Genomic DNA, 45,986 nt, shown 5'->3' on the forward strand with positions numbered 1-45,986 from the left:
CCACGAATGCTCTGCGTTTACCGATCGGGCTCGCACCCTTTGAGCACCAGCCGCACGATGGTCTGCGTCGCTGCTTCATAGTCGGCGTCATCGAGCCTGGCCTTGCCGGTGATCGAGGAGATCTGCCAGTCGAAGTCGGCATAGGTCTGGGTCGCGGCCCAGAGGGTGAACATCAGGTGGTTGGGATCGACCGGGGCGATCTGGCCGCGGTCGATCCAGCTCTGGATGCACTCGATGTTGTGCCGGGCCTGGGCGTTGAGCTGTTCGACCAGGTCGGGGCTCAGGTGCGGGGCGCCGTGCATGATCTCGCTGGCGAACACCTTGGACGCCGCCGGCAGGTCGCGGGAGATGCGGATTTTCGAGCGGATGTAGCCGGCCAGCACCTCGCCGGGCACGCCGTCGGGATTGAACGGCGTCGAGGCCTGCAGGATCGGTTCGATGATGCTTTCCAGCACCTCGCGGTAGAGGTTGTCCTTGGACTTGAAGTAGTAGTAGACGTTGGGCTTGGGCAGGCCGGCCCGGGCGGCGATGTCGCTGGTCTTGGTGGCGGCGAACCCCTTGTCGGCGAACTCTTCACTGGCTGCGCGCAGAATCAGTTCTTTGTTGCGTTCGCGGATGGTGCTCATAAACCAGGTTATTCCTTGCCTGTCCGGGCGGTTGGGCATGGTAGCACCGGGTCTGCGACAGGCCAAGATTGCCCCCCGCCGGCCCGGTGTTCAGGCCGGCTTGCGATAGGCCAGCAGCACGATCCCGCCGACCACGATCAGGCCGCCGAGGACCTGCATGCCGCTCAGCAACTGGTCGAGGATCAGCCAGCCGAGCAGCAGGCTGGCAATCGGTTCGACATTCATCACTGGCGCGTTGCGCACGATGTCCAGGCGGCTCACGCAGATGAACAGCAACGAAAATGCCAGGCCGTAGAGCAGCACCAGGCAACCCAGCGCCAGCCAGCCGGTCGGTGCGCTGGGCGGGCTGACGCCACCGGGCAGCAGGTCGCTCAGGCCGAGCAGGGCGGTGACGCAGAACACCACCAGCAGGGTCAGCAGGCTGCGCACGCTGCCGCGGACCTGGGCCAGCCGGTGCTCGGTGATCCACAGGGCGCAGGCGAAGACTGCGGCGCCGGCCAAGGCGAACAGAACGCCTTCCAGCCAGTGGCTTTCGTCGCCGCCGCCACCCAGGCGTTGCGGTACATCAAGGGCGAACAGCAGGCCGAGCAGGATCATGCCCATCAGCAGCAGGGCCTGCCGGCTCGGCGCCCGCCCGCCGAGGGCCCAGTTGAGCAGCGCCAGCAGAATCGGCGCGGTGTTGCCCACCAGCAAGGCCAGGGCCACGGGAATCCGCGCCACGGCTGAATAGATACAGAAACTCTGGGTGGCGATCAGCACCCCCATCAGCAGTTGCCAGCGCCAGGTACCAGCCTTCAGCCGCAGGCTTTCGCGTTGCCAGAAGACCACGGCGGCCAGCGCCAGCAGGGTGATGCCGGAGCGACAGAGGATCGCCAGCAGCAGGCCGGTGTCGTGATCGAAGGCGATCCGCGCGGCGATATGGTTGCCGGCGAAGGCGCAGGCGAGGGTGGCGAGAATCAGCACCGCGAGCGGGCGCGGCAGGGTGGGGGAAGCGGACATGGCAGGTGGTTTTCCTTCACCGAAAATGCAGAGCCGCCGGTCCCGGCGGCTCTCGGGAGCGTCGGGTCTACAGCACCAGGCGTGGCAGCCAGAGCGACAGCGCCGGGATGTAGGTTACCGCCATCAGCACGGCAAACAGCACGCAGTAGAAGGGCAGCAGCGCGATCACGGTCTTCTCGATGCTGACCTTGCCCACCGCCGAACCGACGAACAGCACCGCGCCCACCGGTGGGGTGATCAGGCCGATCCCCAGGTTCACCAGCATGATCATGCCGAAGTGCACCGGGTCGACGCCGATGCCGAGAATCACCGGCATCAGGATCGGCGTGAGGATCAGGATCAGTGGCGCCATGTCCATCACCGTGCCGAGCAACAGCAGCATGGCGTTGATGCACATCAGAATCACGTAGCGGTTGTCCGACAGGGTCAGGAACAGCGTGGTGATCTTCGCCGGGATCTGCATCAGGGTCATGATGTAGCCGAAGCTGGCGGCGAAGCCGATGAGGATCATCACGATGGAGATGGTCCGCACGGTGCGGTGCATCAGCTTGGGCAGTTCGCGCCACTTGTAGTCGCGGTAGATGAACATGGTCACGAAGAACGACCAGAGCACCGCGATCGCCGCCGACTCGGTGGCGGTGAAGATCCCCGAGAGAATCCCGCCGAGGATGATCACCATGGCCATCAGGCCCCACAGCGCATCGGCGCAGATCTTCAGGGCCTGGCGCAGGGGAATGACTTCGCCCTTGGGGTAGTCGCGCTTCTTCGCGAAGATCAGGCACAGCACCATCAGGCAGGCGCTCATCAGCAGGCCCGGCACCACCCCGGCCATGAACAGCGAGGCGATGGAGACCGTGCCGCCGGCCGCCAGCGAGTAGAGCACCGAGTTGTGGCTGGGCGGGGTCAGCAGCGCCTGCACCGAGCCGCTGACCGTGACCGCGGTGGAGAATTCGCGGGGGTAGCCGCGTCGTTCCATTTCCGGAATCAGCACCGAGCCGACCGAGGCGGTGTCGGCCACCGACGAACCGGAAATCGCCCCGAAGAAGGTCGACGCCATGATGTTCACCAGCGACAGGCCGCCACGGACGAACCCCACCAGAACGCCGGCAAATGCCACCAACCGGCGCGACATGCCGCCCTCGGCCATGATCGCGCCGGCCAGGACGAAGAACGGAATCGCCATCAGCGAGAACTTGTTCACGCCACCGGCGACCTGGATCATCAGGGCCTGGAACGGAATGTCGATCCACCAGGCGCCGATCAGCGCGGAAAGTCCCAGCGCATAAGCCACCGGCATGCCGATCAGGATCAGTGCGATGAAGCTGCCCAACAGGATAAAGGCGTCCATTCATGCGGCTCCTTCGTTTTCTTCGACCAGGTCGAAACGCACTACGCGGCGCTGGCTCTGGTCGCCCAGCAGGAGTCTTTCCAGAACGAACACCAGGGTGAGGAAACCGCCCACCGGAATCGGCATGTAGGTGATGCCGACGCGCAAGGTTGGCAGCGCGCTCATGAACTGGTTCCAGGTCGAGGCGCAGAGCTTGGCGCCCCAGACGGTCATGAACAGGCAGATGGTCGCCATCAGCACCTGCGCGATCAGCGCGGCGGCCGAGCGCAGGGCCGGGTTCAGGCGGTCGGTGAGCATGGCGACGGCCATGTGCGCGCCGGCCCGGTAGCTGGAGGCTGCGCCGATGAAGGTGAATACCATCATCAGCAGGATGGCGGTGGGCTCCGGCCAGCTGGAGCCGGTGCCGAGGACGTAACGGGCGAAGATGCCCCAGGGGATGATCAGGCTGATGGCGAGGATCGCCAGGCCCGCGACCCAGACACAGGTCATGTAGAGCCGATCGTTGATCAGCAGCACGAGATGCTTCATCGGATTTCACCGTGACCCGCCGACGTGCGCCCAGGGCACGCCGGTCGGACCTTCCATGTGGGTAGAGGGCTTTACTCGACCGCTTCGATGCGGGTCATCAACTCGGCGTAGGGGGCACCGTATTTCTGGCGGATCGGGGCGGTGGCTTCGTAGAAGGGTTTCCTGTCGACCTCGACGAACTCGACGCCGGCGGCCTTGAGTTTCTCTTCGCTGCTGGCGGACTTGGCATCCCACAGGGTGCGCTGTTCCAGCTGGGCCTGGCGGGCTGCCTGGCGGACCAGGGTCTGCTGCTCGGGTGTGAGTTTGTTCCAGGTGGTCTTCGACATCACCAGCGGTTCCGGCAGGATCAGGTGGCCGGTGAGGGCATAGTACTTGGCGTTCTGGTAGTGGTTGTGTTCGAGCAGGGTCGGCGGGTTGTTTTCCGCACCGTCGATCACGCCGGTCTGCAGGGCGCTGAAGATCTCGCCGGTGTCCATGGCGATGCCGTTGCCGCCCATGGCATTGATGGTCTCGATGAACAGCGGGTTGCCCTGTACACGGATCTTCATGCCCTTGAGGTCGGCCAGGCTACGCACCGGCTTCTTGGTGTAGAGGTTGCGGGTGCCGCCGTCCATCCAGGCCAGGGCGACGAGGTTGAATTCGGACTGGGTGATCTTGTCGAGGATCTCCTGGCCGATCTCGCCGTCGATGATCTTGCGCATGTGCGCCTGGTCGCGGAACACGAAGGGCATGTTGAACACGTTCACGTCCGGCACCACCGGACCGACGATGCCGAGACTGACCCGGGCCATCTGGATCGCGCCGATCTGGGTTTGTTCGACCACTTCCTTTTCCGAGCCGAGCACGCCGCCGGAGAACATCTTGAAGGTCAGTTGGCCGTTGCTCTGCTGGGTCAGGGCCTTGCCCATGTTCTCTTCGGCGACCACGGTGGGGTAGCCAGCCGGGTGAACGTCGGCGAACTTGATTTCCAGGGCCTGGGCCAGGTGGCTGAAGCCGAGGGCGAGGGGGAGTGCGGCGACAAGAAGCTTGCGTTTGAAGTCCATGGGGTGATTCTCCGTCTTGTTGTTATTGTCTGGCTGCTTCGTTCAAAACTCGCTGCAGGCGCCGGTGGGCGCCGGGAATCAGGCGTTGAAAAAAGGCTCCTCCAGGCCTTGGGCGCCGGGTCGCAGGGCGAACACGCCACCGGCCAGGGGCTGGTCGCGCAGGTCGCCGCCGGGGCGGATCGAAGTGACGAACAGGGTGCCCAGGTCACTGCCGCCGAAGGCGCACATGGCCGGCTTTTTCACGGGCACCGCGAGAGAGCGGTCGAGGCGACCGTCGGGGGTGAAACGATGGATCAGACCGTCGTCGTTGCCGCAGATCCAGTAGCAACCGTCGACATCCATGGCGGCGCCGTCGGGGCGTCCCGGATGTTGCCGCATGTCGACGAACAGCCGGCGGTCATGGGGCGTGCCGCTGTCCGGGTCGTAGTCGAAGGCCCAGATCGACTGCACGCTCGGGTGCGAATCGGACAGGTACATCGTCCTGCCGTCCGGGCTGAAGGCCAGGCCGTTGGGTACGATCAGCCCGTCCAGTCGGGCCGCGGGCGGCGTGCTCTGCCCGGCCTCGTAGCGATACAGCGCCCCGACCGGGCGGCCGAGGCCCATGTCCAGCAGCATGGTGCCGGCCCAGAATCGACCCTGGCGATCGCAGCGGCCATCGTTGAAGCGCATGCCGGGCAGGGCGTGGGCAACCTTCGTGAGCCGTTGGCTGTGCAGAGGTCCGTCGGCGTCGGTCTGCAGGCGAAACAGGCCGCTTTCCAGCCCGGCGATCCAGCTGCCGTCGCGGCTTCGGGCGATGCAGGCGAGCATTTCCGGGGCTTCCCAACTGCGGGTCTGCCGACCTTCGGCACTCCAGCGGTGCAGGCGGCGGGCCGGGATATCGACCCAGTAGAGGGCCTGTTCTTGCACGCTCCACACCGGGCTTTCCCCGGTGGCGTTGCGGGCATCGAGAATCAGTTCAGCGTTCATGGCGGTTCCATTGCCGAAGGTGGGGGCGCCCGTTCAGTCGCCGAAGGGGCCCGCGGTGACGAAGGCGCCGCCCTGATAGACCAGCGTCGGGTCGTCCGCCGGTGGTGCCGGCTGGGCCTCGATCGCGGCGCGGAACGGTTCGGAGCTGTCCCTGGGCTGGTAGCCGAGATGGGCGGCGAGGCGGTTGTCCCACCAGATGGTGCGGTTGTCGGAGACGCCATAGACCACGGTGTGGCCGACGTTCGGGGTATAAAGGGCGCGTTCGAGCAGACGGGTCAGGTCGCCGAAGCTCAGCCAACTGCTGAGCATCCGGCGGTTCTGCGGCTGGGCGAACGACGAGCCGATGCGGATGCTGACGGTCTCGATGCCGTAGCGGTCGAAGTAGAAGCTGGCCATGTCCTCGCCATAGGACTTGGACAGTCCGTAGTAGCTGTCCGGGCGATGCGGGGCGCGGGCGTCGAGGGTTTCGCTCTGCTTGTAGAAGCCGATCACATGGTTGGAGCTGGCGAAGATCACGCGCTTGACGCCGTGGCGGCGGGCGGCTTCGTAGATGTGGAAGACACCGCAGATGTTGGCGCCGAGAATCTCTTCGAAGGAGCGCTCCACCGAGACGCCGCCGAAGTGCAGGATCGCGTCCACGCCTTCGACCAGGTGATGGACCGCCTGTTTGTCGGAGAGGTCGCAGGGCTGGATTTCCTCGCGGTCGTCGATGGCCGGAGCCATTTCGGCGATATCGGAAAGACGCAGGATGCGGGCATAGGGGCGCAGGCTTTCGCGCAATACCTTGCCCAGGCCACCGGCCGCGCCGGTGAGCAGAAGACGGTTGAAAGGCGGCGGGGTCGGTGTGGCTGAGGTCATGGCGAGGCCCTGATCGGAGGTTTTTGTTGTTTTTGTCGTCCGTTGTCGTACGACATTTGTCTGGATTATCGTCAGCGTGAAACGGCTTTGTCAATGTGAGGGGACGGATGATTCCTGACGATTGCGGACTGCAGATTTTGCAAGATGTTTCGGTATTGTTCGATGGGGTTTCCCGTTCTTAGTGATTCACCCCATCCAGGATAGGAGCCGGATTTATCCGCGAAGCTGTTTGGCGATCTCAAAGACCTACTCGCGGATGAATCCTGCTCCCACAGGGGTTGGCTGTTAGCCCCGGCAAGCGTTACAGCAGCGAAATCGGATAACTGATGAACAGACGGTTCTCGTCGAACTCGTTGGTGCTGAAGTTCTTGCGGATGCTCGAATTGCGCCACCGCACGTTCAGGTTCTTGAAGGTCCCGCTTTGCACCGTATAGGCCAGTTCCGATTCGCGGCCCCACTCCTTGCCGTCGGTGATCGCGCCGACATGCACATTGTCACCGCTGATGTAGCGGTTCATCAGGGTCAACCCCGGAATCCCCAGCGCGGCGAAGTTGTAGTCGTGGCGCAGTTGCCAGGACTTCTCCTGCGCATTGTCATAGCTGCTGTTGTAGCTGTCGTTGGCCAGGGTGCCGCCGCTGGTGCCGTTGACCCGCATCCAGGCACTGTCGCCGGTGAGTTTCTGCAGGCCGACGTAGAAGGTGTTGCCGCCGTATTTGGCCGAGAACAGCCCCGACCAGGTGCGGTTGTCCAGGTCGCCGGCGCGGGCGCTGCCGTCTTCCTTGCCGTAGAAGTAGCCGAGGTTGGCCCCCAGGGTCCAGTCGCCCAGCGGCTGGCTGTGCACCAGGTTGACGTATTGCTGGCTGTAGATGTCCTTGAGCTGGGCGTTCCACAGGCCAATCATCGTGCGCTTGTCGTTGAAGCTGTATTCGCCGCCCTGGAAGTTGAAGCGGTCGGAGGTGATGCCGGCGCGGCCGTTCATGAACATATCGGTCATGCTCGAATCGTTGCGCGGGCTGTTCTTCTGGAACTGGCCGCCATAGAGCGTCAGGCCGTCGATTTCCTTCGAGGTGATCTGGCCGCCGCGGAAGGTCTGCGGCAGCGAGCGGCCGTCGTCGGAACGGAGGATCGGCAGCACCGGCATCCATTCGCCGACCTTCAGTTCGGTCTTGGAGATTTTGGCCTTGAAGGCCACGCCCAGGCGGCCGAAGTTGTCCGCCGGGCGCCCGTCACGGTCCAGTGGCAGCAGTTGCGTGCCGCCGGTGCCCTTGCCGCCATCGAGTTTCTGGGAAAAGGTGCCGAGCACGTCGACGCCGAAACCGACGGTGCCCTGGGTGAAGCCGGAGCGGGCATCGAGGATGAAGTTCTGGGTCCATTCCTCGGCCTTGCCCTGGGGGTAGGCCGGGTTGGTGAAGTTGCGGTTGAAGTAGGCGTTGCGCAGATTCAGGTTGGCGCTGGCATCGTCGACGAAACCCTCGGCACCGGCCAGGGAGGGCAGGGTCAGGGCGAGGCTTGCAGTGCCGGACAGCAACAACGATCGGGAGGGACGGATCATCATGAGGGTGAAGCTCCTGCGGTTTTTATTGTTATAAGCGTTATACGTCGTCGTACAACATGGAGCGAATTATCGACAGCGAAAAAATGCTTTGTCAATCTGCAGTCAGGCCGGGAAATACCTGGGAAAGGGCGCAGCGCAACGGCGATCTGGCTTTGAGGCTTGAGCTAGAGCTGTCGGGGAGGTGGGTGCGGGGGCGAGTTTTTTTTGCGGTGGTGTGATGATGCTCTGGCCGCTGGAGCAAACGGGGAGCCCGGCGGGCTCCCGTTCTTCATCAGAAGTGGTACTTGACCAGCAGGCTCGCGGTGTCCTGGTTGGTCTTGAAGGCACCGGAATCCTCGACGCCGTACTTGTTCTTCCAGTAGTCGTACTCGATACCCACGTACAACTGTTTTGCGCTCCAGTGCAAGGCCTTGCCCAAGTCGTACTTGATCTGCGGGTTGAAGTGCAGGTTGGCGTGGTAGGTGCCGCGTGAGGTCTGGTCGTTGTCGACCACCCAGTCCATGAAACCGTCGATCAGCACATTGGAATCGCCCACCGGAATGGTGTAGGACCAGACCGGTGTGATTTGCCAGACGTTGTCGCCAGGACGGTTGCCTTCGGTCTGGCGCTGGTAGAAGTTCAACTGGAAGTAGTCGAAGCCGGGGATCGCCAGGTCAAAGCCCGGGCCGACCAGATAGGATTCGTTGTCGCCTTCGCCGAACTCATAGGTGAAGGCCAGGAGGACGTCCTTGATCGGGCCGAATTCGAGCTTCTGGTCGAGGATCTTGCCGAACGACAGGCGCGGGCTGAACTCGCCATAATAGGTGTTGGGACCGACGTTGCCATCGGCCTTGCCGTTGTAGAAGATCCGGTCGAGGAAGAAGAAGTTGTCACCGTATTTCCAGGCGTCGGCGTGCTCGAAGGTGACGGTCTGCTGGATCTGCGGGTTGATCGCGAAATTCTTGCCCCACAGGTAGGTCAGGCTGTTGTTCTGCCACTGCAGCAGGTCGTCGGCCACGGCGGTTCCGGTCGACAGCAGTGTCCCCGCGAGCATCAGGCTCGTGCAAATACGTTTCATAGGGTTGCTCCCAAAGTTAAGAGGTTCGACGTCGAAGTCGTCCGGCGCTCTGGCGTGGCGCCTTTTTTCGGCTGTAAACGAGAGGGCGCGCAGGATACAGAGGCGCGCCCGGGCTCTCAAGTCCGCGCGACAAGGCGTCGCCGGGCCGGTCACTCAGTGCGGGTGCACGTGCCCGCTGAGGGTGGCCCGCTCGGCGCCGCCGAGGACGTTGAACAACAGGTTCAGGGCCACTGCGCTGAGGGTGGCCATGGCGATCCCGCTGTGGGTGATCGGTCCCATCCACTGCGGAAGGTGGGCGAAGAACTCCGGACGGACCACCGGAATCAGGCCCATGCCGATACTGACGGCCACCAGCAGTTGGTTGCGCCGATCGGAGATGTCGGCTTCCTGGAGGATCTTGATTCCGGTGGCGGCAACCATGCCGAACATCGCGATGGCTGCGCCGCCAAGCACCGCCGGTGGAATCGAGGCGACCAGGAAGGCCGCCTTGGGCAGCAGGCTGAGGAGGATCAGGAAACCGCCGGCGACCAGGGTCACCGAGCGGCAACGCACGCCGGTCATCTGTACCAGGCCGATGTTCTGGGCGAACGAGGAATGGGTGAAGGTGTTGAAAAAGCCGGCGAAGAACGAGGCACCGGCATCGCACAGCAGGCCGCGCCGCAGCATCCGTGGAGTGACGTCCTGGCCGGTGATCTTGCCCAGGGCGAGGAACATGCCGGTGGACTCGACGAAGATGATCACCACCACCAGGCACATGGACAGGATCGGCGCGAGATGGAATTGCGGCAGGCCGAAATGCAGCGGCGTGACCACCTTGACCCAGGGCGCCTGGGCCAGGCCGCCGAGGTCGACCAGGCCGATGACGCCGGACAGCACATAGCCCAGGGCCATGCCGATCAGCACCGAGACATTGACCCAGAAGCCGCGCATGAAGCGGTTGATCAACAGGATCGTGGCCAGCACCAGGCCGGCGACGGTCAGGTAGATCGGTGAGCCGAACTGCGCCGCGGCGCTGCCGCCGCCGGCCCAGTTCACCGCCACGGGGAACAGCGAGAGACCGATGGCGGTGATGACCGTGCCGGTGACCAGCGGTGGGAAGAAGCGCACCACCCTGGACATGAACGGCGCGATCAGCATGCCGAAGAAGCCGGCGGCGATGGTTGCGCCGAAGATCCCGGTCATGCCGATGCCGGGCATGCCGGCCATGGCCACCATGCTGCCGACGGCGGCGAAGCTGGCGCCCATCATCACCGGCATGCGAATGCCCAGGGGGCCGATGCCGAAGGATTGCACCAGGGTGGCGATGCCGGCCACCAGCAGGTCGGCGTTGATCAGGAAGGCGATTTCCTCACGACTCAGGCCGGCGGCCTGTCCGATGATCAGCGGTACGGCAACGGCCCCGCCATACATCAGCAGTACGTGTTGCAGGCCCACCAGGAGCAGCTGCAACAGGGGCAGGCGCTGGATGGCGGGTGCTTCGGGTATGCGCGGTTCGGATAGCTCGGACATGCAACACCTCGGAAGTTTTTTATTCTTGTGGTTTGGCGCTGTGTGGTTGCTTGTGGCTAGCGGGCTTGTCGGAACGCCGCACCGCCGCTCTCGGCTGCAAGGCAGCCGCAAACCTGGGTCCGCGTTCCATCAGCAGTATCGCGTTCATCGGTTTCAGGGGCGCTTCGCGCCCCACGCAGGCAAGCCTGCTCGCCACAAGGTCTCATTTCATGAAACTTTCAGTCTCTACGACTAGTTGGTACGTGCCCCCTGGTTGATCCAGGCGCCGATCAGGTCACGTTCCTGCTGGGTCATCTGGGTGATGTTGCCCAGAGGCATGATCTGGGTCGTGACGGCCTGTGCCTGGATGCGCGGGGCCAGTTGCCGGATCTGTTGTGGCGTGTCGAACATGATCCCTGCCGGCGCGCTGCTGAACAACGGGCTGGTGGGCTTGGCCGAGTGGCAGACCGCGCACCGTTCCTGAATCACGCTATGTACCTTGTCGAAGGCCACCGCGTCTGCCGCTGGCGTTGTCGCCGTAGCCGCTGCCGCCGGAGTGTTCGGCTCAGCCGACGGAGCCGGCTTGAGGCCGCCACCGAGGGCGGTTTCCGGCAGGGGCTGGTACTCGATCTTCGCTGGCGTCTTGGCCACTTCGGGAGGAGCCGGGTTCGACGCCGGGCCGGTGACGTAGGCCAGGCAGATCATGCCCAGTGCCGCGACCGGCAGGGTCCAGGCGAATTTCTGGCTGTCGTGGCGGGTGTTGAAGTAGTGCCGCACCAATACCGCCAGTACCGCGATTCCGGCCAGGATCAGCCAGTTGTACGAGCTGCCGTAGGTGCTCGGGAAGTGGTTGCTGATCATGATGAACAGCACTGGCAGGGTGAAGTAGTTGTTGTGCCGCGAACGCAGCAGGCCCTTGGCCGGCAGGGCCGGGTCCGGCGTGCGGTTCTCGGCGATGGCCGCCACCAGGGCCCGTTGGGCCGGCATGATGATGCGGAACACGTTGCCGACCATGATGGTGCCGATGATCGCGCCGACGTGCAGATAGGCCCCACGCCCGCTGAATACCTTGCTCAGGCCGTAGGCCGCGGCGATCAGCAGGAGGAACAGGATCAGGCCAAGCAGTGCCGGGCGCTTGCCCAGCGGCGAGTCGCAAAGGAAGTCATAGACGAACCAGCCGGCGACGAGCGCGCCGATGCCGATGGCGATCCCTTCGCCGCCACTCAGGCCGCTGCCGGGGGCGACCAGGTAGAGCAGCGGGTTGGAGTAGAACACCACGCACAGCAGGGCGATGCCTGACATCCAGGTGAAGTAGGCTTCCCATTTGAACCAGTGCAGGTTCTCCGGCATGCTCGGTGGCGCCAGCTTGTACTTTTCCAGGTGGTAGATACCGCCGCCGTGGATGGCCCAGAGGTCGCCGGCCAGGCCGTCCCTGGGGTTGACCCGGTTGAGGTTGTTTTCCAGCCAGACGAAATAGAACGAAGCGCCGATCCAGGCGACGCCGGTGATCATGTGAACCCAGCGCACGCTCAGGTTCAGCCATTCCAACAGATGTGCTTCCACAGTCTTTACCTCTCTCCCGTCGCACTTTTTGCAGAGCGATCGGGCCTTTTCTTATTTGGAGACGGTGTGAAAACGTAGCGAGCGATGGCAGGTTGGGATGAAAGCCGTCGCGAAGTCCCGGGCGACAGCGGTCACCGGGTATTCCGGGGCGGTGTTCAGCGCAGCCTTGCCTGGCACAAAAGTCTTCACTCCGTCCGCTGGTGGGGGGCGAGGATCAACCGCTCATCCTCTGTGAAAAAATGCTCGTCGCAGTTGTTACCGCTGCCACTGCGATCAACCACCAGGAAGTCATCCCGCTTTTCGATCGTCAGGACCGGATGGTGCCAGACGCCGCGATGGTAATTTATGCCCTGCCTGCCATTGGTGATGAAGGCACGGACGAGACCCGATACAGGTGCATCGCCAAGTGGCGCGACCACGATCAGAAAGGGGTTGCCGAGCAGCGGGACGAAAGCCTGGCTGCCCAGCGGATGGCGTTCGAGCATGCGGATGGTCAGCGGCATGTCCAGCGCGTCGGCGCGGAAGATGCTGATGATCGCCTTGTCGTCGGGCGTCGCGGTTTCTACCGTGGCCAGGCGATGGAAGCGCTGGGTCGAACCGTTGTTGATCATGAAGTGATCGCTGCCGTCGGTTTCGATCACGTCACCGAAAGGGGCGAAGGCTTCTTTGGTCAGCGGTTCAATCGTCAGTGTGCGCATGCTGTTCTTCTGTTCTCGAATTCGTAGGTTCGTGCGTGTGCTTGCTCTATCGCTTTTCTGTGGAAGCCGGCTTGCTGGCGGTGGCGGTGTGTGAGTCGACGAAGATATCGACTGTCCGATCGCTATCGTCAGCAAGCCGGCTCCAACAAGGAGCGCGTGTTACTTGGCGACCTTGCCCAACAGGCGCAGGCGGCTCACGCCACCATCCGGGAACACGTTCAGGCGGATGTGGGTGATCGGGCCAAGGGCCTTGATCTGTTCGACGAAGGTGTGCTCGGCGTGCATCTCCAGCTTCTGGCTCGGCAGCAGTTCGCGCCAGAACAGGCTCTGGGTCTCGATCTGGCTGTCGGTACCCCCCTTGACGTAGGCAGCCTGGATCGAGCAGCTGTCCGGGTAGTTGCCCTTGAAGTGCAGGGTGTCGACGATGATCTTCTCGATCTCGCCTGGATGGCCGAGGGCGACGATCACCCAGTCATTGCCCGGTGTGCGACGGCGTGCGGTTTCCCAGCCGTCGCCCATGTTGACGCCACGGCCGGGGTTGAGAATGTTGCTCATGCGGCCGAAGTGTTCGTCGGAGCAGGCCAGGGCGCGGCCGCCGTTCAGCGCGGCGGCGAGGTCGACCTGCTCGTTGTCGCCCACCGCCGACCAGTCGCGGTACGGAATGCCGTGAACGCGCAGGCGTGCCACGCCGCCGTCCGGGTAGATATTGAAGCGTAGGTGGCTGAAATGCTGCTCGTGGCTGATTTCATGGTAGTGGTGGCTGTTGCCCTGCAATTCGACGGCCGGCAGCACTTCGACCCACTGGGTGTTTTCGTCCGGCTCGCCTTCGCTCAGGAAGCAGGCTTCCAGAGAGGCCGAGGGTGGGTAGTTGCCGGTGAAGAACGAGGTGTCGATGTCCACGCCCTTGATCGAGCCGGGCACGCCCAGACGGATCACCGCGCTGTCGTAGCCTTCGAAGCGCTTGCGGCGCGATTCCCAGCCATCCATCCACTTGCCGTTGTCATCGAACACGCCTTCCTTCCACACGGCCGGGGTGGGTTGGAACAGGCGGTTGGCATCGGCGAACCAGTCGTCGGTGACGGAAATGATCCGGGTGCCCAGGCGGGCGTCGGCCAGGTTGACGAACTTTTCGAAAGGTGCGGCGTAAGCTTTCATTTTTCTTGTCTGCCTCTGAGCGAGTGGCTGGGAATGTCTGCCTGGCCCTGGACACCTGCGGCACCCGGGCCCGGCGCGTTACAGGTTCTGCAGGCGGAACAGGGCGATCCTGTTGATTTCGGCCAGGGCGCACTTGAACTCGGTGTCCACCGGGTTGTGGATGCGGGTTTCGAACGCGGCGAGGATCTGGTGCCGGTCGCTGCCCTTGACCGCCATGATGAACGGAAACCTGAACTTGGCCTTGTAGGCTTCGTTCAGCTCGGTGAAGCGCTGGAACTCTTCGGCCGTGCATTGGTGAATACCGGCGCCGGCCTGTTCGTGGGTGCTGGCTTCGGTCAGTTGGCCCTGGATCGCGGCCTTGCCGGCCAGGTCCGGGTGGGCGTTGATCAGGGCCAGTTGACTGGCGTGATCGGCGCTCAACAGGATGTCGCTCATGCGCTGATGCAGGGTCTCGATCTGGTCGAGCGTCGCGTCCTGGCCCAGGTCGAAGGCCTTTTCGGCCACCCATGGCGAGTGTTCGTAGATGTCGCCGAAGGCCGCGACGAAGGCCGCGCGGTCCAGGGTCGACGGCTTGAGGGTCCGGAACGCGCTCATTGCGCCGGCTCCTGGTAAGGGTGGGTGCTGTGCCAGTGGCGGGCGATGTCGACCCGGCGGGCGAACCAGACCTGGTCGAAGCCTTTCACGTACTCGAGGAAGCGTTGCAGCGCGGCCAGGCGCGCCGGGCGTCCGATCAGTCGGCAGTGCAGGCCGATGGAGAGCATTTTCGGCGACTCGGCGCCCTCGGCGTAGAGCACGTCGAAGGCGTCCTTGAGGTATTGGTAGAAGTCGTCGCCCTGGTTGAAGCCTTGCACCTGGGTGAAGCGCATGTCGTTGGTGTCGAGGGTGTAGGGAATCACCAGGTGCGGCTTGCCGGTCGGATTGTTCGGTTCCCAGTAGGGCAGGTCGTCGTCATAGGTGTCCGAGTCGTAGAGGAAGCCGCCTTCCTCCATCACCAGCCGGCGGGTGTTCGGGCCGGTGCGGCCGGTGTACCAGCCCAGCGGGCGTTCGCCGGTGATGTCGGTGAGGATGCGGATGGCTTCGAGCAGGTGCTCGCGCTCCTGCGCCTCGTCCATGTACTGGTAGTCGATCCAGCGATAGCCGTGGCTGCAGATCTCGTGACCGGCCTCGACCATCGCTCGGATGACGTCCGGGTGGCGCTGGGCGGCCATGGCCACGGCGAAGATGGTCAGCGGGATGTCGAGCTGCTTGAACAGCTTGAGGATCCGCCACACGCCGGCACGGCTGCCATACTCGTAGAGTGATTCCATGCTCATGTTGCGCTGGCCCTGCAGGGGTTGCGCCGCGACCATCTCCGACAGGAAGGCTTCGGACTCCTTGTCGCCGTGCAGGATGTTGCGCTCGCCGCCTTCCTCGTAATTGAGCACGAAGGACAAGGCGATACGGGCATTGCCCGGCCAGCGGGGATGAGGAGGGTTACTGCCGTAACCGATCAGGTCGCGTGGGTAGTCAGCGCTCACTGCAGTCTTCCTTCTTGTTCGTGGTGACGGTTGCGTGGCGCCCCGTTCGGGTTGGGTGGCGTCACGGCGATGAAGTGATTGTATACAACTTTATCACCGGTTTGTAAGTCGGTTTTTTCAAACTGCTGCCGATCCTACCTGTTCTGTTCGTCACTTAAAACCTGTCTGATCGGTCAGTTAATGGATTCAAGGTCGGCTATTTACCGGGCTTCTGTCAAGGTTGATAGCGACGGATGGTTGCGCGGAGAGGCGCAAAATTTATTGTGTACAATTTCTTTTAAAAGTGTCTTAATCATTTCGTCGCCAGATCGCCGGGACATTTTCCGGTCATCCGGCTCTCCTTCATCCACTGACTCCGGGAGGCGCGAAACCCGGTCTGCCGCAGGGCGGGCGGGTACGCAGAAGCAATGGGACGTTTGACTACGCATGTTTTGGATGCCGCGCACGGCTGCCCGGGCAGCTCGATCACGGTCGAGCTGTATCGGGTCGAAGGCGCCGGGCTGGAGCTGGTTGCCACGGCCGTGACCAATAGCGACGGCCGTTGCGATACGCCGCTGCTGCGGGGCGATGACTACCGATCCGGGGTTTATCAGTTGCAGTTCCATGCCGGTGACTACTATCGGGCCCGTGGCGTGACGCTGCCGGAGCCGGCCTTTCTCGATGTGGTGGTGCTGCGCTTCGGCATCAGCGCCGAGCAGGAGCATTACCACGTTCCCTTGCTGATTTCGCCCTACAGCTATTCGACCTATAGAGGAAGTTAGATCCTCCCAGGCACTGCGTAACCACTTCTTCGGTTCCTCTTGCCCGCCCACACTGCGGGCTTTTTTATGCCCGGGTTTTGTGCGAGCGGGCTTGCCCGCGAAAAGGCCGTTACGCCGTGCCGCGATCTAACGGCTCAACAGCGAAGCCGCCCCCGCCCCGCTGAACAACCCGGCACTGACCCGGTTGAACCAGCTTTGGCCCCGGCCGCTGCGCAGGTATTTCGCCGCCCCGTGGGCGCCCAGGCCGTAGGTCAACTTGCAGAGCAGGTCGAGCACGGTCCAGGTGGCGATCATCACCAGCAACTGGCCGAGGAACGGCTGGTCGGCCTTGAGAAACTGCGGCAGGAAAGCGGCAAAGAACAGAATGTCCTTGGGGTTGCTCGCACCCAGCACGAACGCGCGCCCAAACAGGGCACGAAAGCGCGGTACTGGCGCAGCGTCGGGCACATTGGCCGCCCGCGCCGGCTGACGCGACTGCTGCCAGCTTTGCCAGGCGAGATAGAACAGGTACAGCGCGCCGACAATCTTCAGCGTGCTGAACAACTGCTCCGAAGCCAGCAGCAGGGCGCCCAGGCCCAGGGCCGAGGCGCTGAGCAGACAGATCGAGGCGCTGACGCCGCCGAGGAAGGCCGGGTACGAACGACGCAATCCGTAATTCAGGCTGTTGCCGATCATCAGCAGTGACAGCGGCCCGGGGATCAGGATCACCACCAGGGCGGCGCCACTGAACAGTAACCAGGTTTCCAGACTCATCAGGTTTTTCCCTCGTCCAAAGGCCCCATCGCAATGGGGCCGGTTGTTGTTTTAGTGGTCTGCCAACGTCAGCCTTCTCTCAAAGGAAGATGAACTTGGCGATGAAAATCACGCACAGTACCCACAGGCTGACAGAGATCTCCCCGAACCTGCCGGTCCCCGCCTTGAGTGCCACATAGGTGATGAAGCCCAGGGCGATCCCGTCGGCGACCGAGAACGTCAGCGGCATCATGATCGCGGTGACGATCGCCGGAATGCTCTCCGTCGCCTCTTCCCAGTCGATATGCGCCAGGCTGCCCATCATCAGCATCGCCACGTAGATCAGGGCCCCCGCAGTCGCGTACGCAGGGATCATGCCAGCCAGCGGGGCGAAGAACATCGCTGCCACGAACAGTATGCCTACAGTAACAGCGGTCAGACCAGTCCGACCACCTGCGGCGACACCGGCGGCACTCTCCACGTAGCTGGTGACCGGCGGAACACCGACCACCGCGCCGAAGACGCTGGACACGCTGTCGGCCTTCATCGCCCGCGACAGGTTCTCGATACGGCCATCGGCATTGACCAGGTTGGCGCGCTGGGCGACCCCCATCAGCGTCCCGGCGGTGTCGAACATGTGCACGAAGAGAAAGGCCAGCACCACGCTGATCATGCTGACATTGAAGACCCCCGCCAGGTCCATGGCCATTCAGGTCGGCGCCAGGCTCGGCGGGGCGGAGAAAACCCCGTGGTACTCGACCAGGCCCAGCCCCCAGCCGACCAGGGTGACGCTGATGATGCTGATCAGGATCGCGCCGAACACCCGGTGATAGCTGAGAATCGCGATCATCAGGAAACACACGGCGGCCAGCAGCGGGCCGGGCTCGTTCAGGGCGCCGAGCCTGAGCAGGGTGGCGGGGCTGGCGACGACGATGCCGGCGGTTTTCAGGCCGATGAGCCCGAGGAACAGTCCGACCCCGGCGCCCATGGCGTGGCGCAGGCTGACAGGAATGCTGTTGAGCAGCCATTCGCGGACCCGTGACAGGGTCAGGATCATGAACAGCACCCCGGAGATGAATACCGCGCCGAGCGCGGTTTCCCAGTGGTAGCCCATGGTGCCGACCACGGTATAGGTGAAGAACGCGTTGAGCCCCATGCCGGGCGCCAGCCCCACCGGCCAGTTGGCGTAGAGCCCCATCAGCAGGCAGCCCAGGGCGGCGGCGATGCAGGTAGCGACGAAGGCTGCCCCGTGGTCGATACCGGCATCGGCCATGATGTTCGGGTTGACGAAGATGATGTAGGCCATGGTGATGAAAGTGGTCACCCCGGCGATCAGTTCGGTTTTGACCGTGGTGCCGTGCAGTCTGAGCCTGAACAGGCGTTCCAGCAGGCTGGTGCTCGAGGACGGCGAGAGATCCAGCGTGGGTGCTTCGGATTTGCGGCTTTCCACAGCGATTACTCCTCAGGGTTTTATTGTTATTTCCAGAGCCGGGCGCGTCATCGTAGGCAACGGCTCCTTGAGGGAGTGCGGATTTTGTTGACCTAAAGGTCAGGAACTCACACGAAGCGGATTATGCTTTTGTATACAAATAAATCAAATAATGTTTTTGATGGTGTGTGCGATATTTCGGTGAGCCGGGCTATATCGCCTGGTGGTAGAGGGCGGGGCCGATTTGCGGCCCGGCGCGGGCAAGCCAGCTCGCCGTTGGGGCAGCGTCAGGCCTGGCGGCTCTCGCCCAAGGCCCGGTTGACCGCCATCCAGCCATCCACCGCCGCTTCGCCCGCCTGAGCAAAGGCCTTCTGCAACAGCTTGACCTGCTCGCGGCGCAGCGATTCTTCCAGACCGGTCCCGTCAGTGGTCAGGCACAGCAGGCGTTTGCGCTTGTCCGTCGGCGAAGCGACGCTCTGCACCAGCCCCATTTCCGTCAACTGGCGCAACGGCATGTTCAGCGCCTGCTTGCTGACGCCCAGGCGATCGAGCAGTTCCTTGACGCTCAGGTCCGGGTAGCGCGCGATGAAAAACACGATCCGCTGGTGCACCCGACTCAGGCCGCGACGTTCGAGCATTTCGTCGGCCTTGGCGGTGAACGCCTGGTAGCCGAAGAAAAACGCCTCCATGGCGTCCTGTTGGGTATTGGAGTTTTTAAGGTCAAGCATATTGACGTATTGGCTCGTGGCGTCGTAATTTCGGTCAAGTATTTTGACTTATTCCTCTTCCGCTCCGCCACCGGTGACCTGTCATGGCCTTCTCCGAACGTGTTACGCGTCTCAAAAGCTCTCTGATTCGTGAAATCCTCGCTGCTGCCCAGCGTCCCGAGGTGATGTCGTTTGCCGGCGGGCTGCCGGCCGAGGCGATGCTGCCGACGCTGGAGTGGGAGGGCATGCCACGCGCCATGGGCCAGTACGGCATGAGTGAGGGCGAGCCGGCCCTGCGTGAAGTGCTGGCGGCCCAGGCGCGGGCCCTGGGGGTCGACTGCCAGGCCAGCCAGGTGTTGGTGCTCGGCGGTTCCCAGCAGGCCCTCGACCTGGCCGCCAAGCTGCACATCGACAAGGGCACCGAAATCCTGCTGGAAGGGCCGACCTACCTGGCGGCCCTGCAGATCTTCCAGTTGTTCGGGGCCGATTGCCTGAGCGTTCCTCAGGAGTCGGACGGGCCCGACCTGCGGCAGTTGCGCGAGCGCCTGGAACGGCATCGGCCGGCGTTCGTCTACCTGATCCCGACATTCCAGAATCCGTCCGGCGTCTGCTACAGCGAGGCCAAGCGCGCCGGTGTCGCGACGTTGCTGGATGAGTTCGGCGTGACCCTGATCGAGGACGAGCCCTATCGCGAACTCAGCTACGACGGGGTCGATGCCGTGCCGATCGTCGCCCGTCTGAAGAAGGCCAGCTGGATCTACACTGGCACCGTCTCCAAGACCTTGGCCCCTGGGCTGCGGGTCGGCTACCTGATCGCCAGTCCCGACCTGTTCCCGCACCTGCTCAAGCTCAAGCAGTCGGCGGACCTGCATACCAACCGCGTCGGCCAGTGGCAGGCGTTGCAGTGGATCGGCACGGAAAAATATCGCCAGCACCTGCAGGCTTTGCGCAGTTTCTACCGGGGTCGCCGGGACGCGTTCGCCGCAGCGCTGGAACGGCATTTCGCCGACCTGGCCGACTGGCACGTGCCCCAGGGAGGTTTGTTCTTCTGGTTGACCCTCAAGCAGCCGCTGGATACCCGCACCCTGCTCGACGCTGCACTGGCTCGGGACGTCGCGTTCATGCCCGGCGAACCTTTTTTTGCCGAACCGGAGCGTAATCCGGGTAATCTGCGTCTGAATTTCAGCCATATCGCGCCGGAGCGCCTGGACGAAGGTCTGGGTCGACTGGCCGCTGTCGTACGTCATGCACAGGCCGCAAAAGCGGCTTAAGGGGAGGGCCATGTACAAGGTTTATGGGGATTACCAGTCGGGCAACTGCTACAAGATCAAGCTGATGCTGCATCTGCTGGGGCAGGAATACCGTTGGCACCCGGTGGACATCCTCAAGGGTGACACCGAGACCCCCGAGTTCCTGGCAATGAACCCCAACGGCAAGGTACCGGTGCTGCAACTGGAAGACGGCACCTGCCTGTGGGAGTCCAATGCCATCCTCAACTTCCTGGCCGACGGCAGCGAGTTCCTGCCGACCGAGCCGCGCCTGCGTACCCAGGTGCTGCAATGGCAGTTCTTCGAACAGTACAGCCATGAGCCGTATATCGCGGTGGCGCGTTTCATCGAGTTCTATCTGGGCTTGCCCGAGGAGCGGCGCGAGGAGTACCTCAAGCTGCAGAAGCGTGGGCACAAGGCCCTGAAGGTGATGGAGAAGCAGTTGCAGCAGACGCCGTACCTGGTCGGTGAGCATTACTCGATCGCCGACATCGCGTTGTATGCCTACACCCATGTTGCCCATCAGGGCGGTTTCGACCTGAGTGCCTATCCGGCCATCCAGGCGTGGCTGCGGCGGGTGGCGAGCCATCCCCGGCACGTGACGATGGAGGGCTGATCGATCGCCCCGGGTACCCGGCATATGCCGGGCTCCCGGGGCGTCGTTTCAGGCGGCGAAGCGCTTGTCCAGGTAGTCGATGATCACCTTGGATTCGTACATCCAGGTGATCTGGCCGTTTTCCTCGATACGCAGGCACGGCACCTTGATCTTGCCACCCTGTTCGAGCAGGGTCTGGCGATCCTGTTCGTTGTTCTTCGCATCGCGCAGGGCCACCGGCACGTTCAGGCGGTGCAGGGTGCGGCGGGTCTTCACGCAGAACGGGCAGGCGTGGAACTGGTACAGGGTCAGGCTCTTGGCGGCGGCGTCGACCTTGGCCTGGTTCTCGGCGCTGCGCTGCTGCTTGCGTGGACGGGTGAGGAAGTCGATGAGGATGATGAGCTGGCCCAGGCCGACTCGAAGGGCTTTGACTAACACGGGATAGCCTCATGGGGCGGTGGAGTAGGCGGGCAGCTTACCTGATTTTCTCCAGGCGAAAAAAACCGGCGATGAACGCCGGTTTCTTCAGGTCGCCCGGTGTTACTTGATCAGGGCGAGGAACTCGCTGCGGGTCGCCGCGTTCTCGCGGAATTCACCGAGCATCACCGAGGTGATCATCGACGAGTTCTGCTTCTCGACACCGCGCATCATCATGCACATGTGCTTGGCCTCGATCACCACGGCAACGCCCAGGGCACCGGTGACCTGCTGGACCGCATCGGCGATCTGGCGGCTGAGGTTTTCCTGGATCTGCAGGCGGCGGGCGTACATGTCGACGATCCGCGCGACCTTCGACAGGCCCAGCACCTTGCCGCTCGGAATGTAGGCCACGTGGGCCTTGCCGATGAAGGGCAGCAGGTGGTGTTCGCACAGCGAGTAGAGCTCGATGTCCTTGACCAGAACCATTTCGCTGTTATCGGAGCTGAACAAGGCACCGTTGGTGACTTCTTCCAGGGTCTGTTGATAACCGCGGCAAAGGTACTGCATGGCTTTGGCGGCACGCTTTGGCGTGTCGAGCAAACCCTCGCGGGAAACGTCCTCGCCGAGTTGACCGAGGATCGCCGTGTAATTCTGTTCCAGGGACATGAATCTACCTGTGGGAGTTTACGCAAAGGCCAAGGATACGGCGGCTGGCAGCCGCCTGCAAATTCGATGACGGTTCGGTTACTCGTCGCGGCCTTCCATCATGGTCCGCTTGAGCATCACATACACCGCTCCAGCCCCGCCGTGGCGGGCCTGGCAGGAGGTGAAGCCGAGCACCTGGGCATGCTGGCGCAGCCAGGTGTTGACATGGCTCTTGATCATCGGGCGCTTGCCGTCCAGGCGCACCGCCTTGCCGTGGGTGACGCGCACGCAGCGGATTTCGAACTTCGTCGCTTCGGCCAGAAACGCCCAGAGGGTTTCCCGGGCCTTTTCCACGGTCATGCCATGCAGGTCGAGGCTGCCTTCGAACGGGATCTGGCCGGCCTTGAGCTTGCGCATCTGGCTTTCCTGCACGCCGTCACGGGACCAGTACAGCTCGTCCTCGGCGCCGACATCGATCACGAACTGGTCGGACAGGCCGTCCACCGTGGTGACTTCACTGCGCACGGTGGCCGCCTGGCGCAGCTTGGCCAGTTGGGCGCGGTCGGACTTGGGTTTGCCGGTATCGGCACGATCGTGCTTGATCGGCTTTACACCGCGGATTTCGCTTTGAAACAGGGAAAAATCGTCGTCTTGCATGTCAGTCTCCGCAGGAACCGCCAGTTTACCCAAGTGGTGGGCTTCACGTCACAGGCGATTCCTGGAAGACCCCGGGTCAGTCGTGCTTTTTCATCAGGTGCGGGGCCATGTTCAACGACTGGCCGCGACGCATCCGCCGACGGCAGCGGCGCCACAGCCACACACCGACGTACAGCACCAGCAGCCCCAGCACCAGGATCACCGTCGAGGCGCCCGGGTTGGTGTTCAGTTCCCCCATGGCCGGGGCGTGCCCCAGCAGGCTGGCGATACCGGCCATCGTCATCAGCACACCGAAAGTCGCCAGCAGCGCCGCGAAACCGGCGCCCAGACGCGAACGCCAATTGCTCTCGCCCTTGGGGCGCAGTCGGCGGGCGTCGAATCCATCATCGGATATCTTCATTCCGATTTCCTCTCTGATTATCGGCCGTTCGACCGGGAGATGGTCGGCTTGTTCCGGACGCGGTGGGGAAATCGGAGAATGAGGGGGGCGCTAACGGATGGGCGGTCGTCCGGATCGCCCATTCCGGCTGGCTCAGATCAGGTCCCTGGTCAGTGCCAGGGTGGCGAAATTGTCGGCCATGATTGCCATCTCGGTACGCTGAACCTGGGCGGCACTGATGATCTCGCCCTTGTGGGGCAGATCGCGGGTGGCACAGGCATCTTCCACCAGGGTGCAGCGGAAACCCAGGTTCTTGGCGGCGCGTACGGTGGTGCTGACGCTTGAGTGGCTCATGAAACCGCAGACGATCAGGTCCAGCGGGCCGAGGTCCTGCAGCTGTTTTTCCAGGCCGGTGCCATGGAAGGCGCTGGGCAGCAGCTTGCCGATCAGTGTTTCGTCACCCTGGGGCTCGAGGCCTGGAATGAACTGGCCGCGTTCGCCCTGTGGATCGAACAGGCCGCCAACGGTCCCCAGGTGGCGCACGTGCACGATCGGCCGGCCGGCCACGCGGGCGGCAGCGAGCAACTGCTTGATGTTGTCGACGGCTTCCTGCATGCCGGACAACGCGAGCGGGCCGCTGAGATATTCTTTCTGGGCGTCGATGATCAACAGGGTGGCGTGGTTCAGATTGGCTGCTGCGTAACCTCGGCCACTGAGTTGAAACATCGTCTTTGGAACGGACATTCGGGGGGCTCCTGTGCGTGGGGCTTTTGCCTATTGTCCTCCGGCTGAGCGTTTATGTGAATCGCTACCGACGCAGGCGCCGTGGTTACTGGCTTGCAGCCATGTCAATAGACGACTGCCAGGGGGCCGGAAAGTGCTCGATGATGTCTTTTTGCCTTGTTTCCACCCGGCGTCCGTTTGGCTGTTAGAATCGCCCGTCGTTTTTTCAGGAGTCTACCCGTGATCACTTCCCGCCTGCGCACCCTGCGCGACCACATCCGTTGGGCTGTCAGCCGTTTTCACGGCGCGGAGCTGTTTTTCGGCCATGGTACCGACAACGCCTGGGACGAGGCTCGGCAACTGGTGCTGGGCGCCTTGCACCTGCCTTGGGAAATTGCCGACAGCTACCTCGACTGTCGGCTGGAAGACGACGAACTGACCCACCTGCAGCACCTGCTCAAGCGTCGCATCGAAGACCGCGTGCCGACCGCTTACCTGCTGGGCGAGGCCTGGTTCTGCGGGTTGCCGTTCATTGTCGACGAGCGCGTGCTGATCCCGCGTTCGCCGATCGGCGAACTGATCGAAAGCCGCTTCGCCCCCTGGCTGGGTGCGGAACCGGCGCGCATTCTCGACCTGTGCACCGGCTCGGGCTGCATCGGCATTGCCTGCGCCTATGAGTTCGAAGAGGCGGAGGTGGTGCTGGCAGATCTGTCCTTCGAGGCGCTGGAGGTGGCGAACCGCAATATCGAGCGTCATGGTGTCGATGAGCGCGTGTTCACGGTCCAGGGCGACGGTTTCGACGGTTTGCCGGGACAGCGTTTCGACCTGATCGTCTCCAACCCGCCGTATGTCGATGCCGAGGATTTTGCCGACATGCCCGCGGAGTACCAGCATGAGCCGGAGCTGGGCCTGGCTTGTGGCGACGATGGCCTGAACCTGGTGCGGCGGATGCTGGCCGAGGCGGCGGATCACCTGACCGAGAAGGGCCTGCTGATCGTCGAGGTGGGCAACAGCCAGGTGCACGTCGAGGCGTTGTATCCGGAAGTGGACTTTGCCTGGCTGGACTTCGAGCGGGGCGGGCATGGGGTGTTCATGCTGACGGCGCAGCAGTGCCGCGAGCACCAGGCGCTGTTTGCCTCGAGAATTTGATCGCTTTACAGCAGCCGGCGCATTTCCCTGCGGGAGCCGGCCGGGCGGCTCCTACAGAGGGGGGAGTGCGCCACCAGGTCTAACGGTGGGTGGCGATCCAGATCAGCAGGCCGGCCTGGAACACCGCGAAGGCCACCAGGCAGGTGATGGTGAAGCGCAGTCCGGTGTCTTCACGCTTGAACTTGCTGACCCGCTCTTCCTGTTGGCGCAGCTTCACTTCCTGCTCCTGCAGGTTCTGCTCGGCCTGCTGGAGCATCTGCGCGGCCTCGAGAATTTCCACGAACTGCACTTTCTCGGTGTTCCACTGGGCCAGCAGTTCGCCCACCTGCATGTCCTTGTAGCTGCCCTTGAGGTGTTGCGGGTCGGCGTAAACCACGTCGAAGCCCTGGACCCGCAGGAAATGGTCGCGACGCAGGCGGGTGTCTTCGTTCAGCGCATCCTTGTTCTGCAGGGCGGCGCCGTCGATGCGGTAGTGCGACCATTTCTTCTGCGCCCAGATCGCCGCCTGCGCCACCAGGAAACGCCCGATCCCACGGTTCCACGGCTCCACCTGCAGGCCGCCCTCGGGGCCGAAGTGCACGCGTTTGGTGGTGTGGTCGATCCACATGTCGAGCTGGTTCTGTTCCTTGCGCACCTTCTGCGCCGGCAACTGGATGTTCATGCGCAGCAGGCTGCGCTCCTTGCTGTTGCGCTCGGCGTAGCCGAACTGGACAAAGCGCAGGGGACGCCCGCCGGTGTTGCGATCGGTGGCCAGGGGGGCCAGGCGCAGCATCTTGAAGTGCTCGGGTTGCACATCGGCCCACGGCAGTTCCACCGGCGCGGGTTCGACGGCTTCGGCGTTGCTTTCGGGTGACGCTTGAGTTTCTGTCATTCGGCGAGATCCTGTCCGTGCCCAGCTTGCCGGTAACAATATCGATACCGGCAATGGCCTTATCGGCCGCTTCTGCCAGGACTGGAGGGCAAAATCGTCTCAATGGCGAGCAAGTCCGTCGATAAAGCCGGTAATCGGCTGTTCCAGGCCGGCGGCCAGCGGCAGTTGCGGGTTGTTATAGGAGGCCAACTGCTGCTGAATGTCCTCGGGCACGATGCGCAGAATGTGATTCATGCCGTCGATGATCGCCAACTGCGCATCCGGTTTCGCCGCCTTCAGCGCCTTGGCGTCGTCGACGCTGACCTGGATATCGTTGCGGCCCTGGACGATCAGCGCCGGTACCTTCAACCGGCCGAAGGCCGCGGCCGGGTCCTGTCGGAACAGGCTGATCAGATAAGGCTGGACGCTGGGGCGGAAGATCGGCTCCAGCGGTTGCGGAATATTGGCGTCCGGGTGCCCGGCCTTGAGGCTGTCGAGCAGTTCGTTGCTGCGCAGCATCAACGCCGGTGGCAGGCGCCTGGCCAACTGCTGGCGCAGCACCTGGTCGACCGGACGACCGCTGCCCGATACGGAAATGACCCCGGCGATATCCAGCTTCGGCGCGGCGAGGCTGGCGATCAGTGCGCCTTCGCTGTGGCCGAGCAGGATCAGTGGGCCCAGGCGTGGGTCGGCCTTGAGCTTTTCTCCCCAGGCCACGGTATCGGCGACATAGGCGTCGACGCTCAGATTGCGTTCGTTGGGCGTGGCCGCGAGGCTGGCCGCCACGCCACGCTTGTCGTAGCGCACACTGGCGATGCCGTGTCTGGCCAGCATCCAGGCCAGGCGCTTGAGGCTGTCGTTGCGTCCACCATCGGGATTGTTGCCGTCGCGGTCGGTGGGGCCGGAGCCGGCGACGATCAATACCACCGGTACCGGCCGGTCGGACTTGGGCAGCAGCAGCGAGCCGAACAGTTCGCCGTTGCCGCTATCGAGTTCGATCGGCCGTTGCAGGACGACACCGGCCTGGGCAAGGCCGCTGAACAGGGTCAAGGTCAGGAGCAGAATACGCAGCATCATGGGGCCATCATGGACAAGGTGCCGGTTGGACTCGCAACCGCCGATAAGGTTCGAGGATGAACTCGTCGGTTAGCCTGCGTATACTGGGCCGCTCGGTTATCTAGATCTGATTCGCGGAGCGTCCTGCATGTCCGGCAATACCTACGGCAAGCTGTTCACTGTCACCACCGCCGGCGAAAGCCATGGTCCGGCGTTGGTCGCCATTGTCGATGGCTGCCCGCCAGGCCTGGAGCTGTCGCTTGCGGACCTGCAGCGCGACCTCGACCGGCGCAAGCCCGGCACCAGCCGACACACTACCCAGCGCCAGGAGCCGGACGAGGTGGAGATCCTCTCCGGGGTCTTCGAAGGACGCACCACCGGCTGCGCGATCGGACTGCTGATTCGCAACACCGACCAGAAATCCAAGGACTACTCGGCGATCAAGGACCTGTTCCGCCCGGCCCACGCCGACTACACCTACCACCACAAGTACGGTGAGCGCGACTACCGTGGTGGTGGCCGCAGTTCGGCGCGGGAAACCGCGATGCGCGTGGCGGCGGGGGCGATTGCGAAGAAATTCCTCGCCAGCCAGGGCATCGTCATTCGTGGCTACATGAGCCAGTTGGGTCCGATCGAGATTCCCTTCAAGACCTGGGAGTCGGTCGAGCAGAACGCCTTCTTCAGCCCTGATCCGGACAAGGTACCGGAGCTGGAAACGTACATGGACCAACTGCGCCGTGACCAGGACTCGGTCGGCGCGAAGATCACCGTGGTCGCCGAAGGGGTGATGCCCGGCCTCGGCGAGCCGATCTTCGACCGCCTGGATGCCGAACTGGCCCACGCGCTGATGAGCATCAACGCGGTCAAGGGCGTGGAGATCGGCGCCGGTTTCGCCTGCGTGGCCCAGCGTGGCACCGAACACCGCGATGAGCTGACCCCTGAAGGTTTCCTCAGCAACAACGCCGGCGGCATTCTCGGCGGTATCTCCTCCGGCCAGCCGATCGTGGCGCACCTGGCGCTCAAGCCGACGTCCAGCATTACCACGCCGGGCCGCTCCATCGACATTCATGGCAACCCGGTGGACGTGATCACCAAGGGCCGCCACGACCCGTGCGTCGGCATCCGCGCCACGCCGATCGCCGAGGCGATGATGGCGATCGTGCTGATGGATCACCTGCTGCGTCATCGCGCGCAGAATGCGGATGTGCGGGTCGGTACCCCGGTGCTGGGCCAGCTGTAATGTCGGGAGCGCCGCTCCCTTACTGGCGGCTGTCCGGTTTCTACCTGTTCTATTTCGCCCTGCTCGGCGCCACGGCGCCTTACCTGGCGCTTTACTTCCACCACCTGGGGTTCGCCCCGGCGCGGATTGGCGAACTGGTGGCGATCCCGATGCTGATGCGCTGCGTGGCGCCGAACATCTGGGGCTGGCTGGGCGACTACACCGGCCGGCGCCTGCTGATCGTGCGCTGTGGCGCGGCCTGTACGCTACTGGCGTTCTCGCTGATCTTCCTCGACAAGAGCTACGCCTGGCTGGCGCTGGTCATGGCCTTGCACGCGTTCTTCTGGCACGCCGTGCTGCCGCAGTTCGAGGTCATCACCCTGGCGCACCTGCGCGGCCAGCCCGGGCGCTACAGCCAGATCCGCCTGTGGGGCTCGATCGGCTTCATCCTTGCCGTGGTGCTGATCGGCCGGTTGTTCGAATGGCTGAGTCTGGATATCTATCCGCTGACGATCGTGGCGATCATGGCCGGCATCACCCTGAGCACCGCCTGGGTACCCAATGCGCAACCGCTCGCCCATGACCAGCGGCCGGCAGGCGCGGGCTTTCTCAGTCAGTTGCGCAGCCCCGGCGTGCTGGCTTTCTATCTATGCGTCGCGTTGATGCAACTGAGCCACGGTCCCTATTACACCTTCCTGACCCTGCACCTGGAAAACCTCGGTTACAGCCGCGGCCTGATCGGCCTGCTCTGGGCCCTGGGGGTGCTGGCCGAAGTGCTGATGTTCCTTGGCATGAGCCGGATTCTCGCGCGGTTTTCCGTGCGCCGGGTGCTGGCGGCGAGTTTTCTCCTGGCGGCCCTGCGCTGGCTGCTGCTGGGCTCCTTCGCCGAACACCTGTGGGTGCTGCTGTTCGCCCAGTTGCTGCACGCGGCCACGTTCGGCAGTTTCCATGCCTCGGCCATTCATTTCGTCCAGCGCAGCTTCGGTTCGCGCCAACAGGGGCAGGGTCAGGCCCTCTACGCCGCGTTGTCCGGCACCGGTGGGGCCCTGGGCGCGTTGTACGCCGGCTACAGCTGGAACGCCCTGGGGCCGACCCTGACTTTCAGTATCGCCAGCCTGGCGGTCCTGGCCGCCGCGATTATCATTGCCACCCGCATGCAAGAGGAACGGCCCTGAGCCCTCCCCAGAGGAAATAGCAGCCATGAGCATTCTGTCCGTTTATCCCGTCAACAGCCCGGACCTGCCGAACAAGGTGCTGACCCACGTTGACGATATCGCCTCGACCCTGGCGGAGCGGGGCGTGCGCTTCGAGCGGCTGTCCGTCGCCACGCCGATTCGCCCCGGCACTCCTGAGGAGGACGTGTTCGAAGCCTGTCGGGCCCAGCTCGATTCCCTGATGAGTGAGCACGGCAGTGTCGCGGTCGACGTCATCAGCCTCGACGACAGTCATCCGCGGAAGGCCGAACGCTGCGCACAGTGGCTGCGCGAGCAGCGCCAGCAGGCCAGTGAAATACGGGTATTTCTTGGCGGGCGAGGGCTGCTCAGCCTGCATATCGACGATTATGTTTATGCCGTGCTGTGCGAAAGAAACGATCTGATCAGCATACCGGCCGGCACGTCGTACTGGTTCGACCTGGGCGAGGAGCCGCGTTGTGTGGTGGTCCGACTGTTCGACAGGACCGAGGGGGGCTTGGCCACTATGGTCGAGGACGATATTGCCGGTCGTTTTCCCCGTCTGGACGACTGAAGGCCTGGATTGCCGACATTAAACAGTCGCCGTACGGCTTGAGTGATTAAAACTTGAGTCGGAAGCGAATGTTTCAATTTGTAGGATGCTGCCTAATGAAATGTCGGCCATCCCTGTTTATGTTTGTGGTTGGTTGTTAATTCCCACTTCTGTGTAACTCTCTGTTTTCGGCGGTTGTTCGTTTGTTACCTCAAAGACATGGCAACAACTGTGCGAACTGTTGAAAGTCACAGGGAGGAACTGACATGAGCATCCCCACCATATTGGCGGCCGGTGTCGCGCAGATGGCCCGGCATCGGCCGACGGATATCAAGGAGTCGCGGGAGCCGCTTAAACAGGATGTTGTTCAGGTGCTGCTGCCGACACTGAAGAAGAACCGCCGCAATCGCCTGGCCAAGGCCCAGACCCTCAGCGAGAAGGAGCTGGAGGTGCTCAAGTGGGCCAAGGCGGGCAAGACGGTCTGGGAAATCAGCGTGATCCGCAATGTGTCCGAAGCCACGGTGAAGTTTCATCTACGCAACATTTATCACAAGCTGGGGGTGAGCAATCGTGCCCACGCTGTCGGCGAGGCCGTCCATCGCGGCCTCGTCTAGGTCACCCGCCATGCAGGCTCAGTGATAGGACGGCAGGGCAAAACGGTTCTGGCTCTGCAGCAGGGAAATGGCCGGCAATTCGCTGGGCTGGCCGGCGAGGTCGCGACGAATCGCACTGATCACCCAGGTCAGCTGTTCCGCGGTGTGCAATTGGGCGTAGGAGATCGAGCGTTTCATCTGCTTGCCGTCGCGGTCACGCAGTGTGAGCAGCACGCCGCCGTCGGGACGGGGCTGGGTGGTGACTTCGTAGTTGGAGAATACAGAAGAGAATTTTTCCTGGATCAGGTCCATGTCGATCAACTCCGTCAACTAGTGAATGGCTAGGGATGGAGTGAAAGGTGCAGTGATTGTGCCAGTATCTATTTTTTATAAAATTCTTGTAAATCAATGAGTTATGGTTTTATTGATTTCGGCCTGTCGTGCAAAATGCAAGATCGGCTGTCGTGCATCCTGCATTTTGCCCAGCGATGGCCGTTGCCGGCCCGGGCGAATGCGAGGATACAAAACTTTGCAAAACCTTCATGTACAGCTTCGCCGGGGTTGCCGTATTTTCGAGGCGAGACGGGGCCCTGGCGAGGCTTCGGGACCCGGGGCTGCAACAAGGACAGTGGGCGAGGTTGTCGGCCCGGACGACGTTCGCTCGATAATAATAAAAGACAGGATGTGACCCATGAACGTTCAAACCGATGACGTGATCACCTGGGGCATGATGCTCCGCAAGCTTCCTGCCGTGGCCAAGGCAATGCCGCGTGTCATTCGCGGACTCAAGTTGTCCAAGGTGAAAGCCCTCGACCAACCGTGCGGACTCGCCTGGAGTTTCGAGCAGGCGGTGGCACGCAATCCTTCGGGAGCTGCGCTGCTGTATGGCAACCGTTCCCTGACTTATCTGCAGACCAACCAGTGGGCCAACCGCATTGCCCATTACCTGATCGGTCAGGGCATCGGCAAGGGCGATGTGGTCGGTGTCCTGATCGAAAACCGCATCGAGCTGCTGGTGACGATCCTGGCGGTGGCCAAGGTGGGCGGTGTCTGTGCGATGCTCAACACGTCACAGACCCACGGCGCGCTGGTGCATGGCATCACGCTGGTGTCGCCCGTGGCAATGGTGGTCGGCGCAGAGTTGCTTGGGGCCTATTCGGCCGTGCGCGAGCAGGTGGCGATCGATCCGGCCCGGCATTACTTCGTGGCGGATCAGGACACCGATGCCGATCCGGGCGAGGCGCCCGCCGGCTGGATCAACCTGATGAGCGCCAGCCTCGGCCAGGACCAGACGAACCCGGCCAGCAGCCAGCAGATCTTCTGTGATGACCCGTGCTTCTATATCTATACCTCCGGCACCACCGGCCTGCCCAAGGCCGGGATCTTCCGCCACGGCCGCTGGATGAAGACCTACGCCAGCTTCGGCCTTATCGCTCTCGACATGGGGCCGCAGGACGTCCTCTATTGCACCCTGCCGCTGTATCACGCCACGGGCCTGTGCGTTTGCTGGGGCTCGGCGATTGCCGGGGCGTCGGGGTTCGCCTTCCGGCGCAAGTTCAGCGCCAGCCAGTTCTGGGGCGAGGCGCGGCGTTTCAATGCCACCACCCTGGGTTACGTGGGCGAGTTGTGCCGCTATCTGTTGGATCAGCCGCCAAGCCCCGCGGACAAGCACAACAAGGTGGTGAAGATGATCGGCAACGGTCTGCGTCCGAGCGTCTGGCGGGAGTTCAAGCAGCGTTTCGACATCGACCACATCAGCGAATTCTATGCCGCCAGCGATGGCAACATCGGTTTCACCAACGCGCTCAATTTCAACAACACCATCGGCTTTTCCCTGATGTCCTGGGCCCTGGTGGAATATGCCCCGGATTGCGGGACACCGCTACGCGACGCCGACGGTTTCATGCGCAAGGTGCCCAAGGGCGGCCAGGGCCTGCTGCTGGCGCGGATCGACGACAAGGCGCCGCTGGACGGCTACACCGAATCGGCCAAGACCCAGAAGGTCGTGCTGTGCGACGTGTTCGAAAAGGGCGACCGCTATTTCAATACCGGCGACCTGCTGCGCGATATCGGTTTCGGACATGCCCAGTTCGTCGACCGCCTGGGCGATTCCTACCGCTGGAAGGGTGAGAACGTCTCCACCACCGAGGTGGAGAACATCCTGTTGCAACATCCGCATATTGCCGAAGTGGTGGCCTACGGTGTGGAGATCAGCAACACCAATGGTCGGGCCGGGATGGCCGCGATCACGCCTGCCGAATCGCTGGCGACCCTGGATTTCTCGGAGTTGCTCAGTTTTGCCCGCCGGCAGATGCCCAGTTATGCGATCCCGCTGTTCCTGAGGATCAAGCTGAAGATGGAGACCACCGGTACCTTCAAGTACCAGAAGGGCCGGCTGCGGGATGAGGCGTTCGACCCCGGCAAGGTGGGCGACGATCCGATCTACGCCTGGCTGCCGGGCTCCGACACCTATGTACAGGTGACCGGGCGGATTCATGAAGAGATTCGTGCCGGCAAGTTCCGTTATTGATTCTGGCTATGGAAGGGCTTGAAAAATAAGGCATGACAGGGAAACTCAAGCTGGGGAAACTGGCTCCATAGATGAGTCGTTTCCCGTTCAGCCACAGGGAGTTCCGAGATGTCCGATCAAGCCCGACAAATGACCGAAGAAGAAGCCGCCGAATTTGCCGAACAGGTATTCGATGTGGCGCGCAAGGGCGATGCCGCGATGCTGGCCGCGCTGCTGAGCAGCGGCCTGCCAGTCAACCTGCGCAATCACAAGGGCGACACCCTGCTGATGCTCGCCAGCTACCATGGTCATGTCGATGCGGTGCGGGTGCTGCTCGAACACAAGGCCGATCCGGAAATCCGCAATGCCAACGGCCAGAGTCCGATTGCCGGGGCCGCCTTCAAGGGCGACCTGCCGATGGTCAGGCTGTTGATCGAAGGCGGGGCGCAGGTCGAAGGGGCTTCGGCCGATGGGCGCACGGCCTTGATGATGGCGGCGATGTTCAACCGTACCGCGATCGTCGAGTACCTGTTGAGCCAGGGGGCCGATCCCCAGGCCACGGATGCCAATGGTGTCACGGCGTTGGCGGCCGCGCTGACCATGGGCGCAACGGACACGGCCGCACAGTTGCAGCAGCTCGGTGGCTGAGCTTGTCGACGCGGTGCAGGTCTTGTACCTGCGCGGCGCCGGTATTTGCGCTATCCTTCGCGCCCCCGAACAGCCCCAGGTCGCAGCGTCCCCATGAAAACCGCCCTTATCGAACTCATCACCAAAATCAGTTCCGGCTGCATGGGCGAAGCCGAGATCCTGCAGATCGCCAGCGAGGCCGCCGAGGCCTATGCGGACGAGGCCGGTTTCCTGGCGGCCAACCCGGACATCAACTACGACGACAGCTTCCCGATCCCCCTGGGGGAGTGGGTGGTGGTCGGCAGCCTGCCGGAGACCGTATTGTTCCAGGCGGATACTTACATGGATCTGTTCGCCCAGATCGTCGCGTCCTTTGGCAAGGACGTGCCGTTCAACATCAAGCCCAGGCAACTGGCCAAGGTCGAGGCACTGACGGCGCTGAACCGCATCCAGATCCAGCTTTCAAGCATGAACCCGGAAATGGGCGGCTACGTGCTGCTGAACTTCAGCCAACTGCTGGATGATGAGTTGCAGGCGGTGCTGGTCTACGGCAACGACCTGCCGCGGGTGCTGGAGTTGTGCGAGCAGGTCGGCATCGCCGCCGCGCCGTCCCTGGAAGCCTTGCGGGTCGCGCTGCACGTCTGAGGCAGGCATTGGACGGAACCCTGGTCGTGGCCGACTATCCTAGTAGTGCCAGTCCTCATCATTCGGGAGCAGCACCATGGGTTCGACTTTCAATGGCCTCGTTGGCCTGATCATCCTGGCTCTGGATATCTGGGCCATTCTCAACGTCCTGAAAAGCGGTGCCGAAACCGGGATGAAAATCCTCTGGGTGCTGCTGATCGCCCTGCTGCCGGTACTGGGGCTGATCATCTGGGCGATCGCCGGGCCACGGGGGAACGTGCGGATCTAGCGGCCTGGGTGGCGGTCGGGCGTTGCCTGCCGGAGTGGCGCAGCGTGCTTCGGCAGGTCGTTCGTTTTTGTGTGTCAAAAACAGGCATCCAACGAAATTTTCACATTCCGTCTACGACAATTCCTTCGCTTGACTCAGCTCTCTCATACCGCAGTCCGTTGTTCTAAAACGGTTTTTTTCTTGGCGAGAGCGAATTTCAACGGTTAATGACGATACATGGGTGGTAAACCACCGATGATCGTGCAACATTTGCCGGCTTCGCGCCCCTCTCGCGCCACATGGAGGGCCGGGCGCCGCTGAACCCGACTTCTCAACCTGAATCCAACGAGTCTCCAATCGACATGGCAAACCCGGACGCCCTGAGCACGCAGCGCTCCTCAACGCGCCTGCCGCAACCGTCAGTCAAGTCTCACCTGGCTTACACGCTGTTGTGCGCATTGATCATGATGGTGATGTTCACCCTGTTGCGGGTGGCATTGCTGGTCTACAACCGCGAGATGATCCTGGATACCCCGGCTTCCACTTTCCTCGAGGCGTTCGGTAACGGCCTGCGTTTCGATATCAGGATCGTGGTCTATCTCTGCATTCCGTTGACGCTGGCGTTCCTCAGCGCCAGGGTCATGGCCGCGCGTGGCCTGTTCCGCTTCTGGCTGACGGTGACTTCGAGCCTGGCGCTGTTCTTCGGCCTGATGGAGATGGATTTCTACCGCGAGTTCCACCAGCGTCTCAATGGCCTGGTGTTCCAGTACGTGAAGGAAGATCCGAAAACCGTGATGAGCATGCTCTGGTACGGTTTCCCGGTGGTCCGCTACCTGCTGGCCTGGGCCGTGGGTACCGTGGTGTTGAGCCTGCTGTTCCGTGGTGCCGACCGGATCACCCGTCCCCGTACCGGCTTCACCGCGGGCACCGGCAGCCGTGCCGTCGCCCCCTGGTATGCGCGGGCCGTACTGTTCGTGGTGCTGCTGCTGATCTGCGTCGTCGCCGCTCGCGGCACTCTGCGCCAGGGGCCTCCACTGCGCTGGGGCGATGCCTACACCACCGATTCGAACTTCGCCAACCAGCTCGGTCTCAACGGTACGCTGACGCTGATCTCGGCGGCTCAGAGTCGTCTGTCCGATGATCGCGACAACATCTGGAAAGCCACCCTGCAACAGCCACTGGCCCAACAGACCGTGCGCGACATGCTGCTGACCGTCAATGACAAGCTGGTCGACAGCGATATCGCCGCGATCCGCCGCGACACCCTGCCTCCGACGCAGAACACCCTGCCGATCAAGAACGTGGTGGTGATCCTGATGGAAAGCTTCGCCGGTCACTCGGTAGGCGCTCTCGGCCGTCCCGGAAACATCACCCCGTACTTCGACAAGCTGTCGAAGGAAGGCCTGCTGTTCGAGCGGTTCTTCTCCAACGGCACCCACACCCACCAGGGCATGTTCGCCACCATGGCGTGCTTCCCGAACCTGCCCGGTTTCGAGTACCTGATGCAGACGCCGGAAGGCAGCCACAAGCTGTCGGGCCTGCCGCAACTGCTCAGCGCTCGTCAGTATGACGACGTGTACGTCTACAACGGCGATTTCGCCTGGGACAACCAGTCGGGCTTCTTCGGCAGCCAGGGCATGACCACCTTCATTGGCCGCAACGACTTCGTCAATCCGGTGTTCTCCGACCCGACCTGGGGTGTCTCCGACCAGGACATGTTCAATCGCAGCCTGGAAGAATTGAAAGCCCGTGAGGCGAGCGGCAAGCCGTTCTACGCGTTGCTGCAGACCCTGTCCAACCACACCCCGTACGCACTGCCGACGCCCCTGCCGGTGGAGCGTGTCACCGATCGTGGCACGCTCAACGAGCACCTGACGGCCATGCGCTACTCCGACTGGGCTCTGGGCCAGTTCTTCGAGAAGGCCCGCCAGGAGCCTTACTTCAAGGACACCCTGTTCGTGGTGGTCGGTGATCATGGCTTCGGCAACGAGGAGCAGATCACCGAAATGGACCTGGGGCGCTTCAACGTGCCGCTGTTGCTGATCGGCCCGGGCATCCAGGAGAAGTTCGGTGCACGCCGTGACACTGTCGGTACCCAGATCGATATCGTCCCGACCATCATGGGCCGCCTGGGTGGCGAGTTCCGCCAGCAGTGCTGGGGGCGTGACCTGCTCAACCTGCCGGAAGGCGACCACGGTATCGGCATGATCAAGCCGTCGGGCAGCGAGCCGACCGTGGCGCTGGTGACCGGCGATCGTGTGCTGGTGCAGCCCAAGGATGTGCCGGCGCGTCTGTGGAGCTACCACCTGGGTGCCATGCCAGGTGGCGAATTGCTGCCGAACTCGCCGGACGAAGCCGAGCTCAAGCAGAAACTCGGCTCCTTCATCCAGACCGCGACCAAGAGCCTGCTGGATAACACCGCGGGCGTGGCACCGACCAAGTAACATCCTCCCGGTCATGCCCGCAGTATGAAAAACGCCCCGAAACTTCGGGGCGTTTTTCATACTGCGGGCGCTGGCCTCATATCCTGCCGAGCAGAACCAGAATCAACAGAATCACCAGTACGGTGCCGATGACGCCCGATGGGCCGTAGCCCCAACTTCTGGAATGCGGGAACACCGGCAGGCCGCCGATCAGCAATAGAATCAGGATGACAATCAGAATAGTAGCCATGGTGTTTTCCTTGTTGGTTGTCCCGTCAGTACACGATTCGTTTCATCATTCAAATAACGAACCGGTTTAAATTTCCGACTGGCACGTCGCAGGGAAAATTCAGTTTTTTATTCAGGTATTTTTTTCCGTCATCGATTGCCCTCGCTCCATTGTCGCCGATGCACTTTCGGCGGTTCTCCCGTGGAGCTTGCAGCGCCCCCGGAAGTTGTCCTCGGGCGCGACTTTGCCTCCAGTATTCAGCAATCTGATGGTGCATGGGCCGTTGATATTCCTTCGCTACACTGCGGATCACTTCTTCCGAACGCACAAGGCATCCTCCTATGCAAAATCGCATCATGATCACTGGCGCAGGCTCCGGCCTGGGTCGCGAAATCGCCCTGCGTTGGGCGCGTGAGGGCTGGCGGTTGGCCTTGTCCGATGTCAGCGAAGCCGGTTTGCAGGAAACCCTCGCACGGGTGCGCGAGGCGGGCGGCGACGGCTTCACCCGGCGTTGCGATGTGCGTGACTACAGCCAGTTGACCGCCCTGGCCCAGGCCTGCGAGGACAACTTCGGCGGCATCGACGTGATCGTCAACAATGCCGGCGTGGCCTCCGGGGGCTTCTTCAGCGAACTGTCCCTGGAGGACTGGGAGTGGCAGATCGCCATCAACCTGATGGGCGTGGTCAAGGGGTGCAAGGCGTTCCTGCCGCTGCTGGAGCAGAGCAAGGGTCGGATCATCAACATTGCGTCCATGGCCGCCCTGATGCAGGGCCCGGCCATGAGCAACTACAACGTCGCCAAGGCCGGCGTGGTGGCTCTGTCCGAGAGCCTGCTGGTGGAACTGGCGCAGGAGGAAATCGGCGTTCACGTGGTCTGCCCGTCGTTTTTCCAGACCAATCTGCTGGACTCCTTCCGCGGCCCGACACCGGCCATGAAAGCCCAGGTCGGCAAGCTGCTGGAGAGTTCGCCGATCACCGCCAGCGACATCGCCGACTACATCTACCAGCGTGTCGCCGAGGGTGAGTTCCTGATTCTGCCCCATGAGCAGGGCCGCATGGCCTGGGCCCTGAAGCAGAAGAACCCGCAGTTGCTCTATGACGAAATGACCGTCATGGCCAATAAGATGCGGGCCAAGGCCAGGCAGTCCAGCCAGTAGCCGGGCGGGGCGCCCCGCTCGGGCATCGCTGTTGCGAAAAGTCTGATGGGGCGCAGTATGAAATCTGATTCTGTAGGGCGAATCGGCCGTGTCGGTAAGGGCGGGCTGATTTGCCGCTGCTGCATTGAAGGCGCCTGACCGGCCGGGCAGTCTTGGTCACTCATAAACCCTTGAGGATGAGTGCCATGCTTGTATTGAGCCGTGTCGTGGGCGAGAAGATTTCCATCGGCGACAACATCACCGTGCGGATTCTCGCGGTCAATGGCAATCACGTGCGTTTTGGCGTGGAGGCGCCGAAGAACGTCAATGTCCATCGTGCCGAGATCTACCGCCGGATCCTGACGAAGGTCGAGTCCGTCCGTGATCCGGTGGCGCAGAGCTAGTGTTGCCGTTTCAGTCGAAGAATTCCTTGGGCACCGCGTGTTTGGGCAGCAGTTGGCACTGCTGGCTTTCCAGGTCGAAGAAGATCACCGCCTGGCCCTTGCTCAAGGCCTGCCGGACCCGCAGCACACGGGTTTCCTGGGGCGTGTCGTCGCCGTTGTCGGTGCCGTCGCGGCTGACGAAATCCTCGATCAGCCGGGTCAGGGTATCGGGTTCGAGTTGGTCATGGGGAATCAGCATGGAAGGCTCTCTTCGGGAATCGGCGTGATCCTACTGCGACTGGCCGGGCACGGCTACCGGTAATCAGCCGGCAGCCGCGTCTGCCCTCAGTCGAGCGGGTTGCGCTGGCCGATCAGGCTGTCCACCGTGGGCACCCGCGTGTCGCTTTCCATCTGGGTTTCGTGTTCCAGTTGCCGGCTGAAGCGGTCGAGGGAGCCGCTGGCCGGTTGCGCATCGCTGGCGAATACCGGCGGGCTGAGCAGGTAGGCGCCGAGCAGGCGGCTCAAGGCCGCCAGGCTGTCGATATGGGTGCGTTCATAACCGTGGGTGGCATCGCAGCCGAAGGCCAGCAGCGCCATGCGACTGTCGTGCCCGGCGGTCGCCGCCGAATGGGCATCGCTGAAGTAGTAGCGGAACAGGTCGCGGCGCACCGGCAGGTCGTGGGCTGCCGCCAGGTTCAGCAGGTGGCGTGACAGGTGGTAGTCGTAGGGGCCGCCGGAGTCCTGCATCGCCACGCTCACCGCATGTTCGTTCGAGTGCTGGCCGGGCGCGACCGGTGCGATATCGATGCCGACGAACTCGCTGACATCCCAGGGCAGGGCCGCCGCCGCACCGCTGCCGATCTCCTCGGTGATGGTGAACAGCGGGTGGCAGTCGATCAGCGGTTGCGCGCCGCTTTCGACGATCGCCTTGAGGGCGGTGAGCAGGGCCGCGACACCGGCCTTGTCGTCCAGGTGCCGGGCGCTGATGTGGCCGCTCTCGGTGAACTCCGGCAGGGGGTCGAAGGCGACGAAGTCACCGATGCCGATACCCAGCGCGTCGCAATCGGCGCGGGTCGCGCAATAGGCATCCAGGCGCAGTTCGACGTGATCCCAACTGACCGGCAGTTCATCCACGGCGGTGTTGAAGGCGTGCCCGGAGGCCATCAGCGGCAGCACGCTGCCACGGATCACCCCGGTGTCGGTGAACAGGCTGACCCGGCTGCCCTCGGCGAAGCGGCTGGACCAGCAGCCGACCGGCGCCAGGCTCAGCCGGCCATTGTCCTTGATCGCCCGCACGGCGGCGCCGATGGTGTCCAGGTGGGCCGACACGGCGCGGTCGGGGCTGCTCTGGCGACCCTTGAGGGTGGCGCGGATGGTGCCGCGACGGGTCAGCTCGAAGGGAATGCCGAGTTCTTCGAGGCGTTCGGCGACATACCGCACGATGGTATCGGTGAAACCGGTCGGGCTGGGGATGGCAAGCATTTCCAGCAGCACCCGTTGCAGGTAGTCGAGGTCGGGATGGGGGAGTGGGGTGGTCATGGCTACTCCTGTCAGTTGTGTGCAGCACTGCTCTGCCGTGGGAGCCGGCTTGCTGGCGATTGCAAGCCTACAGTCGACATCCCTGTTGACTGATCCATCGCGATCGCCAGCAAGCCGGCTCCCACGGCAATCAGTTGCCGCGGGGGCGTGGCGGTTACTGCATGGGCTGGCTATGGGGAAACAGCAGGTCGATGAACCGCTCCGCCGTTGGCTGCGGTTCGTGGTTGGCCAGCCCGCAACGCTCGTTGGCCTCGATGAACACGTATTCCGGCCGGTCCGCCGCAGGAACCATGAGGTCCAGCCCGACCACCGGGATATCCAGTGCCCGCGCCGCGCGTACGGCGGCCTCGGCCAATTCCGGGTGGAGGATGGCCGTCACGTCCTCCAGGCTGCCGCCCGTGTGCAGGTTGGCGGTGCGCCGCACCGCCAGTTGCTCGCCCCTGGGTAACACGGTGTTGTAGTCATACCCGGCGGCATGCAGGGTGCGCTGGGTTTCCGCGTCGAGGGGAATCCGGCTTTCGCCGCCGGTAGCGGCCTGGCGTCGGCGGCTCTGGGCCTCGATCAGGGCGCCGATACTGTGCTGGCCGTCGCCGACCACCTGGGCCGGGTGGCGCAGCGCGGCGGCCACCACCTGGAAGCCGATCACCACGATGCGCAGATCCAGTCCCTCGTGGAAACTCTCCAGCAGCACCCGGCTGTCAAAGGCGCGGGCGGCCTTGATCGCTTGCTCGACTTCCTCGGCACTGCGCAGGTCCACCGCCACCCCCTGGCCCTGCTCGCCGTCCAGGGGTTTGACGACGATGCGCCCGTGGGCGTGCAGGAAGGCCAGGTTGTCCTCGGGGCTCGCCGCTCGCTGTTGATGGGGCACGTTCAGACCTGCCTCGCGGAGCACCCGGTGGGTCAGGCTCTTGTCCTGGCACAGGCTCATGCTGATGGCGCTGGTCAGGTCGGTCAGCGATTCCCGGCAGCGTACCCGGCGCCCGCCATGGCTGAGGGTGAACAGGCCGGCGGCGGCATCGTCGACCTGCACGTCGATTCCGCGCCGATGGGCTTCCTCCACCAGGATTCGGGCGTAGGGATTGAAGTCGGCTTCCGGCCCCGGGCCGAGGAACAGCGGCTGGTTGATACCGTTTTTGCGTTTGATCGCAAAGGTGCTGAGGGTGCGGAAGCCGAGCTTGGCGTAGAGACTCTTGGCCTGGCGATTGTCATGCAGCACCGACAGGTCGAGGTGGCTCAGGCCGCGGCTCATGAAGTGTTCGACCAGGTGCCGCACCAAGACCTCGCCGACCCCCGGCCGGCTGCAGTGCGGGTCGACCGCCAGACACCAGAGGCTGCTGCCGTGCTCCGGATCGTGGAACGCCTTGCGATGGTTGAGGCCCATGACGCTGCCGATCAGGGCGCCGCTGTCCTCGTCTTCCGCCAGCCAGTACACCGGCCCGCCTTCGTGGCGTGGGGTCAGCAGGTCGGGGTCGATCGGCAGCATACCGCGGGCCAGATACAACTGGTTGATCGCCTGCCAGTCCTCGGGGCTCTGGGCCCGGCGAATACGGAAGCCGCGAAACACCCGGGTAGCCGGGCGGTAATCGCTGAACCACAGGCGCAGGGTATCCGACGGGTCCAGGAACAGTTGCTGCGGCGCTTGGGCCAGCACCTGCTGTGGCGCGGCCACATACAGGGCGATATCGCGTTCGCCGGATTGCTCGTTGAGCAGTTCTTCGGCCAGCACGGCCGGGTCGGCGAAGGTGTGACCGACCAGCAGCCGGCCCCAGCCGCAGTGCACGGCCACCGGTTCCGGGGCCGGTTCGTTGCCATCCTCGGCCAGGCGGGCCTGCAGGCGTTCGTAGGACGGCGGCTGGCCGCGCAACAGGCGTTGGCTGTAGGTGGTGGCGTGAGCTTTCATCCGATCAGATACCTTGTTCGCTGAGCCACAGGTTCAGGGCCGCCAACTGCCACAGCTTGGAGCCGCGCAGCGGAGTCAGCTGACCCTGTGGGTCGGTCAGCAGGCGGTCGAGCATCGCCGGGTTGAACAGGCCGCGGTCCTGGCTCGGGTCGAGCAGCAGTTCGCGGACCCACGCCAGCGTGTCGCCCTCCAGGTGCTTGAGGCCGGGGACCGGGAAGTAGCCCTTCTTGCGGTCGATGACTTCACTGGGGATGACCAGGCGAGCGGCTTCCTTGAGCACCTGCTTGCCGCCGTCCGGCAGCTTGAAGCGGGCCGGAATGCGGGCCGACAGTTCCACCAGGCGGTAGTCGAGGAATGGCGTGCGGGCTTCCAGGCCCCAGGCCATGGTCATGTTGTCGACGCGCTTGACCGGGTCGTCCACCAGCATCACGGTACTGTCCAGGCGCAGCGCCTTGTCCACCGCGGCCGTGGCGCCGGGGCGGGCGAAATGCTCGCGAACGAAGTCGCCCGCCGCATCCTCGGCGAGCAACCAGGCCGGCTGCACGGTGGCGGCATAGTCGTCGTAGCTGCGGTCGAAGAAGGCTTCGCGGTAGGCTGCCCAGGGATCGGCGGCACCGTCCACCTGGGGGTACCAGTGGTAGCCGGCGAACAGCTCGTCGGCACCCTGGCCGCTCTGCACCACCTTGCAATGTTTGGCCACTTCCCGCGACAGCAGGTAGAAGGCGATGCAGTCGTGGCTGACCATCGGCTCGCTCATCGCGCGGAATGCCGCCGGCAGTTGCTCGATGATTTCCCGTTCGTCGATTCGCAACTGGTGGTGACGGGTGTCGTAATGACGGGCGATCAGGTCGGAGTACTGGAACTCGTCGCCGCGCTCGCCACCGGCGTCCTGGAAACCGATGGAGAAGGTCGACAACTGCTCGACCCCGGCTTCGCGCAACAGTCCGACCAGCAGGCTCGAATCCACGCCGCCCGACAGCAGCACGCCGACATCCACCGCTGCCCGTTGGCGGATCGCCACCGCCTCGCGTGTGCTGGCGAGTACCCGGTCGCGCCAGTCCTCCAGGCCCAGGTCGAGTTCATCGGCCGCTGGACTATAGTTCAGCGACCACCAGGTCTGCTGTTCGCGCTGGCCATTGGCGTCGATGCGCAGCCAGGTCGCCGGTGGCAGTTTCTCGATGCCCGCCAGCAGCGTGCGCGGGGCTGGCACCACGGCATGGAAATTCAGGTAGTGGTTGAGGGCGACCGGGTCGAGCAGCGGGTTGATGTCGCCACCTTGCAGCAGCGCCGGCAGGCTCGAGGCGAAGCGCAGGCGCTGGGCCTCGTGTGACAGGTACAGCGGCTTGACCCCGAGACGGTCGCGGGCGATGAACAGGCGTTGCGCATCGCGCTCCCAGATCGCCAGGGCGAACATGCCGTTGAGCTTGGGCAGCAGGGCCTCGCGCCAGGCATGGTAGCCCTTGAGCAGCACTTCGGTGTCGCCACCGGAGTAGAAGGTGTAGCCGAGCCGCTCCAGTTCCCGGCGCAGTTCGGGGAAGTTGTAGACAGCCCCGTTGAAGGTCAGGGACAGGCCCAGGTCGGGGTCGATCATCGGCTGCGCCGAGGCATCCGACAGGTCCATGATTTTCAGTCGACGATGGCCGAGGGCAATCGGCCCCTGGCTATGGAAGCCCCAGGCATCGGGGCCGCGTGGGGCCATGTGGTGGGTGATCCGCTCAAGGGCGGCCAGGTCCGCGGGGTGTCGATCGAAACGTAGTTCTCCAGCAATTCCGCACATAAGTCCTTACCGGTTATCCGTTGGGGAGGGTGACCCTGAAACTGACTCGCCGGGGCCGGTGGAGTTTTATATCAATCCGTTATAAGAAATCCCGCTGGACAAGACCCGAGGCCTGGAGCCGCTGCCATGGGGCCTCGTGCAAAGGGGTGCCAGCGGGTTATGGGAAAGCCCTGAATTCCTGATGCAACAGGCTGATAAACAACAGGTTTTTGAGATTTTCCAGGGCGTCGTGATTGATACCTTCAAGGCTCATGGATAAAAGGAGTCTTGAAATGTCAGCCGTTAAACTGCCCGTGCCACCCGGGCTGGACGAGTTCAGTGAAAATGAGGAGGTGATCCGGGCCAATGCCCCCGACTGGTTGTTGTTGGCGCCCCCGGAAAGCATCGCGCAACTGCGCGATTACATGCTCAGTAGCCAGTTGTTCAAGGATGAGGTGTGGTCACGGCTCAAGGATCTGAAGCCGGTGCGTGAATTCTGCGAGCCGTTGCTCGAACGCTCCCTGCGCGAACGCTTCGGCGCGGGGTTGGATCTGGAAAAGGACATGTTGGTCGTCGCCGATCGCTGGCCTGAATTTCCCTCGCCCTTCGGTGCCCCCGTTACCTTTCCGATGACCTTCACCCAGCACGGCCTGCTGGATGCCGCGCTGCAGAACTTCGCGGCGAACGAGCAGTTTCCGCCGCAAACCTATATGCGTTTTTCCGGCACCCCGAAGCCGGGTTTCACCCCGCGGGCCTTCATGGACCTGGTGCGTGAACTGGACCTCGGCGGTCGCTATCAGCAGCACCTGTGCCAAGTCTTTCACCTGCCTCTCGAGGCCGGGCAGGCACCGGGCATTGAAGCGGCCGCAATCGAATTCGCCATGCAGCGGCAAGGCAAGGCGGACATGCTGGTGGATGCCAGCATCGCCCGGATGAAGAAGGACATCGACGCTACATCCCATGCACAGCTTTGCCGGCTGATCGAGTCGAATGTCGCGGTTGCCGACGATGGTTCGCGGATACAGGTCAACGAACTGCGGATGCTCGGTGTGACGCTGTCGCGGGTGCGCGTGTTCACGCTGTATGCCGGGCAGCCAGAGGCGGATCGTGGATTGCTGGTGCACATCCCCAACGATCCGCTCAGCCCCTTCAAGTTCTACCCCTCGCTGGAAATCTTTCGCGCCGAGTTGTGCGGGCGTCTCTGGGAGCCCTTCTACGAGGCGTTCTTCAGTGGCCTGGTCGGTCAGCACGAGCTGACGGCGTTTCTTTCGACGTTGCGTCTGAGCCTGACCCGGGACTCGCTGAGGGCCGAAGCCTCGCTGAACCGGCAGGCCGACTTGCAGTTGCGGCTGCTGCCGTCGAGCGACGAGCTGTTTTCCCTGCTCCATCGACAACACTTGCTGCGCCTGCAGGAGGATGCCCGCGCCGTGGCCGTACCGACCGAGGATGTCGACCAGGACGCTCGCAACGCCCGTTACCAGGCCAGGCTGGGGCTGGGCATGACCCTGCTGAACCTGGCCGCCTTCGCCAACCCCTGGCTGGGGCTGCTGATGATGGGGGTGTCGGTCGGGCAAATGCTGGCGGAAGTCTACGAAGGCTATCAGGACTGGCGACGGGGTGATCATGACGAGGCCATCGCCCACATGATGTCGGTGGCCGAGGACATGGCGACGATGATCGCCCTGGGCGCGGCCATTCATGTGGGCGGCCAGTTCGTCAAGGGTCTGTTCCGTCGACAATCGGCGTTCTTCGACGATCTGGTGCCGGTGCGCTCGAGCGATGGGCGCTACCGGCTCTGGCAGGCCAACCTGGAACCCTATGCCCACGATGAGTCGTTGCTGGTCGGTCAGGAGCCGGATCACCAGGGGTTCTACCCGGACAGGGCCAATGACGGGCATCGTTACCTGGATATCGCCGGCCGGCCTTATCGGGCCTATCGGGATGAGGTCGCTGACGCCTGGCGCCTGCGTCATCGCAGTCGGCCGTCGGCCTACGGGCCGCTGCTGGAACACAACGGCGCGGGGGCCTGGCGCCTGGCTCATGAATGGCCCCTGGGCTGGCAGGATCCGGCCCACCTGTTGCGTCGCCTGGGGCCCGAGGCCGCTTGGCTGGAGGACACGGATATCGAGCGGGTCCTGGCGATTCACCGGATCGATGCGCCGTTATTGCGTCGCCTGCACATGAACCGGCAGGAAATCCCGGCGACCCTGCTCGATTCGATCCGGCGTTTTCGCCTGGACCGCGAGCTCGGCTGGCTGGCCGGTGCCGCCGATGCTCCGCCGA

At 63.3% G+C, this 45,986-nt stretch carries 46 protein-coding genes and 2 pseudogenes; 16 read left to right on the forward strand and 32 right to left on the reverse strand.

Annotation, left to right across the window (positions count from 1 at the left end):
- Positions 1–17 precede the first annotated feature (17 nt).
- The 15 genes from K675_RS0125725 to puuE all read right to left on the reverse strand — a co-directional run bounded on the left by K675_RS0125725 (position 18) and on the right by puuE (position 15,401).
- The gene (locus tag K675_RS0125725) at positions 18–626 is read right to left on the reverse strand and encodes a TetR/AcrR family transcriptional regulator (protein ID WP_017906336.1); all 609 of its coding nucleotides are present in this window, start codon (positions 624–626) and stop codon (positions 18–20) included.
- 90 nt (positions 627–716) lie between these two features.
- A complete protein-coding gene (locus tag K675_RS0125730) occupies positions 717–1,625 on the reverse strand; it encodes an EamA family transporter (protein WP_017906337.1) in 909 nt (302 codons plus the stop codon).
- Between the two features lie 67 nt (positions 1,626–1,692).
- Positions 1,693–2,973 carry a TRAP transporter large permease gene (locus tag K675_RS0125735; RefSeq protein WP_017906338.1) on the reverse strand — a complete coding sequence of 427 codons (1,281 nt, stop codon included), beginning with the start codon at positions 2,971–2,973 and terminating at the stop codon, positions 1,693–1,695.
- Positions 2,974–3,501: a TRAP transporter small permease gene (locus K675_RS0125740; RefSeq protein ID WP_017906339.1), complete on the reverse strand. Its 528-nt coding sequence runs from the start codon at positions 3,499–3,501 to the stop codon at positions 2,974–2,976. It abuts the gene before it with no gap.
- 71 nt (positions 3,502–3,572) lie between these two features.
- Positions 3,573–4,544: a TRAP transporter substrate-binding protein gene (locus K675_RS0125745; RefSeq protein ID WP_017906340.1), complete on the reverse strand. Its 972-nt coding sequence runs from the start codon at positions 4,542–4,544 to the stop codon at positions 3,573–3,575.
- A gap of 78 nt (positions 4,545–4,622) precedes the next feature.
- Positions 4,623–5,510 (reverse strand): glucurono-1,5-lactonase, encoded by an 888-nt coding sequence (locus K675_RS0125750; RefSeq protein WP_017906341.1) that lies wholly within the window; start codon positions 5,508–5,510, stop codon positions 4,623–4,625.
- A gap of 33 nt (positions 5,511–5,543) precedes the next feature.
- Positions 5,544–6,368 (reverse strand): NAD-dependent epimerase/dehydratase family protein, encoded by an 825-nt coding sequence (locus K675_RS0125755; RefSeq protein ID WP_017906342.1) that lies wholly within the window; start codon positions 6,366–6,368, stop codon positions 5,544–5,546.
- Between the two features lie 301 nt (positions 6,369–6,669).
- The gene (locus tag K675_RS0125760; protein WP_017906343.1) at positions 6,670–7,923 is read right to left on the reverse strand and encodes an OprD family porin; all 1,254 of its coding nucleotides are present in this window, start codon (positions 7,921–7,923) and stop codon (positions 6,670–6,672) included.
- 271 nt (positions 7,924–8,194) lie between these two features.
- Entirely contained in the window at positions 8,195–8,980 is a 786-nt protein-coding gene (locus tag K675_RS0125765) for an outer membrane protein OmpK (protein WP_017906344.1), read from the reverse strand.
- 153 nt (positions 8,981–9,133) lie between these two features.
- Complete coding sequence (locus K675_RS0125770; protein WP_017906345.1) at positions 9,134–10,489, reverse strand: nucleobase:cation symporter-2 family protein; 1,356 nt, start codon at positions 10,487–10,489, stop codon at positions 9,134–9,136.
- 231 nt (positions 10,490–10,720) lie between these two features.
- Positions 10,721–12,031: a urate hydroxylase PuuD gene (locus K675_RS0125775; RefSeq protein ID WP_017906346.1), complete on the reverse strand. Its 1,311-nt coding sequence runs from the start codon at positions 12,029–12,031 to the stop codon at positions 10,721–10,723.
- A 185-nt stretch (positions 12,032–12,216) separates the two neighbouring features.
- Positions 12,217–12,729, reverse strand: coding sequence for an ureidoglycolate lyase (locus K675_RS0125780; protein WP_017906347.1), 513 nt, complete (start codon positions 12,727–12,729; stop codon positions 12,217–12,219).
- Positions 12,730–12,888: 159 nt separating this feature from the next.
- Positions 12,889–13,884, reverse strand: coding sequence for an allantoicase (gene alc / locus K675_RS0125785; protein WP_017906348.1), 996 nt, complete (start codon positions 13,882–13,884; stop codon positions 12,889–12,891).
- A 78-nt stretch (positions 13,885–13,962) separates the two neighbouring features.
- Positions 13,963–14,478: a 2-oxo-4-hydroxy-4-carboxy-5-ureidoimidazoline decarboxylase gene (gene uraD / locus K675_RS0125790; RefSeq protein WP_017906349.1), complete on the reverse strand. Its 516-nt coding sequence runs from the start codon at positions 14,476–14,478 to the stop codon at positions 13,963–13,965.
- The gene (puuE, locus tag K675_RS0125795; protein ID WP_017906350.1) at positions 14,475–15,401 is read right to left on the reverse strand and encodes an allantoinase PuuE; all 927 of its coding nucleotides are present in this window, start codon (positions 15,399–15,401) and stop codon (positions 14,475–14,477) included. The genes uraD and puuE overlap by 4 nt, the downstream gene beginning before the upstream one ends.
- Before the next feature lie 407 nt (positions 15,402–15,808).
- Here puuE and uraH point away from each other — a divergent pair, with 407 nt between their 5' ends.
- The gene (gene uraH / locus K675_RS0125800) at positions 15,809–16,162 is read left to right on the forward strand and encodes a hydroxyisourate hydrolase (protein WP_026145542.1); all 354 of its coding nucleotides are present in this window, start codon (positions 15,809–15,811) and stop codon (positions 16,160–16,162) included.
- Between the two features lie 126 nt (positions 16,163–16,288).
- Here the strand turns inward: uraH and K675_RS0125805 are convergent, their stop codons facing one another.
- The 3 genes and pseudogenes from K675_RS0125805 to K675_RS0125815 all read right to left on the reverse strand — a co-directional run bounded on the left by K675_RS0125805 (position 16,289) and on the right by K675_RS0125815 (position 19,051).
- Positions 16,289–16,915, reverse strand: coding sequence for a LysE family translocator (locus K675_RS0125805; protein ID WP_017906352.1), 627 nt, complete (start codon positions 16,913–16,915; stop codon positions 16,289–16,291).
- Between the two features lie 79 nt (positions 16,916–16,994).
- Positions 16,995–18,344, reverse strand: a pseudogene (locus tag K675_RS31405) (NCS2 family permease).
- A 266-nt stretch (positions 18,345–18,610) separates the two neighbouring features.
- Positions 18,611–19,051, reverse strand: a complete 441-nt coding sequence (locus K675_RS0125815; protein WP_026145543.1) for a MarR family winged helix-turn-helix transcriptional regulator — start codon at positions 19,049–19,051, stop codon at positions 18,611–18,613.
- An 83-nt stretch (positions 19,052–19,134) separates the two neighbouring features.
- Between K675_RS0125815 and K675_RS0125820 the strand changes: the two genes are divergently transcribed.
- The gene (locus K675_RS0125820; protein ID WP_017906356.1) at positions 19,135–20,301 is read left to right on the forward strand and encodes a PLP-dependent aminotransferase family protein; all 1,167 of its coding nucleotides are present in this window, start codon (positions 19,135–19,137) and stop codon (positions 20,299–20,301) included.
- A gap of 10 nt (positions 20,302–20,311) precedes the next feature.
- Complete coding sequence (locus K675_RS0125825; RefSeq protein ID WP_017906357.1) at positions 20,312–20,914, forward strand: glutathione S-transferase family protein; 603 nt, start codon at positions 20,312–20,314, stop codon at positions 20,912–20,914.
- A 48-nt stretch (positions 20,915–20,962) separates the two neighbouring features.
- Here the strand turns inward: K675_RS0125825 and K675_RS0125830 are convergent, their stop codons facing one another.
- The 5 genes from K675_RS0125830 to K675_RS0125850 all read right to left on the reverse strand — a co-directional run bounded on the left by K675_RS0125830 (position 20,963) and on the right by K675_RS0125850 (position 23,738).
- Positions 20,963–21,331, reverse strand: coding sequence for a glutathione S-transferase N-terminal domain-containing protein (locus tag K675_RS0125830; protein WP_017906358.1), 369 nt, complete (start codon positions 21,329–21,331; stop codon positions 20,963–20,965).
- A 102-nt stretch (positions 21,332–21,433) separates the two neighbouring features.
- Complete coding sequence (gene folE, locus K675_RS0125835) at positions 21,434–21,979, reverse strand: GTP cyclohydrolase I FolE (RefSeq protein WP_010449813.1); 546 nt, start codon at positions 21,977–21,979, stop codon at positions 21,434–21,436.
- Between the two features lie 78 nt (positions 21,980–22,057).
- Positions 22,058–22,615, reverse strand: coding sequence for a Smr/MutS family protein (locus K675_RS0125840; protein ID WP_017906359.1), 558 nt, complete (start codon positions 22,613–22,615; stop codon positions 22,058–22,060).
- 76 nt (positions 22,616–22,691) lie between these two features.
- Complete coding sequence (locus K675_RS0125845; protein ID WP_017906360.1) at positions 22,692–23,015, reverse strand: hypothetical protein; 324 nt, start codon at positions 23,013–23,015, stop codon at positions 22,692–22,694.
- Between the two features lie 132 nt (positions 23,016–23,147).
- Positions 23,148–23,738, reverse strand: a complete 591-nt coding sequence (locus K675_RS0125850) for a cysteine hydrolase family protein (protein ID WP_026145544.1) — start codon at positions 23,736–23,738, stop codon at positions 23,148–23,150.
- A 219-nt stretch (positions 23,739–23,957) separates the two neighbouring features.
- Between K675_RS0125850 and prmB the strand changes: the two genes are divergently transcribed.
- Positions 23,958–24,866, forward strand: a complete 909-nt coding sequence (gene prmB, locus K675_RS0125855; RefSeq protein ID WP_017906362.1) for a 50S ribosomal protein L3 N(5)-glutamine methyltransferase — start codon at positions 23,958–23,960, stop codon at positions 24,864–24,866.
- A 79-nt stretch (positions 24,867–24,945) separates the two neighbouring features.
- Here the strand turns inward: prmB and K675_RS0125860 are convergent, their stop codons facing one another.
- Entirely contained in the window at positions 24,946–25,737 is a 792-nt protein-coding gene (locus tag K675_RS0125860) for a hypothetical protein (protein ID WP_017906363.1), read from the reverse strand.
- Between the two features lie 99 nt (positions 25,738–25,836).
- Positions 25,837–26,838: an alpha/beta hydrolase gene (locus K675_RS0125865; protein ID WP_198291685.1), complete on the reverse strand. Its 1,002-nt coding sequence runs from the start codon at positions 26,836–26,838 to the stop codon at positions 25,837–25,839.
- A gap of 82 nt (positions 26,839–26,920) precedes the next feature.
- Between K675_RS0125865 and aroC the strand changes: the two genes are divergently transcribed.
- The 4 genes and pseudogenes from aroC to K675_RS33995 all read left to right on the forward strand — a co-directional run.
- Entirely contained in the window at positions 26,921–28,012 is a 1,092-nt protein-coding gene (gene aroC / locus K675_RS0125870) for a chorismate synthase (protein WP_017906365.1), read from the forward strand.
- Positions 28,012–29,166 carry an MFS transporter gene (locus tag K675_RS0125875; protein WP_017906366.1) on the forward strand — a complete coding sequence of 385 codons (1,155 nt, stop codon included), beginning with the start codon at positions 28,012–28,014 and terminating at the stop codon, positions 29,164–29,166. Before aroC ends, K675_RS0125875 begins: the two co-directional genes overlap by 1 nt.
- Before the next feature lie 25 nt (positions 29,167–29,191).
- Complete coding sequence (locus K675_RS0125880; RefSeq protein WP_017906367.1) at positions 29,192–29,737, forward strand: hypothetical protein; 546 nt, start codon at positions 29,192–29,194, stop codon at positions 29,735–29,737.
- A 413-nt stretch (positions 29,738–30,150) separates the two neighbouring features.
- Positions 30,151–30,330: pseudogene (locus tag K675_RS33995) on the forward strand (helix-turn-helix domain-containing protein); the annotation flags it as partial.
- Positions 30,331–30,348: 18 nt separating this feature from the next.
- Here K675_RS33995 and K675_RS0125890 read toward each other — a convergent pair.
- Positions 30,349–30,621, reverse strand: a complete 273-nt coding sequence (locus K675_RS0125890) for a DUF3509 domain-containing protein (RefSeq protein ID WP_017906369.1) — start codon at positions 30,619–30,621, stop codon at positions 30,349–30,351.
- Between the two features lie 379 nt (positions 30,622–31,000).
- On the opposite strand from K675_RS0125890, the gene K675_RS0125900 reads away from it, so the two are divergent.
- From K675_RS0125900 to K675_RS0125920, 5 genes are all read left to right on the forward strand, one after another.
- On the forward strand, positions 31,001–32,839 hold the full coding sequence (locus tag K675_RS0125900) for a long-chain-acyl-CoA synthetase (RefSeq protein ID WP_017906371.1): 1,839 nt from the start codon (positions 31,001–31,003) through the stop codon (positions 32,837–32,839).
- A gap of 108 nt (positions 32,840–32,947) precedes the next feature.
- Positions 32,948–33,466, forward strand: a complete 519-nt coding sequence (locus K675_RS0125905) for an ankyrin repeat domain-containing protein (protein WP_017906372.1) — start codon at positions 32,948–32,950, stop codon at positions 33,464–33,466.
- A gap of 93 nt (positions 33,467–33,559) precedes the next feature.
- Entirely contained in the window at positions 33,560–34,090 is a 531-nt protein-coding gene (locus tag K675_RS0125910) for a hypothetical protein (protein WP_017906373.1), read from the forward strand.
- Between the two features lie 76 nt (positions 34,091–34,166).
- The gene (locus K675_RS0125915) at positions 34,167–34,358 is read left to right on the forward strand and encodes a PLDc N-terminal domain-containing protein (RefSeq protein ID WP_010449788.1); all 192 of its coding nucleotides are present in this window, start codon (positions 34,167–34,169) and stop codon (positions 34,356–34,358) included.
- A 341-nt stretch (positions 34,359–34,699) separates the two neighbouring features.
- Positions 34,700–36,781, forward strand: a complete 2,082-nt coding sequence (locus K675_RS0125920) for an LTA synthase family protein (RefSeq protein ID WP_026145546.1) — start codon at positions 34,700–34,702, stop codon at positions 36,779–36,781.
- A 76-nt stretch (positions 36,782–36,857) separates the two neighbouring features.
- Here K675_RS0125920 and K675_RS32575 read toward each other — a convergent pair whose 3' ends face one another.
- Positions 36,858–37,010, reverse strand: a complete 153-nt coding sequence (locus tag K675_RS32575; protein ID WP_017906375.1) for a DUF3309 family protein — start codon at positions 37,008–37,010, stop codon at positions 36,858–36,860.
- 49 nt (positions 37,011–37,059) lie between these two features.
- Positions 37,060–37,317, reverse strand: coding sequence for a hypothetical protein (locus K675_RS33215; protein WP_157383995.1), 258 nt, complete (start codon positions 37,315–37,317; stop codon positions 37,060–37,062).
- 13 nt (positions 37,318–37,330) lie between these two features.
- Here K675_RS33215 and K675_RS0125930 point away from each other — a divergent pair, with 13 nt between their 5' ends.
- Together K675_RS0125930 and csrA are read left to right on the forward strand one after the other, a co-directional pair.
- A complete protein-coding gene (locus K675_RS0125930; RefSeq protein WP_017906376.1) occupies positions 37,331–38,146 on the forward strand; it encodes an SDR family oxidoreductase in 816 nt (271 codons plus the stop codon).
- Between the two features lie 185 nt (positions 38,147–38,331).
- On the forward strand, positions 38,332–38,529 hold the full coding sequence (gene csrA, locus K675_RS0125935) for a carbon storage regulator CsrA (protein ID WP_017906377.1): 198 nt from the start codon (positions 38,332–38,334) through the stop codon (positions 38,527–38,529).
- A gap of 10 nt (positions 38,530–38,539) precedes the next feature.
- Here the strand turns inward: csrA and K675_RS0125940 are convergent, their stop codons facing one another.
- From K675_RS0125940 to K675_RS0125955, 4 genes are all read right to left on the reverse strand, one after another.
- Positions 38,540–38,767, reverse strand: coding sequence for a YheU family protein (locus K675_RS0125940; RefSeq protein ID WP_017906378.1), 228 nt, complete (start codon positions 38,765–38,767; stop codon positions 38,540–38,542).
- 86 nt (positions 38,768–38,853) lie between these two features.
- Positions 38,854–40,047 carry an osmoprotectant NAGGN system M42 family peptidase gene (locus K675_RS0125945; RefSeq protein WP_017906379.1) on the reverse strand — a complete coding sequence of 398 codons (1,194 nt, stop codon included), beginning with the start codon at positions 40,045–40,047 and terminating at the stop codon, positions 38,854–38,856.
- A gap of 154 nt (positions 40,048–40,201) precedes the next feature.
- Positions 40,202–41,947, reverse strand: a complete 1,746-nt coding sequence (ngg, locus tag K675_RS0125950; protein ID WP_017906380.1) for an N-acetylglutaminylglutamine synthetase — start codon at positions 41,945–41,947, stop codon at positions 40,202–40,204.
- Between the two features lie 4 nt (positions 41,948–41,951).
- Entirely contained in the window at positions 41,952–43,724 is a 1,773-nt protein-coding gene (locus K675_RS0125955; protein WP_026145547.1) for an N-acetylglutaminylglutamine amidotransferase, read from the reverse strand.
- A gap of 272 nt (positions 43,725–43,996) precedes the next feature.
- On the opposite strand from K675_RS0125955, the gene K675_RS0125965 reads away from it, so the two are divergent.
- Positions 43,997–45,986 (forward strand): dermonecrotic toxin domain-containing protein (locus tag K675_RS0125965; RefSeq protein WP_017906384.1); only part of this gene is annotated, 1,990 nt, incomplete at its 3' end.

The sequence above is a fragment of the Pseudomonas fuscovaginae SE-1 genome, assembly GCF_000364705.1.
In the GTDB taxonomy this organism is placed as follows: domain Bacteria; phylum Pseudomonadota; class Gammaproteobacteria; order Pseudomonadales; family Pseudomonadaceae; genus Aquipseudomonas; species Aquipseudomonas fuscovaginae_A.

Excerpts from the sequence above, each read along its gene's own strand:
- K675_RS0125725 (WP_017906336.1), bottom strand. The coding sequence starts at position 626 with ATGAGCACCATCCGCGAACGCAACAAAGAACTGATTCTGCGCGCAGCC.
- K675_RS0125730 (WP_017906337.1), bottom strand. The coding sequence starts at position 1,625 with ATGTCCGCTTCCCCCACCCTGCCGCGCCCGCTCGCGGTGCTGATTCTC.
- K675_RS0125735 (WP_017906338.1), bottom strand. The coding sequence starts at position 2,973 with ATGGACGCCTTTATCCTGTTGGGCAGCTTCATCGCACTGATCCTGATC.
- K675_RS0125740 (WP_017906339.1), bottom strand. The coding sequence starts at position 3,501 with ATGAAGCATCTCGTGCTGCTGATCAACGATCGGCTCTACATGACCTGT.
- K675_RS0125745 (WP_017906340.1), bottom strand. The coding sequence starts at position 4,544 with ATGGACTTCAAACGCAAGCTTCTTGTCGCCGCACTCCCCCTCGCCCTC.
- K675_RS0125750 (WP_017906341.1), bottom strand. The coding sequence starts at position 5,510 with ATGAACGCTGAACTGATTCTCGATGCCCGCAACGCCACCGGGGAAAGC.
- K675_RS0125755 (WP_017906342.1), bottom strand. The coding sequence starts at position 6,368 with ATGACCTCAGCCACACCGACCCCGCCGCCTTTCAACCGTCTTCTGCTC.
- K675_RS0125760 (WP_017906343.1), bottom strand. The coding sequence starts at position 7,923 with ATGATGATCCGTCCCTCCCGATCGTTGTTGCTGTCCGGCACTGCAAGC.
- K675_RS0125765 (WP_017906344.1), bottom strand. The coding sequence starts at position 8,980 with ATGAAACGTATTTGCACGAGCCTGATGCTCGCGGGGACACTGCTGTCG.
- K675_RS0125770 (WP_017906345.1), bottom strand. The coding sequence starts at position 10,489 with ATGTCCGAGCTATCCGAACCGCGCATACCCGAAGCACCCGCCATCCAG.
- K675_RS0125780 (WP_017906347.1), bottom strand. The coding sequence starts at position 12,729 with ATGCGCACACTGACGATTGAACCGCTGACCAAAGAAGCCTTCGCCCCT.
- alc (WP_017906348.1), bottom strand. The coding sequence starts at position 13,884 with ATGAAAGCTTACGCCGCACCTTTCGAAAAGTTCGTCAACCTGGCCGAC.
- uraD (WP_017906349.1), bottom strand. The coding sequence starts at position 14,478 with ATGAGCGCGTTCCGGACCCTCAAGCCGTCGACCCTGGACCGCGCGGCC.
- uraH (WP_026145542.1), top strand. The coding sequence starts at position 15,809 with ATGGGACGTTTGACTACGCATGTTTTGGATGCCGCGCACGGCTGCCCG.
- K675_RS0125805 (WP_017906352.1), bottom strand. The coding sequence starts at position 16,915 with ATGAGTCTGGAAACCTGGTTACTGTTCAGTGGCGCCGCCCTGGTGGTG.
- K675_RS0125815 (WP_026145543.1), bottom strand. The coding sequence starts at position 19,051 with ATGCTTGACCTTAAAAACTCCAATACCCAACAGGACGCCATGGAGGCG.
- K675_RS0125820 (WP_017906356.1), top strand. The coding sequence starts at position 19,135 with ATGGCCTTCTCCGAACGTGTTACGCGTCTCAAAAGCTCTCTGATTCGT.
- K675_RS0125825 (WP_017906357.1), top strand. The coding sequence starts at position 20,312 with ATGTACAAGGTTTATGGGGATTACCAGTCGGGCAACTGCTACAAGATC.
- folE (WP_010449813.1), bottom strand. The coding sequence starts at position 21,979 with ATGTCCCTGGAACAGAATTACACGGCGATCCTCGGTCAACTCGGCGAG.
- K675_RS0125840 (WP_017906359.1), bottom strand. The coding sequence starts at position 22,615 with ATGCAAGACGACGATTTTTCCCTGTTTCAAAGCGAAATCCGCGGTGTA.
- K675_RS0125845 (WP_017906360.1), bottom strand. The coding sequence starts at position 23,015 with ATGAAGATATCCGATGATGGATTCGACGCCCGCCGACTGCGCCCCAAG.
- K675_RS0125850 (WP_026145544.1), bottom strand. The coding sequence starts at position 23,738 with ATGTCCGTTCCAAAGACGATGTTTCAACTCAGTGGCCGAGGTTACGCA.
- K675_RS0125860 (WP_017906363.1), bottom strand. The coding sequence starts at position 25,737 with ATGACAGAAACTCAAGCGTCACCCGAAAGCAACGCCGAAGCCGTCGAA.
- aroC (WP_017906365.1), top strand. The coding sequence starts at position 26,921 with ATGTCCGGCAATACCTACGGCAAGCTGTTCACTGTCACCACCGCCGGC.
- K675_RS0125875 (WP_017906366.1), top strand. The coding sequence starts at position 28,012 with ATGTCGGGAGCGCCGCTCCCTTACTGGCGGCTGTCCGGTTTCTACCTG.
- K675_RS0125880 (WP_017906367.1), top strand. The coding sequence starts at position 29,192 with ATGAGCATTCTGTCCGTTTATCCCGTCAACAGCCCGGACCTGCCGAAC.
- K675_RS0125890 (WP_017906369.1), bottom strand. The coding sequence starts at position 30,621 with ATGGACCTGATCCAGGAAAAATTCTCTTCTGTATTCTCCAACTACGAA.
- K675_RS0125900 (WP_017906371.1), top strand. The coding sequence starts at position 31,001 with ATGAACGTTCAAACCGATGACGTGATCACCTGGGGCATGATGCTCCGC.
- K675_RS0125905 (WP_017906372.1), top strand. The coding sequence starts at position 32,948 with ATGTCCGATCAAGCCCGACAAATGACCGAAGAAGAAGCCGCCGAATTT.
- K675_RS0125910 (WP_017906373.1), top strand. The coding sequence starts at position 33,560 with ATGAAAACCGCCCTTATCGAACTCATCACCAAAATCAGTTCCGGCTGC.
- K675_RS0125915 (WP_010449788.1), top strand. The coding sequence starts at position 34,167 with ATGGGTTCGACTTTCAATGGCCTCGTTGGCCTGATCATCCTGGCTCTG.
- K675_RS0125920 (WP_026145546.1), top strand. The coding sequence starts at position 34,700 with ATGGCAAACCCGGACGCCCTGAGCACGCAGCGCTCCTCAACGCGCCTG.
- K675_RS32575 (WP_017906375.1), bottom strand. The coding sequence starts at position 37,010 with ATGGCTACTATTCTGATTGTCATCCTGATTCTATTGCTGATCGGCGGC.
- K675_RS0125930 (WP_017906376.1), top strand. The coding sequence starts at position 37,331 with ATGCAAAATCGCATCATGATCACTGGCGCAGGCTCCGGCCTGGGTCGC.
- csrA (WP_017906377.1), top strand. The coding sequence starts at position 38,332 with ATGCTTGTATTGAGCCGTGTCGTGGGCGAGAAGATTTCCATCGGCGAC.
- K675_RS0125940 (WP_017906378.1), bottom strand. The coding sequence starts at position 38,767 with ATGCTGATTCCCCATGACCAACTCGAACCCGATACCCTGACCCGGCTG.
- K675_RS0125945 (WP_017906379.1), bottom strand. The coding sequence starts at position 40,047 with ATGACCACCCCACTCCCCCATCCCGACCTCGACTACCTGCAACGGGTG.
- ngg (WP_017906380.1), bottom strand. The coding sequence starts at position 41,947 with ATGAAAGCTCACGCCACCACCTACAGCCAACGCCTGTTGCGCGGCCAG.
- K675_RS0125955 (WP_026145547.1), bottom strand. The coding sequence starts at position 43,724 with ATGTGCGGAATTGCTGGAGAACTACGTTTCGATCGACACCCCGCGGAC.